The 57,671-nt window shown below is 37.5% G+C and carries 58 protein-coding genes, 1 pseudogene and 1 riboswitch (1 of these 60 only partly in view); of the genes and pseudogenes, 19 read left to right on the forward strand and 40 right to left on the reverse strand.

Features of this window, described 5'->3' with window-relative positions; translation table 11 throughout:
• Positions 1–295: 295 nt before the first annotated feature.
• Positions 296–931, reverse strand: a complete 636-nt coding sequence (locus tag MKY46_RS20045; RefSeq protein ID WP_036122261.1) for a hypothetical protein — start codon at positions 929–931, stop codon at positions 296–298.
• A 237-nt stretch (positions 932–1,168) separates the two neighbouring features.
• Positions 1,169–2,353, reverse strand: coding sequence for an MFS transporter (locus MKY46_RS20050; protein ID WP_036123066.1), 1,185 nt, complete (start codon positions 2,351–2,353; stop codon positions 1,169–1,171).
• A gap of 370 nt (positions 2,354–2,723) precedes the next feature.
• On the opposite strand from MKY46_RS20050, the gene MKY46_RS20055 reads away from it, so the two are divergent.
• Positions 2,724–2,909: an SE1561 family protein gene (locus tag MKY46_RS20055; RefSeq protein ID WP_036123069.1), complete on the forward strand. Its 186-nt coding sequence runs from the start codon at positions 2,724–2,726 to the stop codon at positions 2,907–2,909.
• 593 nt (positions 2,910–3,502) lie between these two features.
• Here MKY46_RS20055 and MKY46_RS20060 read toward each other — a convergent pair.
• Positions 3,503–4,303, reverse strand: a complete 801-nt coding sequence (locus MKY46_RS20060) for a YwqG family protein (protein ID WP_340835209.1) — start codon at positions 4,301–4,303, stop codon at positions 3,503–3,505.
• A gap of 189 nt (positions 4,304–4,492) precedes the next feature.
• On the opposite strand from MKY46_RS20060, the gene MKY46_RS20065 reads away from it, so the two are divergent.
• Both MKY46_RS20065 and MKY46_RS20070 read left to right on the forward strand, forming a co-directional pair.
• Positions 4,493–6,031 (forward strand): fumarate hydratase, encoded by a 1,539-nt coding sequence (locus MKY46_RS20065; RefSeq protein WP_036123075.1) that lies wholly within the window; start codon positions 4,493–4,495, stop codon positions 6,029–6,031.
• A 285-nt stretch (positions 6,032–6,316) separates the two neighbouring features.
• Positions 6,317–8,221, forward strand: a complete 1,905-nt coding sequence (locus tag MKY46_RS20070) for a heavy metal translocating P-type ATPase (RefSeq protein ID WP_089934593.1) — start codon at positions 6,317–6,319, stop codon at positions 8,219–8,221.
• Between the two features lie 62 nt (positions 8,222–8,283).
• Here the strand turns inward: MKY46_RS20070 and MKY46_RS20075 are convergent, their stop codons facing one another.
• Together MKY46_RS20075 and MKY46_RS20080 are read right to left on the reverse strand one after the other, a co-directional pair.
• Positions 8,284–9,201 carry a YihY/virulence factor BrkB family protein gene (locus MKY46_RS20075; RefSeq protein ID WP_036123312.1) on the reverse strand — a complete coding sequence of 306 codons (918 nt, stop codon included), beginning with the start codon at positions 9,199–9,201 and terminating at the stop codon, positions 8,284–8,286.
• A gap of 22 nt (positions 9,202–9,223) precedes the next feature.
• Positions 9,224–9,550, reverse strand: coding sequence for a hypothetical protein (locus tag MKY46_RS20080; RefSeq protein WP_058843701.1), 327 nt, complete (start codon positions 9,548–9,550; stop codon positions 9,224–9,226).
• Between the two features lie 178 nt (positions 9,551–9,728).
• On the opposite strand from MKY46_RS20080, the gene MKY46_RS20085 reads away from it, so the two are divergent.
• Complete coding sequence (locus MKY46_RS20085; RefSeq protein WP_036123318.1) at positions 9,729–9,950, forward strand: DUF1128 domain-containing protein; 222 nt, start codon at positions 9,729–9,731, stop codon at positions 9,948–9,950.
• A gap of 54 nt (positions 9,951–10,004) precedes the next feature.
• On the opposite strand, the gene motB is transcribed toward MKY46_RS20085, so the two are convergent.
• Together motB and motA are read right to left on the reverse strand one after the other, a co-directional pair.
• Entirely contained in the window at positions 10,005–10,769 is a 765-nt protein-coding gene (gene motB / locus MKY46_RS20090; RefSeq protein ID WP_340835211.1) for a flagellar motor protein MotB, read from the reverse strand.
• On the reverse strand, positions 10,753–11,556 hold the full coding sequence (gene motA, locus MKY46_RS20095) for a flagellar motor stator protein MotA (RefSeq protein ID WP_036123322.1): 804 nt from the start codon (positions 11,554–11,556) through the stop codon (positions 10,753–10,755). The genes motB and motA overlap by 17 nt, the downstream gene beginning before the upstream one ends.
• A 191-nt stretch (positions 11,557–11,747) precedes the next feature.
• Between motA and MKY46_RS20100 the strand changes: the two genes are divergently transcribed.
• From MKY46_RS20100 to MKY46_RS20110, 3 genes are all read left to right on the forward strand, one after another.
• On the forward strand, positions 11,748–12,989 hold the full coding sequence (locus tag MKY46_RS20100) for an aminopeptidase (protein ID WP_340835214.1): 1,242 nt from the start codon (positions 11,748–11,750) through the stop codon (positions 12,987–12,989).
• A gap of 140 nt (positions 12,990–13,129) precedes the next feature.
• Positions 13,130–13,264, forward strand: coding sequence for a hypothetical protein (locus MKY46_RS20105; RefSeq protein WP_255358791.1), 135 nt, complete (start codon positions 13,130–13,132; stop codon positions 13,262–13,264).
• Positions 13,265–13,443: 179 nt separating this feature from the next.
• On the forward strand, positions 13,444–14,004 hold the full coding sequence (locus MKY46_RS20110; protein ID WP_036123327.1) for a beta-class carbonic anhydrase: 561 nt from the start codon (positions 13,444–13,446) through the stop codon (positions 14,002–14,004).
• A gap of 53 nt (positions 14,005–14,057) precedes the next feature.
• Here the strand turns inward: MKY46_RS20110 and MKY46_RS20115 are convergent, their stop codons facing one another.
• Positions 14,058–14,645: a GNAT family N-acetyltransferase gene (locus MKY46_RS20115; protein ID WP_051891670.1), complete on the reverse strand. Its 588-nt coding sequence runs from the start codon at positions 14,643–14,645 to the stop codon at positions 14,058–14,060.
• Positions 14,646–14,811: 166 nt separating this feature from the next.
• Complete coding sequence (locus tag MKY46_RS20120; protein ID WP_036123330.1) at positions 14,812–15,636, reverse strand: polyphosphate kinase 2 family protein; 825 nt, start codon at positions 15,634–15,636, stop codon at positions 14,812–14,814.
• A 198-nt stretch (positions 15,637–15,834) separates the two neighbouring features.
• On the opposite strand from MKY46_RS20120, the gene MKY46_RS20125 reads away from it, so the two are divergent.
• The gene (locus tag MKY46_RS20125) at positions 15,835–16,548 is read left to right on the forward strand and encodes a hypothetical protein (RefSeq protein WP_036123333.1); all 714 of its coding nucleotides are present in this window, start codon (positions 15,835–15,837) and stop codon (positions 16,546–16,548) included.
• A 33-nt stretch (positions 16,549–16,581) separates the two neighbouring features.
• Here the strand turns inward: MKY46_RS20125 and map are convergent, their stop codons facing one another.
• The gene (gene map / locus MKY46_RS20130) at positions 16,582–17,337 is read right to left on the reverse strand and encodes a type I methionyl aminopeptidase (RefSeq protein ID WP_036123336.1); all 756 of its coding nucleotides are present in this window, start codon (positions 17,335–17,337) and stop codon (positions 16,582–16,584) included.
• Positions 17,338–17,498: 161 nt separating this feature from the next.
• Positions 17,499–18,059, reverse strand: a complete 561-nt coding sequence (gene thiT, locus MKY46_RS20135; protein WP_340835216.1) for an energy-coupled thiamine transporter ThiT — start codon at positions 18,057–18,059, stop codon at positions 17,499–17,501.
• 136 nt (positions 18,060–18,195) lie between these two features.
• Positions 18,196–18,303, reverse strand: a riboswitch (TPP riboswitch).
• A 127-nt stretch (positions 18,304–18,430) separates the two neighbouring features.
• On the opposite strand from thiT, the gene MKY46_RS20140 reads away from it, so the two are divergent.
• Complete coding sequence (locus MKY46_RS20140; protein WP_036123342.1) at positions 18,431–18,754, forward strand: DUF4870 domain-containing protein; 324 nt, start codon at positions 18,431–18,433, stop codon at positions 18,752–18,754.
• A gap of 55 nt (positions 18,755–18,809) precedes the next feature.
• Positions 18,810–18,932, forward strand: coding sequence for a hypothetical protein (locus MKY46_RS20145; protein ID WP_255358792.1), 123 nt, complete (start codon positions 18,810–18,812; stop codon positions 18,930–18,932).
• A 41-nt stretch (positions 18,933–18,973) separates the two neighbouring features.
• Here MKY46_RS20145 and MKY46_RS20150 read toward each other — a convergent pair whose 3' ends face one another.
• The 12 genes and pseudogenes from MKY46_RS20150 to MKY46_RS20205 all read right to left on the reverse strand — a co-directional run bounded on the left by MKY46_RS20150 (position 18,974) and on the right by MKY46_RS20205 (position 33,017).
• A complete protein-coding gene (locus tag MKY46_RS20150) occupies positions 18,974–22,054 on the reverse strand; it encodes an SMC family ATPase (RefSeq protein WP_340835218.1) in 3,081 nt (1,026 codons plus the stop codon).
• Positions 22,051–23,208, reverse strand: a complete 1,158-nt coding sequence (locus tag MKY46_RS20155) for an exonuclease SbcCD subunit D (protein ID WP_340835220.1) — start codon at positions 23,206–23,208, stop codon at positions 22,051–22,053. The genes MKY46_RS20150 and MKY46_RS20155 overlap by 4 nt, the downstream gene beginning before the upstream one ends.
• Positions 23,209–23,350: 142 nt before the next feature.
• Positions 23,351–24,253 (reverse strand): SGNH/GDSL hydrolase family protein, encoded by a 903-nt coding sequence (locus MKY46_RS20160; RefSeq protein WP_340835221.1) that lies wholly within the window; start codon positions 24,251–24,253, stop codon positions 23,351–23,353.
• Positions 24,254–24,284: 31 nt separating this feature from the next.
• Complete coding sequence (locus MKY46_RS20165; RefSeq protein WP_340835223.1) at positions 24,285–25,514, reverse strand: aminopeptidase; 1,230 nt, start codon at positions 25,512–25,514, stop codon at positions 24,285–24,287.
• 1 nt (position 25,515) lies between these two features.
• Positions 25,516–26,664, reverse strand: a complete 1,149-nt coding sequence (locus MKY46_RS20170; RefSeq protein WP_036123358.1) for a DEAD/DEAH box helicase — start codon at positions 26,662–26,664, stop codon at positions 25,516–25,518.
• Between the two features lie 224 nt (positions 26,665–26,888).
• Complete coding sequence (locus MKY46_RS20175; RefSeq protein WP_340835225.1) at positions 26,889–27,590, reverse strand: aspartate/glutamate racemase family protein; 702 nt, start codon at positions 27,588–27,590, stop codon at positions 26,889–26,891.
• On the reverse strand, positions 27,587–28,819 hold the full coding sequence (locus MKY46_RS20180; protein WP_340835227.1) for a carboxylate--amine ligase: 1,233 nt from the start codon (positions 28,817–28,819) through the stop codon (positions 27,587–27,589). The genes MKY46_RS20175 and MKY46_RS20180 overlap by 4 nt, the downstream gene beginning before the upstream one ends.
• A gap of 59 nt (positions 28,820–28,878) precedes the next feature.
• A complete protein-coding gene (locus tag MKY46_RS20185) occupies positions 28,879–29,868 on the reverse strand; it encodes a C39 family peptidase (RefSeq protein ID WP_089934607.1) in 990 nt (329 codons plus the stop codon).
• 224 nt (positions 29,869–30,092) lie between these two features.
• A pseudogene (locus MKY46_RS20190) lies at positions 30,093–31,268 on the reverse strand (class I adenylate-forming enzyme family protein); the annotation flags it as partial.
• A 25-nt stretch (positions 31,269–31,293) separates the two neighbouring features.
• Complete coding sequence (locus MKY46_RS20195) at positions 31,294–32,136, reverse strand: IS3 family transposase (protein WP_340833632.1); 843 nt, start codon at positions 32,134–32,136, stop codon at positions 31,294–31,296.
• Positions 32,133–32,639, reverse strand: a complete 507-nt coding sequence (locus MKY46_RS20200) for a helix-turn-helix domain-containing protein (protein WP_340833634.1) — start codon at positions 32,637–32,639, stop codon at positions 32,133–32,135. The genes MKY46_RS20195 and MKY46_RS20200 overlap by 4 nt, the downstream gene beginning before the upstream one ends.
• 12 nt (positions 32,640–32,651) lie before the next feature.
• Positions 32,652–33,017, reverse strand: coding sequence for an AMP-binding protein (locus MKY46_RS20205; RefSeq protein ID WP_340835230.1), 366 nt, complete (start codon positions 33,015–33,017; stop codon positions 32,652–32,654).
• 238 nt (positions 33,018–33,255) lie between these two features.
• Between MKY46_RS20205 and MKY46_RS20210 the strand changes: the two genes are divergently transcribed.
• On the forward strand, positions 33,256–33,861 hold the full coding sequence (locus MKY46_RS20210; protein ID WP_058843707.1) for a metallophosphoesterase family protein: 606 nt from the start codon (positions 33,256–33,258) through the stop codon (positions 33,859–33,861).
• A 43-nt stretch (positions 33,862–33,904) separates the two neighbouring features.
• Here the strand turns inward: MKY46_RS20210 and MKY46_RS20215 are convergent, their stop codons facing one another.
• The 6 genes from MKY46_RS20215 to MKY46_RS20240 form a co-directional block, all read right to left on the reverse strand.
• Positions 33,905–35,656: a methyl-accepting chemotaxis protein gene (locus MKY46_RS20215; protein ID WP_340835231.1), complete on the reverse strand. Its 1,752-nt coding sequence runs from the start codon at positions 35,654–35,656 to the stop codon at positions 33,905–33,907.
• Positions 35,657–35,921: 265 nt separating this feature from the next.
• Positions 35,922–36,506 (reverse strand): DUF305 domain-containing protein, encoded by a 585-nt coding sequence (locus MKY46_RS20220; protein WP_036123376.1) that lies wholly within the window; start codon positions 36,504–36,506, stop codon positions 35,922–35,924.
• Positions 36,507–36,606: 100 nt separating this feature from the next.
• Positions 36,607–36,795 carry a cysteine-rich CWC family protein gene (locus tag MKY46_RS20225; protein ID WP_340835234.1) on the reverse strand — a complete coding sequence of 63 codons (189 nt, stop codon included), beginning with the start codon at positions 36,793–36,795 and terminating at the stop codon, positions 36,607–36,609.
• Between the two features lie 76 nt (positions 36,796–36,871).
• The gene (locus MKY46_RS20230; protein WP_036123382.1) at positions 36,872–37,069 is read right to left on the reverse strand and encodes a hypothetical protein; all 198 of its coding nucleotides are present in this window, start codon (positions 37,067–37,069) and stop codon (positions 36,872–36,874) included.
• Between the two features lie 14 nt (positions 37,070–37,083).
• A complete protein-coding gene (locus MKY46_RS20235) occupies positions 37,084–37,293 on the reverse strand; it encodes a hypothetical protein (protein WP_340835235.1) in 210 nt (69 codons plus the stop codon).
• 45 nt (positions 37,294–37,338) lie between these two features.
• A complete protein-coding gene (locus MKY46_RS20240; protein ID WP_180957821.1) occupies positions 37,339–37,479 on the reverse strand; it encodes a hypothetical protein in 141 nt (46 codons plus the stop codon).
• A gap of 89 nt (positions 37,480–37,568) precedes the next feature.
• Here MKY46_RS20240 and MKY46_RS20245 point away from each other — a divergent pair, with 89 nt between their 5' ends.
• Complete coding sequence (locus MKY46_RS20245) at positions 37,569–38,063, forward strand: L,D-transpeptidase family protein (RefSeq protein WP_036123389.1); 495 nt, start codon at positions 37,569–37,571, stop codon at positions 38,061–38,063.
• A gap of 287 nt (positions 38,064–38,350) precedes the next feature.
• Positions 38,351–40,024: a ribonuclease J gene (locus MKY46_RS20250; RefSeq protein WP_340835237.1), complete on the forward strand. Its 1,674-nt coding sequence runs from the start codon at positions 38,351–38,353 to the stop codon at positions 40,022–40,024.
• A gap of 55 nt (positions 40,025–40,079) precedes the next feature.
• Here MKY46_RS20250 and MKY46_RS20255 read toward each other — a convergent pair whose 3' ends face one another.
• Positions 40,080–40,727 carry a hypothetical protein gene (locus MKY46_RS20255; protein WP_340835240.1) on the reverse strand — a complete coding sequence of 216 codons (648 nt, stop codon included), beginning with the start codon at positions 40,725–40,727 and terminating at the stop codon, positions 40,080–40,082.
• A 212-nt stretch (positions 40,728–40,939) separates the two neighbouring features.
• On the opposite strand from MKY46_RS20255, the gene MKY46_RS20260 reads away from it, so the two are divergent.
• A complete protein-coding gene (locus MKY46_RS20260; RefSeq protein ID WP_004225641.1) occupies positions 40,940–41,329 on the forward strand; it encodes a helix-turn-helix domain-containing protein in 390 nt (129 codons plus the stop codon).
• Between the two features lie 30 nt (positions 41,330–41,359).
• Here MKY46_RS20260 and MKY46_RS20265 read toward each other — a convergent pair whose 3' ends face one another.
• Positions 41,360–42,235, reverse strand: coding sequence for a radical SAM/SPASM domain-containing protein (locus MKY46_RS20265; protein WP_340835242.1), 876 nt, complete (start codon positions 42,233–42,235; stop codon positions 41,360–41,362).
• Positions 42,236–42,430: 195 nt separating this feature from the next.
• Between MKY46_RS20265 and MKY46_RS20270 the strand changes: the two genes are divergently transcribed.
• Entirely contained in the window at positions 42,431–42,850 is a 420-nt protein-coding gene (locus MKY46_RS20270; protein ID WP_036123400.1) for a hypothetical protein, read from the forward strand.
• Positions 42,851–42,905: 55 nt separating this feature from the next.
• On the opposite strand, the gene MKY46_RS20275 is transcribed toward MKY46_RS20270, so the two are convergent.
• The 3 genes from MKY46_RS20275 to MKY46_RS20285 form a co-directional block, all read right to left on the reverse strand.
• Positions 42,906–44,309, reverse strand: coding sequence for a SpoVR family protein (locus MKY46_RS20275; protein ID WP_036123402.1), 1,404 nt, complete (start codon positions 44,307–44,309; stop codon positions 42,906–42,908).
• Between the two features lie 33 nt (positions 44,310–44,342).
• Entirely contained in the window at positions 44,343–45,500 is a 1,158-nt protein-coding gene (gene yhbH, locus MKY46_RS20280) for a sporulation protein YhbH (RefSeq protein ID WP_036123405.1), read from the reverse strand.
• Between the two features lie 186 nt (positions 45,501–45,686).
• Complete coding sequence (locus MKY46_RS20285) at positions 45,687–47,582, reverse strand: PrkA family serine protein kinase (protein WP_036123495.1); 1,896 nt, start codon at positions 47,580–47,582, stop codon at positions 45,687–45,689.
• A 202-nt stretch (positions 47,583–47,784) separates the two neighbouring features.
• Here MKY46_RS20285 and MKY46_RS20290 point away from each other — a divergent pair, with 202 nt between their 5' ends.
• Entirely contained in the window at positions 47,785–48,780 is a 996-nt protein-coding gene (locus tag MKY46_RS20290; RefSeq protein ID WP_036123406.1) for a M23 family metallopeptidase, read from the forward strand.
• Between the two features lie 265 nt (positions 48,781–49,045).
• A complete protein-coding gene (locus MKY46_RS20295) occupies positions 49,046–50,740 on the forward strand; it encodes a methyl-accepting chemotaxis protein (RefSeq protein ID WP_340835245.1) in 1,695 nt (564 codons plus the stop codon).
• 56 nt (positions 50,741–50,796) lie between these two features.
• On the opposite strand, the gene MKY46_RS20300 is transcribed toward MKY46_RS20295, so the two are convergent.
• The 3 genes from MKY46_RS20300 to MKY46_RS20310 all read right to left on the reverse strand — a co-directional run bounded on the left by MKY46_RS20300 (position 50,797) and on the right by MKY46_RS20310 (position 52,814).
• On the reverse strand, positions 50,797–51,471 hold the full coding sequence (locus tag MKY46_RS20300; protein ID WP_036123410.1) for a hypothetical protein: 675 nt from the start codon (positions 51,469–51,471) through the stop codon (positions 50,797–50,799).
• A 512-nt stretch (positions 51,472–51,983) separates the two neighbouring features.
• Positions 51,984–52,178, reverse strand: coding sequence for a hypothetical protein (locus MKY46_RS20305; RefSeq protein WP_036123412.1), 195 nt, complete (start codon positions 52,176–52,178; stop codon positions 51,984–51,986).
• Between the two features lie 141 nt (positions 52,179–52,319).
• Complete coding sequence (locus MKY46_RS20310; protein WP_036123415.1) at positions 52,320–52,814, reverse strand: YehS family protein; 495 nt, start codon at positions 52,812–52,814, stop codon at positions 52,320–52,322.
• 186 nt (positions 52,815–53,000) lie between these two features.
• Between MKY46_RS20310 and MKY46_RS20315 the strand changes: the two genes are divergently transcribed.
• Complete coding sequence (locus MKY46_RS20315; RefSeq protein WP_004225662.1) at positions 53,001–53,204, forward strand: alpha/beta-type small acid-soluble spore protein; 204 nt, start codon at positions 53,001–53,003, stop codon at positions 53,202–53,204.
• 74 nt (positions 53,205–53,278) lie between these two features.
• Here the strand turns inward: MKY46_RS20315 and MKY46_RS20320 are convergent, their stop codons facing one another.
• Together MKY46_RS20320 and MKY46_RS20325 are read right to left on the reverse strand one after the other, a co-directional pair.
• On the reverse strand, positions 53,279–54,475 hold the full coding sequence (locus MKY46_RS20320; RefSeq protein WP_141905453.1) for an MFS transporter: 1,197 nt from the start codon (positions 54,473–54,475) through the stop codon (positions 53,279–53,281).
• A 302-nt stretch (positions 54,476–54,777) separates the two neighbouring features.
• Positions 54,778–56,139 carry a trypsin-like peptidase domain-containing protein gene (locus MKY46_RS20325; RefSeq protein WP_340835248.1) on the reverse strand — a complete coding sequence of 454 codons (1,362 nt, stop codon included), beginning with the start codon at positions 56,137–56,139 and terminating at the stop codon, positions 54,778–54,780.
• A gap of 180 nt (positions 56,140–56,319) precedes the next feature.
• On the opposite strand from MKY46_RS20325, the gene MKY46_RS20330 reads away from it, so the two are divergent.
• Positions 56,320–56,475, forward strand: coding sequence for a hypothetical protein (locus MKY46_RS20330; protein ID WP_340809528.1), 156 nt, complete (start codon positions 56,320–56,322; stop codon positions 56,473–56,475).
• Between the two features lie 73 nt (positions 56,476–56,548).
• Here MKY46_RS20330 and glpK read toward each other — a convergent pair whose 3' ends face one another.
• On the reverse strand, positions 56,549–57,671 hold the 3' portion of the coding sequence (glpK, locus tag MKY46_RS20335) for a glycerol kinase GlpK (RefSeq protein WP_058844190.1). Its footprint extends 374 nt past the window's final position; only the last 1,123 of its 1,497 coding nucleotides appear in the window; its start codon lies beyond the right edge, outside the window — the gene reads right to left on this strand; the stop codon is at positions 56,549–56,551.

Genomic DNA, 57,671 nt, shown 5'->3' on the forward strand with positions numbered 1-57,671 from the left:
TATGTAACGCACAGCACAGGCTGCCTGGTGGATGATGGACGGTCCAGAAAAGTCGATACCTTAACCAATACCCCAGGATTTAATAGATTTTTAAATGTTAAACTTTTAGCTTTTATCAAAAGAACTTTGACACGTAAGTTTTGATCTTTCACCTTTAACCTTTAAACCTTCATATCAGTTTAGTTGAAAGTTTCCTTTGAGTAAGACATGTTTGACGTTTTAACTCGCACACATGCCTTTAAGCGCGAGCGACTTTTCGTTTTCCATTTTCGCTAGACCATGCCTATTTATTTCGTTAAGCTTCCACTTCAATAAATGTCGTAGCATTTGATTCCGATAGGACAGCATCAACCTCTGATTCAAATTCTTCAATACGAGTGCTCAATGACTCAATTTGTTTTTTGACATTTAAAGGATCAATGATTTCATACTCATTTCTCTTCATAAATGTTTCAGTATGTAATTTGACTTCATCTGGAGACTGTTTATCTTTATTACCTAATATGTTAATTAAATAGGTTTCCAGTTTTGCAGGTAATGCATCATTTTCTTTGGCAACGGTATTAATGGTTGAACGATATTGATGCTGCATGATTTCTAGCAAATTCTTTTCATATTGAATAGATTGTTTCCGTTCGATTGCCTCTGCTACAGTCATTTCTTCCTTACCAACTATCACCTTTGTGCTAGCGTTAGACTGTACAACTAGAGCTTTTATTTTATTTCGATAGCTAATCAAGCCTACCACCTTATCATAGGACGCTTGCATTTGCTTTTCATATTCTTGAATGTCTACACCATTCATTTTACGATTACTTTTTCGATTAGCTACTACTGCACTAACCTCATTCGTCGCTGTCTCAATTCGTAGGTTCAGCATCTTTAATTCTGTTAAGGCACGATGAATAGATAGTTTTTTCATTTCAGTCATGATAAAACCTCCTTCTTAAGCAAGTGTTCTTTCATTATAAAGAGAAAGATGTATAAAGTCCAAAATTACCCATTTTATTTTTTATTGCTTTCATAAGAACATGCCTGTATAATACATTTCTAGGTGCCAAACCTATGTAACTTGGACGGAACATCCTTGTTACGCAAAAAAACGCCATAACAGCACGGATTTGCTGGGCGTTTTTTGTTTTTGAGCGGGAGATGAGCCCCGCTCTTTTTATTTTGCCATTAATGTTTGTTTATGCTTTTGGCGTCCAAATACAAGTAGCACCATAGCAACAGCTAGCAACAACATTGCTACAAGTAAAAGGAAGCTATAATTTTTTACATATTCTATATAAACGCCACCTAAAAAAGGCCCTGTTAAACTACCAATACTTAAAGCAATTCCACAAAGTAAATTTCCTGTAGGCAGTAACTCTTTTGGTGTTAGATCAGCCATGTATGTAATACCTAAAGAAAACATGGAGCCAACTAAAGTGCCTGTTAAGAAAAATGCTATAGCCACAGCTAATTGAGAGTGCTCTAAAAAGCTGGCGATTGCAAAAAGCATAGCGCCTCCAAACGAGCCTACCATCAAGATATTCCGTCTTCCTACTTTATCCCCTAATGCACCAAGTGGTACTTGTGTTAAAATCCCACCAAATGTAAAGACAGATAGAATAATAGGGATCATACCTACTTCGTAGCCTTTGCGTAAAGCATAAACTGGGAATAAAGCATTTAATGAAGACTCAAGGAATCCATAAACGAAAGGTCCTAAAAACGCCATCCATCCAAATAAAATAGCCATTTTGTAGCGTTGCCATCCTCTTGCATTTAAGTCGCCCGTTAGTCGCTCAGGTTTTTCATTTTGTAAGAAAAATACAAAAGACCATGCAAACAAGCACATGATGGATGATATGATAAACGGTAACGCTTCAGCAATCTCAATCAGCTTCACCATAAGTGGCCCTACGGCAAAGCCTATACTAAATGACAAGCCATAGATGGCCATTCCTTTTCCCAAACTTTTATGATCTGCTGTGCTTGTAATCCATGTTTGGGTCGCATAATGCAAGGCATGGTCCCCTACTCCAATGAGCAAACGAAGGACAAACCAGAAGGTCACACTTTTCCAGAAGGGAAATGCTAGCAAAGATGCAAAAACAAGTGCTCCTCCAACTAAAATAATTGGTTTGTAGCCCCATTTTCGTAAAGGCTGCTCGATAAATGGTGAGATTAATAGTGTTCCTATGTATAAGCCTGTTGCATTCAAGCCATTCAACGCCGAGGATACGCCATCCCGTTCAAATATGATCGAAATAAGCGGTAACAGCATCCCTTGTGAAAAGCCTGATATGGATACAATTAATACTAAAATGGTAAATCGTTTTTTGCTGTAATCTGAGAAGTATGTCATCTTTTCCTCCAATATCGTCATTCTTCCAAAGAACAGCATATCAAAAAGCCTTAGCGCTCACCACATGTGATTTTACGCTAAGGCCTAACTAATCCTTATATTCATTTAATTGTATAAACACGAAATTCGGCTTTTGATTATTACCGGATACTTGTTTAAACTCCCTCCTTTTCGAGTTAGCTTTGCAATGATACTTTTTCCAATCAGCTCCTTTACTTTATCTTAAAACAACTTTAACATACAACCTCAATATTGTAAATATTCTGCCTATTGATTTTTAAAATTAATCTCTTAGTCCTAGGTGTTTACCTAAACATTGAAATTTAAGCCCAAATCAGCTACCATAAAAGGGATGAAATGAGGTGTACGAATGTCAAAGCCAATCACTGATAAAAAACAGCAAGTAACCTACTTAAAAGAGCGTCTTGAAATTTTTTTAGAAGTATTAGATGCCCTTGATCCCGAAACTGCTGAATTAGAGGATATCGATCGCTTAATTCAAATGATGGATGATTTAGAAGATAAAATGGAGCAGTTTAATGCTCGTGAACAATAATGAGTCAAAAACAAGCGAGTATATTATATGCTCGCTTGTTTCATGTTGTTGAAAAAAGATAATGTCAAAGGCAGAAAAAGCAACTTTGCAAGGCGAGGGGTTGATTTCCGTTCCGCCAGCGTCCTTTCCAGGGGGCGTCCGCTGAGCCGCTTCACTCACTGCGTTTCGCTCCAGGGTCTCAGCTATGACGCTAAAATCCCCTAGGAGTGACGCTGGCTCCACTCCAATCAACCATTTGGCAAAAGTGCCTTTTCCTTCTCTTTCATACGAGCCGTCACGATCAAAATCGCTCCTTATTTGTCTGATGAGAGAAAGGCTAGCTTCTTATTTTCAACGTGAAGAAGTGGTGAGTGACAACCGCCCTCCATAAAGAGTAGTGAATACCTTCACTTTATTTGCCTTTGCTCAAAAGAAACATTTTTATGGATTGGAGTGGAAGGCTACTTGACTCCCGTGGGCTAGCGAGACAGGCGAGCCGCTAAACGGAGCGGTAGCGGAGGAAGTGGCTCGGCGCTCGCCCACAGGAAAGCAAGTAGCCTGCAACGGAAATCCTTTTTCACCTTTCACAAAAATTCTATAGATCATTTTGTTTTTTAGTGGCAGTCCCAATTATAAAGTACCTTGCTAAAATCTTTATTGTTTAGCTCTTCTGCTGTAATGAAGAAGTTGCCGACACCACAATCGCCCCAAAGGATATCATCACCTACACTATCAATCTGTAATAACATGATTGTAGAGTCCGTATAATCACCGTATGCTCGTGGATTTTCCTGTGTAAAGTACGGATACCCACCTATTTTATGTCCATCACCAGTCAAAGCATCATAGAAGGCATCTTCTAATGTATCATCATCCTCTATTGATGTTAAGATACTGGCGTACATGTCATTACTTCTAAAATCATCAATGGACAATGGTTCAAAACCTGCTTGAAAGGATAGTGCCATTTCACGCTCCACAGGAAAATACATCTCCTCATCCACTATTTTGACAAATGAAAAATCTTGAACGAGCTTTGTTTCATCATGCACGATCGATTCATGGAAGATAACACGAAATCCTTCTTGATTTTGTCCATTATCAAAATCCATTCCTAACACATCGTCATAACCATCAATATAAAACTGTAATATTCCCTCTTCTGGAAAATTCGCTAGATGCTTTGGTACTTCTGTAAAATTAATTTGAGCTAATAGCTTCAAAGGTTGTCCATTGTTATTTGTTGGATATTCCATCGACAGTGGAAAATAGGGATCCCCTGCAAACTTACTTTGAAATAAAGATGTTTTGCTTACCTTCGTATCAACCAATACAACAGGCTTCATCGTTTCTTCTATTAATGGTCTATATTTTTCAAATTCTTCCGGTAATTCAAGTAAAGTTTTAGCAGCCATTCAAATTCCTCCTAATTGTGGATTCACTTCTATTTTAGAACAAACGTTCTATTAAATCAACCCCTTCTCAAAATACTATGAAAACAAGCTTTAATTTAGGGCTCTCAGATAAGGACTCTTTTTTTCATTAGTTGAAAAGAGTATAATGTAACGTGGAAATAATCAATTTTTCTATGGGGGGCAATACCAATGAATCTACAAACTTTGGAGAAAAGTCTTTATGATTTAATTACTGAAACATCTACGAATTTACCTAAGGATGTACGTCGTGCTATTAAAAAAGCAAAAGAAGCTGAGAATGCTGGTACACGTGCTGCAATGAGTTTAGACACAATTGCAAATAATATTATTATGGCAGAAGATAATGTGTCACCAATTTGTCAGGATACAGGGCTACCAACTTTCAAAATCTATACACCTGTTGGCGTAAACCAATTAGAAATTAAAGCTGCAATCAAAAAAGCAATCAATGATACAACAGCAGATGCTAAATTACGTCCAAACGCGGTAGATTCTTTAACTGGTGCAAACAGTGGGAATAACCTTGGTGATGGTTTACCAGTTATGAAATTCGAACAATGGGAAAAAGATTACATTACAATTAAATTAATTCTAAAAGGCGGCGGCTGTGAAAATAAAAACATTCAGTACAGCTTACCATGCGAATTAGAAGGTCTTGGTCGTGCAGGTCGTGACTTAGACGGTATTCGTAAATGTATTTTACACTCTGTCTACCAAGCACAAGGTCAGGGCTGTTCAGCTGGTTTCATCGGTGTAGGCATTGGTGGAGATCGTTCTTCTGGCTACGATTTAGCAAAAGAACAATTATTCCGCCATGTTGAAGATACAAACCCAAATTCAGATCTTGCAAAATTAGAAGAGTATGTTGTCAAAACAGCTAATACATTTGGTATTGGTACAATGGGCTTCGGTGGTGAAGCAACATTACTAGGCTGTAAAATTGGAGTGATGCACCGTATCCCTGCTTCCTTCTATGTATCTGTAGCTTATAACTGCTGGGCTTACCGTCGTATGGCTGTGGACATCGATCCACAAACAGGTGAAATTATGAATTGGCACTACCAAGAAGGTGAAAAAATCACGTTCAAAGAAGATGAAGTAGCTGCTACAACAGAAGATACAACTACAAATCTAGTAGAGCTTACTGCACCAATTACGGAAGAACAAATTCGCTCACTAAAAGTGGGAGATGTCGTTTCTATTACTGGTCGTATGTATACTGGCCGTGACGCTATCCACCACCATTTAATGAGCCACGATGCACCAGTGGACTTAAATGGACAAGTTATTTATCACTGCGGACCTGTAATGGCAAAAGATGAGGAAGGCCACTGGACAGTAAAAGCAGCTGGACCAACTACTTCTATTCGTGAGGAGCCTTACCAAGGTGATATTATGAAAAAATTCGGTATCCGTGCTGTGATTGGTAAAGGTGGAATGGGACCAAAAACATTAAAAGCTCTAAATGAACATGGTGGCGTTTACTTAAATGCAATCGGTGGAGCAGCCCAATACTATGCAGACTGCATTAAAGGTGTTGACGGCGTTGATTTAATGGAATTTGGTATTCCAGAAGCTATGTGGCACTTAAATGTAGAAAACTTTACAGCAGTTGTAACAATGGACTCACATGGTAACTCTCTACATGCAGATGTCGATAAATCATCATTAGATAAACTTGCTTTGCATGCAGAAAGAGTTTTCTAATTAAATAAACGGTAGTAGTCATCCATTTGATTGCACCATTTTGTAAGGCACAGAATATTCCTAGTGAATAGACTGTGCTTTTTTTATTTAAAATCCCCTATCATCATCACCCTATGGTCAAAGTAAATATCCTTCAAACTTCCTACTTTATTTTTATAAATTCCTTTGTTATAATAATTCTAAATAAAAGAGATGGTAATTGAAATCCATTTTCAATTAAAAACTTTAGTAAATATTAATTTATAAAGGTTTTGATATTGATTTTCATTATCAGGAGGGATATAGATGGAATACTCTAATCGAGAAAATATAAATTTAATTGAGAAAACAAAAGAACATGCTGAATTGATCGCTGCATTGATGGCGGGCATTTTCATCTTACTTGCATGGCGTTTAGATACGAGCGGACAAACAACTGCTTCAGTTCTACTATATTTAATTGCATTTTTTGTAGGTGGATTCGCAAAAGCAAAAGAGGGCATTGAAGAAACGATTGAAGATCGAAAATTAAATGTAGAGCTATTGATGGTATTAGCCGCCATTGGTTCTGCAGCAATCGGCTATTGGACAGAGGGAGCTATTCTTATTTTCATTTTCGCAGTAAGTGGTGCACTTGAAACATATGCAATGAATAAAAGTCATCGTGAAATATCAGCACTTATGAATTTACAGCCAGAAGAAGCTTGGTTAGTGCGTGGCGGATTTGAACCTATGAAAGTGTCTGTGTCCACGTTAAATATCGGCGATCATTTATTAATTAAACCAGGTGAACGCATTCCAGCAGATGGTATTATTTTCAAAGGACAGTCTTCTATTGATGAATCGGCTATTAGTGGCGAGCCGCTGCCTGTCTCAAAAATCGAAGGTGACGAAGTATTTGCAGGCACAGTAAATTTAAATGGTGCTATTACAATGGAAATGACCAAAGCAAATTCAGAAACACTTTTCCAAAAAATTATACAACTTGTCCAAAGTGCGCAAAGTGAAAAATCTCCCTCACAACAATTCATCGAAAAATTTGAGGGGTCTTATGTAAAATTTGTGTTATTAGGTGTTGCCTTAATGATGTTCCTTCCCCACTTTTTACTCGGCTGGGATTGGACAACGACATTTTATCGAGCAATGGTGTTATTGGTGGTTGCATCCCCTTGTGCACTCGTAGCATCAATTATGCCTGCAACACTAGCAGCCATCTCAAATGGTGCAAAAAATGGTGTGCTTTTTAAAGGCGGCTTACATTTAGAGCATCTCAGTGTTTTACGTGCTTTAGCTGTCGATAAAACAGGTACTTTAACACAGGGTAAACCAGTTGTTACAGATTTTATTGTCCGAGAAGGCGTAGATCGTAATCTAGCTTTAGCAAAGCTTGCAGGGATTGAATCGCAATCCAATCACCCACTAGCTCAAGCCATTACCACATACGCTAAAGCAGAAGGAATTAACACATTACCACAGGCAACAATCGAGGATATTCCTGGTTGGGGTATAAAAGGGACGATCCACAATGAGGAGTATCAAGTAGGGAAACCTGAGTTTGTTGGTACTCAGCTTGCCAATGACTTTGCAAATAGTGCAGCTACAAAACTTGCCGCAGAAGGGAAAACAGTTATTTTTATTCGGGATCAGCATGGTATTGTTGCCTTAACAGCTCTAAAAGATACTGTACGCAGCGAAGCTAAAAAGGCTGTAGCTCTATTAAAAGATCTCGGTATTCAAGTAGTAATGCTCACAGGTGACAATGAAAAAACAGCCAAAGTCATTGCAAAGGAAGCTGGCGTTACCGAATATGTAGCAGAATGTCTACCTGAAACAAAAGTTACTGAAATGAAACGCCTACTTACACAACATCAATTTGTTGGAATGGTCGGCGACGGTATTAACGATGCCCCTGCATTAGCTACGGCAACTACTGGCATTGCGATGGGTGAAGGAACAGACGTTGCATTAGAAACAGCGGATGTTGTGTTAATGAAAAATGATTTATCCAAAATTGCTTATGCTGTGCGCCTATCTCGTAAAATGCAGCGTATTGTAAAACAAAATATCTTCTTCTCTATCGGTGTTATTGTTTTATTAATCGCCTCTAACTTTTTACAAGTAGTCGACCTACCTTTAGGTGTAATCGGACATGAAGGTAGTACAATTCTAGTTATTTTAAACGGTTTACGCATGCTCAATAAAAATATCTAATGACAAAGCCTCGCCTTTCTCATAAAGAAAAGCGAGGCTCATTTTGTTTTATTGTTATTTCCTTACTCATGAAGTTCTTTTTGTAGTGCCCTTTTTTGCATGGTAGCATTTAATACCCCACCAAAGATGATAATAATCCCCGTAAAGTATAACCAGAGCATTAAAATAATGACACCACCGATACTACCATATGTAGCAGAATAATTTGCAAAATTATTAATATAGAAAGAGAAACCATATGTGACTGCTAACCAGGCAAGTGTCGCAAACATCGCCCCTGGCCATACACCCATTATTTTTAAACGCGGGCTTGTATTTGGAACGACCCAGTAGATTCCCATTAAAACGATAAAAATAAGTAAAGGTGGTATTGACCATCTTAATTTGTGCCAAATAGATTCAAATTGCTCCTCAATTCCAACGATTGAAAATAGGAAATGCCCTATTTGCTGACCAAAAACTGGTAGTAAGAGAGCGACAGCCATCACAATTACAAGAGCGATTGTAAAAACCAGTGACAACCCTCTATCCAATATGCCAGCTCTCCCCTCTGTATCATAGGCTTTATTTAAAGCTCGAATAAGCGCATTAATACCTTTCGATGCAGACCAAATTGTACCGAGAACCCCGATGGACAATAAACTACTATTTCGATTTGTTAAAATCTCATTCAGCGTATTTTCAATCAGCTTATACACTTCATCTGGTAAGATATTCACTAAAAATGAATAGACCTGTGTCGTTTCTAAATTTAGATACGGTAATAGCGTCACTAAGAAAATAAGTAAGGGGAAGAACGATAGTAAAAAGAAATAAGCCAATTGTGCAGCAAGCGCAGATATTTCAACTCGCTTTAGCCGACTTATTAAATCTTGAACAAAGCCTTTGGATGTCATCACGTCAATCGATTCCTCCTCAGGAGAGACAAACGACTTTACGAACCCAAAAGCATTTTGCATTGTTGCTTTTTTTCCTTCCATATAATTCCTCCTAAAGCTTCCTTTACTCTTTTTCAGGTAAAGTAAAGGCTGATTTCGTGTCCTCAATCATCCCTTGTATTGTGGAAGGTAATTCTTTAAATTCATCAACCTTCTCAGCAATCGTGTTAACATTATCAGACACACTTTCACAAAGCACTTTTGCTGCCAGCACTTTTTCCTCCACTAGCACCTGTAGTTCTTCACGATTTGATGCATAATATGTGATGGCTTCCTTCATTTTTTTAGTTGTAGCAATTGTTGTTTCACGCGTTGTACGATCGAGCATACTTAATGCAGCACCAACTGCTGCTCCTGCTACGATTGAAGCTAATAATTTACTCTGGCCCATATTTATAACCCCCTGCTTGTGTATTTGCATATTCCCTATTATTTCATAAATAAACAGCTTCCTGCACTTATTCTACCCAATAACAGTCTATTTTTAAAGCAATGCTCAAATACGGAGTTGACATTTTTTTTATTCAATGAAATGATATGTGCGAGGATTATGAAAGGTAGGGTAAAAAATGGATTTATCAGTTCCGTCTAAGGAAAACGTAGTGTATATGGTGGATCAAATGAAGGACAAGCTACGCATGGTGAATGTTGATGCAATGAAATCAGAACATTTCGATGAAGCTAATTATGAAGATTTAGTGTATTTATATGAGATGGTGATGAAAAGAGAAACATTTAGCCCAAGTGAAATGCAAGCGATTGTTGCTGAATTGGGGTCTTTACGTAAGTAAAGTAAATAAAAGCTATTAGCATATGACGATTGGTCAGCCGCTAATAGCTTTTTATTATTGTGTATTTTTTGCTTCTGAACCATCTTCGGTAACCAATGGCTGAATAAGCACTTCTACACGTCGGTTCTGTGCACGACCTTCTGCTGTATCGTTTGGAGCAATCGCTCGGTTTTCACCATAGCCTTTCGCACTAAAGTTCTCAGACTTTAATTGTGAATTACTATCTAATAATACCATGTAAAAATTAGACGCACGCATTAATGATAACTCCAAGTTTGATGAGAAGTTAGGGCCAGCTGGCACATTATCTGTATGACCTGTAATAACAATATTACGAGGTGGATTAGACACTAATACATCCGCAAGCTCTTTTGCAATTGGAATATATTCTGGTTTAATCGTTGCTTTACCAGGATCAAATAAAATACTATCACGGATAGTTACAAGCAATCCCTCATCTGTCATTTCAGTTGCAAATTGACCTTCCATCTCATTAACTGCAATAAAGTTGTCGACACTATCTTTAATAGCTGCTAGCTCTTGTTGATCCTTTAAATAGGCCGAATTTTGCTGTGGCGTTTGGTCGCTATCTGCATTCAGGCTTGGTACTGGTGCAGGCTGCTCTAGAAAGCTTGTTCCACCGTCAAATACTTGACTAAATACCGCCGACATTCTCTCTAACTTTTCTTGATCAACTGAACTTGAGGCAAATAAAATAATAAACACAGCTAAGAGCAAAGTTAAAATATCTGCGTATGGAACTAACCAAGATTCATCAATATGTTCATCATGCTTTTTTTTCTTAGCTTTCTTTGCCAAGGCCACCCGCCCCGCTTTCACCAGAAATTTGACGACGTTCTTCCATCGTTAAGTATGATGATAGTTTCTGTTCAATTACACGTGGAGCCTCCCCTTCTAATACTGAAAGGATACCCTCAATCATCATTCTCTTTTGTTTTACTTCTAAAGCAGACTTACGCTTTAACTTGTTCGCAAATGGGTGCCATAAAACATAACCTGTAAAGATACCGAGTAATGTAGCCATGAAAGCAGCCGAAATAGCATGTCCAAGCTTTTCGATATCGTTCATATCAGCCAATGCGGCGATTAACCCTACTACTGCACCAAGAACCCCTAAAGTTGGTGCATATGTACCTGCTTGCGTAAAAATAGCAGACCCACTAGCATGACGCTCTTCCATTGCTTCCACTTCTTCCGTTAGTACATCACGGATGTAGTCAGCATTTTGACCATCAATTGCTAATGTAAGACCATTTTTTAAAAATGGATCTTCAATTTCAGAAGCCTTGCTTTCAAGTGCTAATAGTCCTTCACGACGAGCTAAGTCAGCCCATTGTGAAAACATTTTAATAATTTCTATATCATTCGCTAATTTCGTTTCTTTAAAAAGAATTTTAAATAGCTTCGGTACGCGCTTTAACTCTTGCATTGGAAAGGCAATTGTTACTGCTGAAATAGTACCAAAAATGATAATTAGAATGGCTGCAGGGTTATAAAATGCACTTAAGCTTACACCCTTCATCACCATCCCCGTTAATAGTGCTACTAAGGCAAGTATTAACCCTATAATCGACGATTTATCCATCCTAGAACCTCCAAATCTACTATTACTGTTATTTTCGTCTGTTTTTCCATATTTTAAATATATATATTCCTAGTATAAATGTATTTCACTTATTTTTCGATGTAATTAATGCTTTTTATTCACATTTCGACCATTTTTGATTATATTGAATTAAGAATATTACACTAAACTGTCTTATATCGAAAGGGGATATGAATTTGTTATTATCATTTAACACAAAATTACTAAAATATGCCGAATTAGCTGTGAAAGTAGGAGTAAATATCCAAAAAGGTCAGTATCTTTATATAAGCTGTTCGACTGATAACCTAAAATTGGCGCAAATAATTACCAAAACAGCTTATAAAAATGGTGCAAAACAGGTATTTGTCGATTTATCGGATGACGAGCTTGTACGTGCTCGTTATGAGGGAGCACCAAAAGACTCATTTGATTTCTTCCCGCCATGGAAAGTGCAAGAGCGTGAATGGTTGGTTGAACACGGAGCCGCTTTCTTAAGCATTAGCTCACAAAATCCAGATTTACTAAAAGGTATAGAGCGTGACAGAATCATGGCCTTCCAAAAAGCATCTGGTAAAGCATTAGCAAACTATTATCAATCGCTACAGTCTGATAAATTTAGTTGGTCAGTTATCGCTGCTCCATCTAAAGCCTGGGCAGCAAAAGTATTCCCTCACTTACAAGAGGAACAACAAATGGATGCATTATGGGAAGCCATCTTTGCAGCGACACGTATTGACGTTGAACATTCTATAGAAGCTTGGCATGCTCACGATCAGGAATTACATAGCAAAGCTGATTATTTAAATGGGAAGCAATATAAGTCGCTCCACTATACTGCTCCAGGCACTGACCTAACTATTGAGTTACCTACACATCATGTGTGGACAGGTGGCAGTAGTATTAATACACAGGGCCAAGCATTTATGGCCAATATGCCTACAGAAGAAATTTTTACAGCCCCTTTAAAAACAGGTGTTAATGGGTATGTTTCCAGTACTAAGCCATTAAGCTACGGAGGCAATATTATCGATCATTTCACTTTAACATTTAAGGATGGTCGTATCATTGACGTGAAGGCAGAGCAAGGACAAGAAATTTTAGCTTCCCTTATTGAAACAGATGAGGGTGCTCATTATCTTGGTGAAATAGCATTAGTTCCACATCAATCACCTATTTCACAATCTAATTTATTATTTTACAATACATTATTCGATGAAAATGCCTCGAATCATTTAGCCATTGGCAGTGCCTACGCATTTTGCATTGAGGGTGGTAAAGAAATGACTTCTGAGGAATTAAGTGCACATGGTCTTAACCAAAGCTTGACACATGTAGACTTTATGATTGGATCGGATAAGATGAATATAGATGGAATTACTCATGATGATCAAATAGACCCAATATTCTGCGATGGAAATTGGGCAATCTAAATAATCCATTCCTACTAATAGTATTCTAGGCTAAGTATGTTAAGGTTGTCATAAATTATCCTTAGATTTTCCTAGTAACCTATTGTATAATTGTTTTAGGGAAGTTTAGTAGATCATTTAAGTAGAGAGGAGCTCTAATAATGTTCATTACAACTGTTCTTGGCTTTTCAGCAGTTTTATTAATTTCAACGGGATTCTTCATCCACTACCTACAAGTTGGTTTAGATAGCAAGTCTTCAGTAACTGTAGATCCAAAGCCAAACGAAGAATATTAATGTATAAAAAACAGCTACTGCAATGGTAGCTGTTTTTTTATCACTTACAAGTTATTTTCATCTATTAAAGCGTAGGAAACTGCTTCTTTATTGTAAAAATTATCTGAAAAAAGTCTTTATTGTTTGCATATTGAACGTTTTGCTCTAAAATATTTTTTGTAAGGAAGGGAGCAATATTCATGACAATGTTACAAGATATTTTAGAGTTTAATAAAGAGTTTGTACAAGAAAAGAAATATGAACCATTCATCACTACAAAATATCCTGATAAACGTATTGTTGTTTTATCTTGTATGGATACTCGTCTTGTAGAGCTTTTACCAAAAGCTATGAATTTGCGGAATGGCGATGTAAAAATAGTGAAAAGTGCTGGCGCATTAGTGAGCCATCCTTTCGGTGCAGTTATGCGTAGTTTATTAGTGGCTGTCTATGGCCTACAAGCTGATGAAGTGTATGTCGTTGGACATTATGACTGCGGAATGAGTGCAGTTGACCCTGATGCTATGCTTAGTGAAATGGTGACAAGGGGTATTGATCCAGAAACAATCAAAATGTTGGAATATTCTGGTTTTGATTTAAAAGAATTTTTACGTGGTTTCGGTGACGTAGCAACAAGTGTTAAGAAAAGTGTCGATACGATTCGTAATCACCCATTAATGGTGAAAGACGTTCCTGTTCATGGTTTAATCATTGATCCGAATACAGGTCATCTTGATTTAATTGAAGACGGTAGCAAATAATAGCTAATAAAAAACAAGTGCCCATCTCTCGTGAAGGATAGGCACTTGTTTTTCTATTCATCCTCTAAACGCGCATACATATAGTGATCTACCCATCGGCCATTAATATACAGTAGCCTCCTTAGCAGACCCTCTTGTTGAAATCCAGCCTTCTCTAATACGCGCATAGAGGGGTTATTTTGTGTAGAGACATATGCCTCTACACGGTGTAAACCAATTTGATCGAATGCGAATCTCACCACCATATTTACAGCCTCTGTGACGATTCCCTTGCCTACATAGATTTCATCCATCGCATAGCCAACAAATGCACTTGAGTACGGTAAGCGTTTTACAGCATAAAGTGCAATATGCCCTATTAGATTATTTGTTCCATGCTCAAAAATACCAAAAGTAAATTCTCGTTTTGACTCCATTAAATAGAGACTCTCTTGAATTTTTTTATATTGAGCATCAACTGTATAATATTCAGGTTTTTGTAGTGGCTCGTATACAGACCAAAAGTATTTATTGCGGCTTACGAGACCCGATAAACTTCGTGCATCTTTTTCTTGGAATGTGCGGATGTAGCATTTTTCCCCCTTTATCGTTACCACATTCCCACCCTTTTTTCTTAATAAATTCCAAATTTTAAGCACCATTTCTCCACACTAGCCTTCCAATAAATATCAGTACATTTCTCATTCTCTGTTCACATTGGCTACAATCTAATGATTGTAAACCCTAGTTTTATTTCATTGTATGTAAAAAAAGATGCTGCTACAACTAAAACAGCTCATGTCTTATTGTTACAGCAGCACCATTTTATTATTTTGTTTTTTGTTCTTGCTTTTTCTCATTTATTATTTCTAAACTGGATGAATCAGCATCCTCTAGCTGTCCATTAGCTAATACATTTGTTAGATGAAGACCACGTTTTTGAGCCTCACGTTCAATATGTGCAATTGTTTCTTGAAGCACCTGAACACGCGCATGTTTTTTATCGTCTCCAGCAACTAAAATCCATGGAGCATCCTTTTTATCTGTCTTGTCAAACATTGCATTCGCCGCTTCAATATATTGTGGTGATTTTTCTCGATTCCGCCAATCCTCGTCTGTTAGCTTCCAAGATTTATAAGGGTTTTCTTCACGTTCTTTAAAGCGTTTTAATTGCTCTTCATCTGAAACATGTAGCCAGAACTTAATAATTATGTAATCTCCCGCAGTTAAAATTTTCTCGAAATTATTAATTTCTTCATACGCACGAGACCATTCATCCTTTGTTGCAAAGCCTTCGATACGCTCTACTAGTACACGTCCATACCATGAGCGGTCGAAAATAGCGATTTGTCCATGCTGCGGTAATTTTCTCCAGAATCTTTGTAAATAGTTATAGCGTAATTCATGTGGCTGTGGAGCTGAGATAGGGTGTACCACATAACCGCGCGGATCTACACGTTCAATCAATCGTTTGATCGCGCCACCTTTACCAGCAGCATCCATTCCTTCAAATACTAAGATTAAACCTATTTTGTTTTTTAGTAAAAACTGCTGTGCATTTAACATTTCATATTGGAGTACTTTTAATTTCTTTTTATACATCTTTTTATCTAGTTCAATGGATAGGTCTAGGTTTTTCAAATTTTGTGCCATGAAACTTCACTCCTTTTGGTTGGATATTCTTATTGTACTAAAGAAATATATAGATGCCTATTGAGATGGTAAATTGTAGATATTACGAGCAAAACAACACGATACATTGTTGAAAGTTTCCGTTATAATAAAAATAGTGACAGCACTATACTTATTTGTCTTTTCCCTATAAAATCTAACACGAAGGGAGAGGAAAACATGCCTCGGTTTATCTTGATGACAATTTCTTATCTTGTCTCACTCATCCTAACCTTTTCATCCTTTTTCGTGAATATCAACGGTCAATCTATGCTAGAAATCGCTAATCGCTTTTCTGTAGTATTTGCACCAGTTAGTGTAAGTCATGTAATTTGGATTCTTATTTATTTTTTACTCGGTTATTGGTTAGTTATGAATATCAAAAAGACAACTATGAAACAGTCTGCGCTTTTTAGCTGCATAAATATATTGCAAGCATTGATGATATACGTATGGCATCATGAGTTATTTATTGTTTCACTTGGCATTACATTACTCTTAGTCTTGTATTTATTTATGTTGTATAATACGTACCCTCTTCATGACAAAGCAATGTCGGGTCGTATTCCTTTCTCCATTTATTTTGCATGGATGACATTTATTTTTATTACGAATATCAGTTTTACGTTAACGGCTTATGGTTGGAACGGCTTTGGTCTTAGTACGCCTCTTTGGGCAGTAATTTTGCTGACATTAGGTGGAGCACTTGCGCTACATATCCGTTTCCATCACTTTGATATTTTGTTTCCTAGTGTTTTTATTTGGGCTTATATAGGAATCGCCTTACATAATGGTTTTGATGAGCTACTTGTCACTACCGCCGCCTTCTTTTTATGTGGTGTTCTCTTTGTTGGTATTTTATTTATTAAAAAAAATCCTGCCTACCAAAAATAAATTGGTAAGCAGGATTTTTCATTTCATTGCATTCTATTCTTCGTCTAATGATGTTAGGATAATCGGTTTATCTTTTGTTACAATGACTGAATGTTCAATTTGAGCTACAAGTGATTTATCAGGTGTAATGAATGTCCAACCATCACCAGCTTCTACAATATGCTCTGCCTTCGCTGAGATAAACGGTTCAACCGCAAGCACCATACCTTCTTTCATAATTGTAGAATCCCATGCATCATAGTAATTTAAAATGTGATTCGGCTCATCATGTAAAGATTGACCTAAACCATGACCAGTTAAATTCATAATAACAGTTAAGCCATTAGCATTCGCCTCACGTTCAACTGCCTTACCAATTTGATTTAATTTAGACCCAGCCTTTACCTTTGTCATTGCTCGATCAAAGGCGCTTTTGGCAACGCGACATAGCTTTTCTTTGTCCTCATAGCCATCACCAACCACAAATGAAATACCAGTGTCAGCAAAGTAGCCATTTAATGAACCAGAAACATCGATATTTACAATATCCCCTTCTTGAATAACACGTTTTCCGGGGATACCATGCGCCACTTCTTCATTGACACTAATACATGTATACCCTGGGAAATCATATTCTCCCTTTGGACCAGATATCGCGCCAGCCTCTGCAAACATACGGCCAGCAATTTCATCTAGCTCCAATGTTGTAACACCTGGTTTTGTGGCAGCTTTCATCGCTTCACGAATTTCAGCACAAATGCGTCCTATTTTTTTAAAAGCTTCAATCTCTTCTTGCGTTTTTACAATCATGTATAACGTCCCTTTCATCTAATATCTATACTTTAATATAACATAACTTGTTATGCGTATAACGATAAACGCTTTAAATATTGTATGCTTCCTTACTTTGCGAAGTGCGCAAAGAGTTATTTGCGACAAAAAAGCCCCTTCACAAATGTGAGGGGCATGTTTTATGCTTTTCTTTGCATTAATTGTGGAGCAGCTGTGAATAAAAGAACGCCTACAATTGCCGTTAAAATAGTTGCTGGTAGCATATATGTACCATTATAGATGATGGAATAGATCCATGCATTTTGATCGCCAGCATATTCTGCAAAAAATACAGCGCCAGCCGTCGTGTGGGCTGCATATCGTAAAAAGCCCGCAAGTACCGTACCTAATATAATGTAAAATGCCATTTTTGTTTTGTTGGCATTTTTGGCAGCCGCCAACACGGGTCCACGCACAACCGCCGCTAATCCTACAACTGTGAAAGCAACACCATAATCAAGGAATCCTTGTAGCCAGTGCACAATCGTAGCACCAAACATGGTTTGCATTACACCCACGAGTAATCCAGTTGTTAGCCCAGCTACTAAGCCCCAGCGAAATGCTATTAACATAATAGGTACCATGACTAGACTAACAGAACCACCTTGTGCCCATACTTTAAAGGAAACCTGATCAAGCACAAGACCGATTGCTGCAAATATCGCAATCTCCACAAGCATTAATAGTCTTTTTTTGTCCATATATATTCTCTCCTTTGTTCCGATGTAGGATACAAGAGCAGGAATAGAAATGCGCTGATATGTCTCTTTCTGACACCTTTTTATTCCCTCAAGAATGAAAAAACGATGCCAGGACAGAGCCTCACATCGTACTAGTGTCGGTTTCTATCCACATCCCTACGCAAGCGTTAACTTACAGGTTCAAAGAGTCAAGGCATTACGTGCCCAGTCTCAGCTGACATCATCAGCTCCCCTTGTGGTCGTTACATCTGAATTTATTTGAACATTCTCATTGTACGCAAAGGATAGAAGGATTACAACCTCTTCCATATATTATTTTTTTGAAACTTTGCTGTTTTTCATGCGTAAATATTACAAAAGGAGGTACAACTATGGAGAACCAAAAAATTTTATCTGCCTTTAGTTATTTAAGTATTTTCTTCGCCCCTTTTATCGTCCCATTAATTGTGTACATTATTACGAAAGATAGTGACGTAAAAAGACATTCAATTCGTGCACTTATCTCTCATTTAATTCCTTTTGTTTTCGGCATTCTGTTCTTTATTGTCTTTGTTTTTTCTACATTTAATTTGGATCCAACGTCCGGCAATAATACGATGTTGATTATTTGGTTCGTTTCGTTTGCCATTTATGCCATCGTCTCACTAGGAATTGTAATATGGAATATTATTCAAGCTGTTCGTGTTATTCGTTAATGTTTCATTTTTAAGCGAAACAGGTAGTAGTAATTGTAAAAGGAGCTGTTTTTGAATGAAAGTATCAAATGTTGTGAAAACCGCCGTAAAATTAGCACCTATTGTTATTCCTATCGTGAAAAAAGTAATGGCTGCAAAAAAAGGGACAACGCCTACAGCCACCCCTCGAAAAAAATAAACAGCAGGCGTATTCCCTTGTTTTGGAAATACGCCTTTTATTTATTTCACTTCAAAGTGGGTTTGACTATGTCCATTCAATGTTTTTTCTACATGTAAGACCGCTGGCATCGCCGATTTTAATTCAGGCACATGAGAAATCACGCCAATCATACGACCAGAATCCTGTAAAGCAATTAATGTATCAATTGCTTTATTCAAAGATTCCTCATCAAGCGAGCCAAAGCCCTCATCAATAAACATGGTTTCAATATGAATATTCCCTTGGAAGCTTTGAATGACATCTGCCATTCCTAAAGCAAGACTTAAGGAAGCATTAAATTTTTCGCCACCGGATAATGTTTTCACATCACGTAATTGATCCGTATAGGCATCATATACATCAAGCCCAAGCCCACTTTGCTTCGCATGCTTTTCTAGTCTATCAGAACGTCTAAGCTCAAATTGACCATTTGATAAGTGATAAAGACGAATATTAGCGGCATCGGTAATTTGGTCTAAGTAATTAATTTGAATGTATCGCTCAAAGGACAGCTTTTTCGAATTTTGTCCGTTTAATAATCCATAGAGTTCCTTTACTCGACCAGCTTCTTGTTCAAGTAACTGAAGCTCTCTCGCTGTTTCTTCCACTTTTTTTATAAAGCCCTGGCATGCTTGTGCAAAACCATTCATCTGTTGCAAACGTTTAAATGCTTCCTCATACGCTGTACGAAGTTGTTCTACTTTTGCTTCCATCATCACTAAATCTTGCTTCTCTTTCCCTTGAAGATACATAGCCCCTTCAGTTATTTGGATTTTCAGGGTGTGTACCTGTAAAGCATAGTCACTGCATACTTTGCGAAGTGCCTCCAATTGGCTCGCACTCCGTTTGGCAGCTGCGTATTCCTCATAGCTGTCAAAGCCGATTTCCTGCATGCTTGCTGAAAATTGCTGCCGCTTTTCATTCATTTTGAGCTGTAATTCCTCAAAAGATTGTTTGGCGATTTCTACAGTTAGTTTTGCATTACTTGTCTCTTCTTTTACGACATGCAAATTTTCTTGACTCTCTTGCCATGTTTTTTGCAAATCCATTTTCTGTTTACTAACATCCGTAAGTTGTTGCTTTAATTGCTGTAATGTTGGTAAATTGGCTGGCATCTGCTTGAGCTGTTCTTCTACAACCGCTTGTAATCTTGTCCATTCTTTCATGTGCTCAGCTAAATATTGCTCTAATTCCATCTGTTTATTTCTAAGCTGCTCTATTCTATCACGTTGATGCTTTAGCTTTAATCGCATATCTGCTAGTTGATGATGGACAACTTTTAAGCTCGCAATCTCTTGCTCCGTCTTGTGTAAAGTAGCGATGAGCTGTGCTTGGTCTTCTTGTTTAATATGCTGTGCTTCTAGCTGCTGATATGTATCTTGAAGAAGCTGTTGCGTAGATGACAAAAGTGCTGCCTTCTCTAGATACATACGCTCGTCTGAAGAAGCCTTCACTCTTAACGTTTCCACTTGAGCAAGTTCAATAACTTCCAGTTGCTCTTTATGTGTTTTCTCGTGAGTCATACTGCCACAAACAGGGCAGGGCTCCCCTTCCTTTAGCTGTTCCGCTAAAATACTAGCCTGACTTGTCAGCCACCGTTGCTGCAATAATAGAAGGGCCTTTTTACTTTCTTGATAGTGAATGTCTGAGGCAGCTACGTCCTGCTGTGCTAACTCTACGGTACTTTTATATTTCTCAGCTTGTTTGACTAAAGCTACCTGTTCACGTAGTTTCGGTAACTGTTCTAAGTAGCTTTCATATGGCTCAACCTGTTTTTCATAGCCTTCCATCGTTTGAGAAAATTGCTGCAATTGCTCTTGTTCTTTTTCCAATAACGTCAGGTTATCAGCCACCGCCATTTTTGCTGTTTCAACATACTGCTCAGCTATTTGCAGCTGCTGCACGTTGTTTTCATAGGCCTCGAATTTAGGCAATGACGCTAATAATTGCAATTCCTGCTGCAAAATTTGTTGACGCTCAGGCTCTTTCGCCTCTTCTACCCTATATTTTTCTTGGGCTCGCTGCAGTTGCTCTTCTGTTTGCTGATGCTTAACTTGTGCTTGCTGAAAAGCTTGTTCCTTTACATTAAGTTCAGCACGTAAATCAATGCATTGTTGTTCAAGTAGCACAAGTCGCTCTGCTTGTTCTGCTAAAACAATCTCCTGCTCCTTCGCGCTATATGCGTCCTGCTCTTGTAACAGCATTTGTAGTCGCTGCTGTCGATTCGCTTGCTCATCAAATTGCTCATTCAGTGTTTTAGCTAATCGATAATATTCTTGTTCTTTTTGATGAAGGCTATAAGCTTCTTCATATTGTAGCTGTTCATCCTCAATACATTTTGTATAGTAATTAATCTCCTCATCAAGTGCCTGCTTTAGTTGATGTAAATTTTCCGTTTTGTCAGCAATTAATGTGAATAACGCTGATGAACGTTGTGGTAAGACACCGTCAATTTGACCAAGTAAATGTTCTTTTAATTGTTTGGCACGTTGTAGATCACTCTCTGCCTCTTTTCGTTTAGCATCAAGCTTTTTCGTCATGACACCAAAGCGGTCTGTTTTAAAGATTTTCCGCAAAATAACTTCTTTGTTTGTAGAATCTGAGGTTAATAGCTTGCGAAATTCACCTTGAGGTAGCATCACAATTTGGCTAAATTGATCTTTTGTGAGACCTATTATTTCCTGCAATTTTTTATCGACTTCAAGCGTTTGCTGCTTCTCTACAATGCTATAATCGAGCTTTCCCTCTTTTACTTCAGCTAACTCTATTTTCTTCCCAGTAATCGTTTTATTTTTTTCTTTAATATGACCGGGCTGTCGTATTATTTGATAGACCCTTCCATGCATTTCAAACATGAGCTCTACAGCTGTATAAATATCATCATGAGCAAAGCCACTTCGCAGTAAAGCCGTATCCTGACGATCCTCACCACTGCCTGATCCGTAAAGGGCATAACAAATGGCATCAAAAATGGTTGTTTTTCCTGCACCGGTTTTACCAGAAATAGCAAACAATCGATGTTCCCCTAGTTCTTGAAAATCAATTATTTCAGTGTCTTTATAGGGACCAAATGCAGTAATCGTTAACTTTAATGGCTTCATTTTACTGTCTCTCGCTCCTCATCTAATAATTCCTGTAACATCTCTGTGAAAAGGCGCTCCGTATCTTCATCTGGCTGAATACCGATAATATCGGTAAAGAAAGAACGGAATAAATCAATATCCTCTAGTTTTTCCGTTTCTACAACTTGTAGCTCACGCGACACCTCTTGTCGTAATACCTTACGTTCCACATGCATAGCGTGCGGAAACACACTGCGAATGCGTTCCATCGGCGAAGACACCGAAGTTGTATCCGTCAATCTGACAAATACATAATCATCACTTGGTGTGAGCTTTAATAAATCCTCTAATTGACCTTCTACTACTCGTAAATCTCTTCTTGGCACAAGCTTTCTTTTAGTTACTGTGCTATTACCATGCTCATCTAAATCGATAATTAAAAAGCCTTTTTCATGTAAATGCTCAGATAACGAATATTTTAATGGAGAGCCTGCATAGCGAATGGTTTCATTTAAGACAAAATGTGCCTTATGTAGATGCCCAAGTGCTGTATAATGAAAGGGTTTAAATAAAGCTGCACTCACACAATCTGAGCCTCCTATGGAAAGCGGTCGCTCTGAATCACTTGTATTCGCTTCTTCCTCACCATACTTCGTTACAAAAGCATGTCCAACAAAAACATGACGTTTGCTTGAATCCATGTCTTGCTTGATATACTCAATTATTTTTTGCATGGCATCTTGATGAGAGCGGATTGCCTCTTCTTCAAAGATGCTGCGAATAGAAGCCGGCTCTGCATACGGTACAAGATGGAAATGCACTTCGCCATGCTGATCGTTCAAAACAATAGGTGCATGATTTTTTGTAAATTGACCCTTGATATATAAACCGCTATCACTCATTAAACGACTACCGAAATTCAGTCGACCTGCACTATCATGATTTCCCGCCACCGCTAAAACAGGAATCTTCTTCTCTAATACAATTTTTGCTACTACATCATTTAGTAAATTGACTGCCTCTATAGGAGGCATCGAACGGTCATATAGATCACCTGCTATGACAATTACATCTGGTTTTTCCTCATCTATCGCTTGTATAAATTGTTCGAGAATATACTGTTGATCTTCTGTCATATAGACACCTTGAACAAGTTTTCCTAAGTGCCAATCTGCTGTATGAAATATTTTCATTGTTGTACCTCCTAGTCTTCTTTCTATTTTAGCATGACTATTCCCTCTCTAGTGCTCTCTAGCAGTTTAGTAGTTCTATCCAATATTGGCTTTCATAGAAAAAAAGCATCTTATTGGGTAAGATGCCTTTGCTAACGATTATTTAGATGTTTTTGATAAAAGCTTGATAACCTGGGAATCCCTGAATAACGTAAGCAACACGAGCAGGCTGTTGTTGTGTCACTTTCTCTTTCTGGGGCTTCGCTGATGATTGTTGCTTGACAATTTCCTCAAATGACAAAGGATTTGCCTTAGGTAATTCTGATGAAGAAATCTGTAAAGCATCACGACCACTATAAGCCTGTAAAAATGAGTTAGCCATTTGACGATAGCCTTCAGCATTCGGGTGGACGTCAGCACTATTTGGTAAATAGCTTGTTCCATTCAATCCAAAGGCATCATAGACATCTACATAAACTGCTCCTGCATGCTCTGCCTGTTGCTGTAAAATCGCATTTAATTTAACTAGCTGTGCATTGGTTCCTTCTTTTTGTGACGGATGGACAGTTGGATAGGCAAAATAATAGCCCATGACATATACCTTTGCTTTTGGTGCACGTTCTACTAACTCATCTAAAATCGTTGTCATATTTTTTCTCGCCAAGTTTAAAGCGTAATCTGTCTGCAACTGTGAAAAAGCTAAAGTTCCAGCACTTGGGTTCACCTGAACAAGACGCAATAAATCATTGGCACCTGCTGACACCGTAATCAGTGTGGCGTTTGCTAATAAATGTTGCGCTTCCTCCGATTGAATTCGGTCTAACACATTCGCTGTTGTAAAGCCTGGAAAAGCGAGCTCTTTTGTATAAAACGATAATTGTCCAATCGAACTTAATTTCATGGCAATTAAATCACTATACCCTACATCAATTTCTTGATAAGGTGTTTGACCTGCAGCTAATGAATCTCCAATCGCCACGTAGCTTTCCGTTTGAGCAAAAGCAGATGAAGTCCAATATGTCATGGATAATATCGTCACACCGATTAAGCTCCATAATCGTCTCATCTGCTCTCCTCCTTTTCTTTCTGACTAAAGATTAAAAAGCCCAGCTACCCTTACGGAAAATAGGCTCTACCGTACCATCTGGTAAAATACCATCAATGTCCATTTCTCCGCTGCCAATCATAAAATCTTCATGTGTCACAGACATATTAGCTCCTAATGCTTCAAGCTGACCATTTTCTAAGTCTCTACCACCTTCTAAGCAAGTCGGATATGCTTCACCAATAGCTAAATGGTTTGAAGCATTTTCATCGAATAATGTATTGAAATATAAAATCTCTGACGCTGAAATAGGTGATTCGTGAGGGACAAGTGCTACTTCACCTAAATAGCTTGAGCCTTCATCCACTTGAATTAGTTCTTGTAATAAATCATGACCAACTTCAGCCTCTGCCTTAATAATTTTGCCCTCTTCAAATGTTAATTTAAAGCCATCAATCATATTGCCTTGATAAACTAATGGCTTTGAATTACTGACATAACCGTTTACACCTTGCTTCATTGGAAGGGTGTACACTTCTTCAGTTGGCATATTGGCAACAAAGACATTATCCTCTGGCGTTTTACTGCCACCCGTAACCCATTTATGTTGTGGTGCTAAAGCAATTGTTAAATCTGTACCCGGTGCTGTATAGTGAAGCTTTGCATACTTTTTATTATTTAGAAGCTGTGCACGCGATTCTAAATTGGCTATATGCTGACGCCAATTATCCACTGCATTACCTTCCCCAATATGCACTGTTTTAAAGATTGCCTCCCATAAGGCAGGTACTTGCTGCTCTTCTGTTAAATGGGGGAATACCTTTGCTGCCCATTTAGGTGAAGGGACCGCAACAATGGACCAAGCAATTAAATCCTTCATGACGGCATTACGATAATTTTTCAATGCTGCACCAGATACTTTTTGGTGGGTTGCTAATCTGTCTGCTGGAATGCCTGTCAAATTATCAGGATCTGCTGCATCAATCCATAATAGAGCCCCTTTACGTTCAATAAGCTCATCACGCATTTTTACGACCCATTCAGGGAAGCGACTAAACTCCTCGTCAGAAGCATATTCAAAATAGGCACGATCCATTTCGTCATCTGAAAAATTCACATGTACACGTCCTGCGCCAGCCTTATAAGCCTCTTTAACAACTAAACGAACAAAATCCAAAGCATCTACCGATGTATTGACTAATAGGTACTGACCTGGTTGGATGTTGACACCCACTTTTACCGCAAGCTCTGCATATGCCTGTAATTTTTCTTCAAACGTCATATTAATTCCCTCGCTTTTGTCCAATTGTTTTAGAATTACCTTCCATCAGCTTGCCATCATGCCATATTTTTTGCACAGGCTTGCCTGGTACTTCCCTTGTCCACTTTTTATACGTTTTTTCATCATGATACGATAATAACGTTAATACTTCACCATCTGCGCCCGCACGACCTGTACGACCTGAACGATGTAAATACTGCTCAATTGTTCGTGGTACATCAACATGAATAACATGTGTTAAACCGGCAATATCTAAACCACGAGCTGCAATATCTGTGGCAATTAAAATACGGGCATCTCCTTTACGGAATGCATCTAACGCTTTTTTTCGTTCTTCTTTTTTCATGTCGGAATGAAGAGTGACAATTGGTGCTGAGCGGTACTGCAGTTTTGTTTCCTTCATTAATAATTGATCGATATTATTGACAAAAGCCAGTGCTCTTAAACCTTCTGTATGTGAGAGTCGACGTAGGAAATCTGTTTTATCACGTTCTTCTACTTTCACAAAAGAATGTACTACTTTACCGACCTTTAACATATCCTCAGGTTTAATTTTAAAACGTAAAGGTTCAAACATCATACGACTTGCTACTAATTCAATTTCCTCCGTTATCGTAGCCGAAACAACAACGACTTGTCGGCCAAAAGCCGAGCCTTCGATAAAGGATTTGACGACAACACGGTATTCACGACTCAGTAATTGATCGCACTCATCTAAAATAACCGTTTCAATTTCTTTTAGTTTTAATTTCCCTGCCCGTGCTAATTCATTTAAACGACCAGGTGTGCCAACGACAATCGTTGGTTTTTTCTTTAGCTTTTCAATTTGACGAGCAGAATTGGCACCACCAATCAGTTGTTGAACTGTAATATCTGTGCCTGCCGTCCATTCACGGATAACTTCTACAATCTGCATCGCAAGCTCTTGTGAAGGAGCTACAATCAGTCCTTGTGTTTGCTTTTTTGCCCCATTCACTTTATTCAATAATGGTAAAACATACGCTAATGTTTTACCTGATCCTGTTGGCGATTCCGCTACAATATCTTTGCCTTCAAGCATAGCTGGTATCATTTCATCTTGAATTTTCATGGGTGTTTCAAAATTCCATTTTGCTTGTATTTCTTCTTTTAATAAATTAATGACTGACATGTTATTTCCCACCTTCTATCTACTTGACACTAGTTTAACACACTCCGCCGTTTCCTACTTTATATGTACGAAGCGATTGTCCAATCGTTTCAGGAAACCATTGATTCCTTCCATAAAAAATCTGCCTAACCCAACACGGAAAAAAGTAAGCTTGACCACAACTCTTTAAAGACTTGTAGCTTACCCGTGAAAAGCAAGCAGATCCTTTTCAATTCATTTAACGACTAATCGACTAGCTCATAGCCACAAGCCAAAATGGCACATTCAGCTAAAACGATTAATGAATCAATATAAATTTCATTTAATTTCAAATCCCTATTAACAATAGATAGCTCTGTACAGCCTAAGACAATGCGGTCACAATTTAATGCTAGCATCGCCTCTTCTATTGGTTGCCAATCCTCCAACGTAACATCCTTGCCAGCCTTGACATAATCATAAATGATGGTCATCACATAGGCTCTCATCTCATTATCTGGAACAACTGGTGTAATGCCATATTCCTCTAAGGCTTCTTGGTACATACGTGATGTTAATGTTCCGGTTGTTGCTAAAATTCCAACACGCTCTGCTCCTAAATCAGCAGCACGCTTCGCCGTTTCACGAATCATATTCAATACAGGAATGGGAGAGCCCTCATTAATTTCATGATAGAACGTATGGGCTGTATTGCATGGGATTGCAATCATATTTGCCCCTACAGAAGCTAATTTTTTAGCATCCTCAATTATGACTGGAACTGGATTATCCTTCTTATTATCTAAAATAAAAGCCGTACGGTCAGGAATATTTGTATCATTATCAATGATCGTATGCAAATGCTCCTGATCCTTTTGTGCCTTCGTACGTCTTACAATCATTTCACCAATAAACATTGTTGCAAGTGGCCCTACGCCACCAATAATACCTAAAGTTTGTTTTTTCATATATTTGACAGACCTTTGTTATTAAAATATTTCTTATATTTGCGATAAAAGCTTAAATTATCAAGCGTAACGTTCAACCAACGTTTTGCATTCATATCCTTATAATTAAAAATAGAATCTGTAGCCATCCCTTGGCGAATCAAACTTTTCGCTTCAATGACTAACTGTTCATTTTGTACGTATTTGAAAAGTACACCATTTGGTACAATGGTCCAAAGATGCTTGTTTTGCACATATGTTAGCGACTGTTTACTACCTCGAACATAATCATCCGCCACATACTGCATGAAGTTATAGCCACTGGCTGTCACATAATAATTGGAAAGTTCATTATGTAATTCAATACTCAACAATTTATATTGACCATCACGATCATCATATTTCATATCAAATGTAGCATAGCCTTGGAATTGTATGGCTTCAAGGAACGTCTTTACATTGTCCATTAATTCCTGATGATAGGTTGTCATGATGGCTACATAACGACCAATCCCTTCTGGAGAATGCTCTTCTAAAATGGGATTACCCACCGCAAGAAGTTTTGCCTTGCCATCCTGCCCTATATAGGCATTAACAACAAGCATATTCGCATCTTCCCCTGGAATATATTGTTGAATCATAAGATCATCTCGATAGGCCGATTCCTTATAAATAGCATGGAATATACTGTCCTTTTCATCCTTATCATACGCAATATATACTTTTTTCTTACCAGGAAAAATACATGTAGCATATTTTGTCATATTCATGGGCTTTATGACAATTGGATACTCAAATGGCATGTCGTAGTCCTCGTAATCATTCACCGTGCAGACATGCATAGCAGGAAATTGAAAACCATATTGTGCACAAAGCTCATACATCTTTTCACGAGTTAATAACTGCTGAGCAAGTGTGGCATCTACATAAGGAATAATGAAATCCTCTGCTAATTCCGCTTTATGTTCTATTATTTTTTTGACATAAAATTCATCACAGGCTAGTAGCAGTAATTTTTTATCAACGAATTCCTCCGCAATAGCCTGAAGTGCCGTAACAAATCGTTCGTCTATATGAAGTCTCGGTACCTCACGAAAAGTCAGTAAATCACTTTGATGAATTTTTTCCATATTCGTATGGTTTAATGCAAGTGGCTTCACACCATAGGCTTCGTAAAATGCTCTGGCCATGCCATAAGCATTCATCTCATCCCCAAGTAAAACCGGTAAAAAAGCGTGCTCAATGGCCATTCTACTCAACTCACTTCTGCTTTTTTATTAGTGTAACATACTAAAGATTTATGGCTAATTTATTTATGAATAGCTACGGCTTGCTGATCTAATTCCCGATAACTTTTGAAAAATTGATCGACATTGTATGTAACATAACCTTTTAATGGATCCATTACTACTACTTTATCCCCTAAATGCCCTGTCAAGACAACTGCATGTAAGTTCATATAGGCTTCATGTGATGTTGTCTCACCTTCAAAAATCCAGCCTCTATTTGCATTTCGTTTAGGTGACGATAAATCAAGCGTCACCCATGTTACAACAGGAACTCCCTCGCGAACAAGCTGTAAAATCTCGTCCTGTGAGGCCTTACTCATATTTGACACGCGTAAATCAGCTTGTTTATCTGCAATGACTGCCTCTGCCGCCTTAACAATGGGTTCAGCAAAAACATACATACCATGAGCTTTATCACGCGGATTCCCTGCAAAAGCCTCATGTGGATTTGGCCCAAAACGTTGGTTGTTTACAGTACGTATATTTTGCTTTGGTAAATAGTTATCAGCCATTTCAAGCTTTGAAACATTCATTCCAAAATAATTTAAGACAGCTGTGAGTGATGTTATTTCACAGCCATGTGGAAGCTCTGGCTTTTGCATGACAACAGGTACATCTAATTCTTGCTCGTCTCTAGAGAAGTGTGTTTGCAATCGATAGTATGGCTTCGTTGTATCATACGTAAAATTCTCGATTGTTGTATATCCATCGTTTGTTGTACTATTTTCCAGTGTTGTTGCTGCAATGGTATATTCTCGCCCTGCCTTGAGCTTCGCGAATACGGCTTCTCCCTCTTCTGAACCAATCGCTTCCTCTACTACATCACCTGTTTGTACATCTGTTACTGTGACATAGAGATTGGGGATAGGTGCCCCGCTATTAAATTCTACCGTTAAAACAGTTAATGGATTTTTTTGTTCTGCTTCTTGCTGTGAAAATGGCTGACAGCTCGAAAGTAACATAATAATCAAAATGCCTATAAGTAAAAGGCGTTTATACCCCGTCCACAAGACAAATTCCGCTCCTATTCTAATTGGAAGAGTAATCCCTTCGCCATTCTATTTATTCAATTTGTCGTAGACTCTATTATACGATACTTTTATAATCGTTCCTATTTTATCTTATTTCAGGACATAATTTTTTGTATGGAAAGCGAAGCGGCAGGTACACAGAAACTTGCGAGTAAGCTTGAAAAAACTGGCTAACAATTATGCCTATGCATCGTGGATAGTACTTAAATCGTCGTCACTTTAGGTCGTAATGTATGCTTTAACACCTTACCTGAAGCATTGCGCGGCAGTTCTACTAAAAATGCAATTTCATACGGTACTTTATATTTGGCAAGTCTTGTTTGGCAGTAAGATAATATTGCCTTTTCATCGAGTGACTGCCCTTCCTTTAATACAATAAATGCTTTTGGCACCTCTCCATATACTTCATGTGGTAATCCTATCACTGCTGCCTCTAAAATTTCTGGCATTTGATATAGCACTTCTTCCACTTCAATCGGGTAAATATTTTCCCCTCCACGGATGATCATATCTTTTTTCCGATCTACAATATATAAATAACCTTCCTCATCAAAGCGTCCTAAATCTCCTGAATAGAGCCAGCCATCTCTTATCGTTCTAGCTGTTTCCTCTGGATTGCGCAAATAACCTTTCATTACTTGTGGCCCTTTAACACAAATTTCGCCAACCTCGCCAGCTGGTACTGACTTTCCTTCACTATCAACCACGCATACCTCCGTCTGAGCTAATGGCTTCCCAACAGAGCCAATTTTCGTTAATGCATCCCTATCTAATAAAGAGGTAGCTGCAGGTGAATTTTCGGTTTGACCATAGAGATTTTGAACCTTTACATTTGAAAATGCCTCTTTCACTTGCTTTACGAGCTCATAAGGCATTGGAGCAGCCCCGTAACATAATAAACGTAAATGATGAAAGCTATGTTCCTTAAATCCAGGCGTATTTAAAATGATGGTATACATGGATGGAACACCAAAGAAAATAGTCGCTTCAGTTGCGGCAATTTGCGCTAACGTTTTTGTTGGTGAAAATGCTTCTTCGATAACAACTGTTCCTCCTTGATAGAACATTGGCATAGCAAAGACGTGCAGGCCAGCACAATGGAATAAAGGTGTACAAATAAACATCTTGTCCTTGCTAGACATTTTCATTGAAGAAGACCAAATATCGGCAGTAGCCACGATATTTTGATGTGTTAGCATGACGCCCTTTGGTTTACCTGTTGTCCCAGAAGTATACATGACCACTGCTGTATCATGGGCCTCTAATTGTACAAGCTTTCTTTCACATCCCTCATTTTCAAAAATGTTTCTCATTTCTTTAAATCCAATCGTATGTTGGAATGTATAGGCAACATCCTCCAATGCTTCTGCTAGCCTTTTGATCTGACCCCAAAAATTAGAACTTTTAAGAAACCCTTCGAAACTCAACTGGACTTTTTCCGTTGAGTTTTATTTTTATCCGTTCATGATTGTAATAATGGATATAGTCTGCTAATGCTTTTTTGAATTCTTCATAGGTGTGAAACGTTGTCGTATATAGAAATTCAGATTTCAAAATGCCAAAAAAACTTTCGATTACGGCATTATCTAAACAATTTCCTTTCCGTGACATACTTTGCTTGATTTCATGCGTTGCCAATAGCTCTTTAAAACGTGGTATTTGATATAACCATCCTTGATCAGAATGGATGATTAAGCCACTCTTTTTCGATAACTTTGTATACGTAAACGCCATTTTAAAAGACTGTTGAACTAACTCAAAATTGGGTGCTTTCGAAACCTCATATCCAACGATTTCTCGATTGAATAAATCTAATACAGCCGATATATAGAGTTTTTGACCATTTATTTTAAACTCTGTGACATCGGTTACCCATTTCTGATTGGGTGCAGTAGCTTCAAAATCACGTTGGATGACATTCTCTGCGACATAGCCGACTGTCCCTTTATACGAACGGTATTTTTTAGGGCGTACCGTCCCTTTTAAGCCCAATTCTTTCATCAATCGTTGGACTGCTTTGTGGTTGATTAAAATCCCTTCATTTCGGAGTGCAAGACAAATACGACGATAGCCATAACGACCCTTATGGTAATGAAAAAGTATCTGGATTCGTTCTTTGATCGCCTGATATTTATCTGGTTTTACCCATTTTTGAAGATGATAATAATACGTACTTTTCTTAAGTTTCGCGACTTTGAATAGAGCTTGAAGTGGAAATTCCAGCCTTAGCTCATACACAGCTCTCACTTTTTCTTCGGTTTGAATGCTTCCTTTTCTTGAACTAAGGCTTTCAACTTTTTTAAATAGGCGTTTTCCATACGTAAATAGTCAATTTCCGCTTTTAACTCTTCCATTGTTTTTTCGTTTAAGTCAGACGAAGGTGGTTGTTTTTTTGGCATCGATTGGCACTCCTTTTCTATTTGATAGAGTACCTTATCAGCCGTTGACATCCATTGTTTTTTCCATCTCCGAATGGTTTCACGAGAAGGAATATTAAACTTCGCAGCAGTCTGAAGGAGCGAATCGCCCGTCTCTATCATGTGTTGAATTACTTTTATTTTAAAAGAATCTTCGTAATTCGTGAACCCTTGAGGACGAATAATTCCTTCGATGCCATGATAGCGATATAATTCAATCCATAATCGAATGTGATGTCGATCAATCTGCAATCGATTGGCAATCTGATACGGACTTTCCTTTTCTTCAAAGTAAGCTAGAACAGCGGCTAATTTTTGTTCATCAGTAATCACTAACTGCACCTCCTAAATTAGATTTTTAAGTCCAATATTTTGGGTGCAGTTCATTTCATCATAAATGAGACCCTTTGCTTGTGAATGATTAAAAATAAAATCAACCTCAGGTGCTGCTAATTTAGTATTAATAGGCATCACAATAAAACCTGCTAGTTGGACACCTAAATAAGCGATTAAAAACAAATCTGAATTGAGCGTATATAATGCAATCACATCATCTTTTTCAAAATCCTGTTCTTGTAGGTATGCTGCAAATCTTTCTACACGTTGATAAAAATCGCGATAGCTCAACTTTTTTCCATCATACAAGGTTGCAATTGCATTCGGTTGTTGCACAGCATAGTTTTCAAGAATATCTGTCATGTACATCGTCATTATAAACCCTCCAAAAATTCATTTTTTAATGCTGGATAGTGTCTGAAATTATGAAACTACTAAAAATTCAGAAAATTATGATTATATTTTAACAAGCAATGCGTTTCATGGCAATTTTTCTACACATTCAAAATATGAAGTAGAAGTAACGAAATATTCTTAGACGTTTTACTTTTCTATCAATTTCTATTGGGTGTATGATATTTGTACGATTATTTTTAGGAAAGGCCGGATTGACATGCTTTATGCACTTTTAGGAGATTTACATTCTAATATAGAAGATACTAAAGCTGTTCTAGCTCATATTCAACAAACAGCAGAGGAAGCAAAAATCATTGGTTTAGGTGATTTATATGAATGCACCGTCAGTAAGAAAAAAGCGCAAACCTTATCTGGCTTACCTTTACAAAAGGCAGCCATAGTAGAAAGCGAATTTGAAGAATTACTAACCTTCCCCTCTATAAGAGGTAATCAAGAGGAACGCATTACGCAGGTCACTGGCATCGAACGTTTTCAGGCTTTACCTGAGACGATAGAGATAGATGGTGCGACACTAATACACGGACATCAATTTAAATGGAGTGTAAGCTGGCAGCCAACATTCCTTCCTTTTCATAAGCCACTGTTTTTCTTTGGTCATAGTCATGAATCAGGCCTTTATCATCAGCAAAAGAAACTACCCATTCGTATTCGCTATGGCCAACCAATTGCCTTACAAAATAAACAGTATGGTGTCAATGTTGGTTCTGTTGTCGACCACCGTGAATGGTGTCTTTATGATAGCACACAGCGCACCGTAACATTTATGTGTGTCCCATCTATTGATTCGTCAATAGAAATATAAAAAAAGAGCAAGCTAATCCCAGCATTAGCTTGCTCTCAAATTTTTAGTGAATATATTGTTTTTTCCCGTTCAATAAAATTTCCTTTAAGGCCTTTAGTTTTTCAATTACAATATATGATTCTTCTGTAATTTCCTTCAGATATTTTTCAGCCTCCCTTTTATTGCCTATATTATATTCTCGTACCGCCTTTTTAGCTATATCATGGACATGAATAAATGGTTGTTCTAACTCTACATAGACACGCTCTTCGCCTAGTAGCTTTTTCCCTGTACCATAATACCATTCACCAAGGCGCGACTCCTGTGGTGAGCCAACATCCTGCTCTGTCATTGTTTCAAAGCCAAGCAGTAGATTATAGATTTTCCAGCGCCATAATAAATGGTCTGTAATAGCTAATTCAATAATATCCTCCTGACTAATAATAAAATTTTTAGAAATTGTTGTTGATCGGTATCCGTCAATCATTTTACTTAACTTGTAGATAGCCGAGCCCATATCAAAAACGATGATCTTACTTTTTTGCATACTCTCCGTGATAGTATGGTTACGTTCAGAAATAGTTGTAGCAGATTGTGCTTGTACCTTTGTCGTTGTGGCAATTTCCTCAAAGCGAGCTCCTTGCTGCTGTAGACTTTTATTTATCTCTGCAAGCGTCTGTGAAATATGTAAGGTATCCGTGACGCCTTGATGTAAATCCTGTGAAAATTGAGTTGTTAGTGAACTAATATTATGCGTAATATGTAGTAGCTCCTGTATATCTGTATGTATAGATTTGACAGATGTACTTGTATCATCAGCAAGCTTTCGAACTTCCTCCGCAACAACTGCAAAGCCTTTACCCGCTTCTCCAGCACGAGCCGCCTCAATAGAAGCATTTAAAGCCAATAAATTTGTTTGATCTGCAATTCGCTTAATTAATTCCATCAGCTTCGCTACACTATTGACACGTTCCACTAAACGCTTTATATCCTCCTGCATGGATTTATGACCTTCATCGGTTGTTTGTAAAATAGATGATACTTGTTGTAACGATTCTAAATCCTGATTTAATTTTTTAAAGGCATGCTTTGTTTGGGCTGAAATATCACCAACAGATGCGGCGATTTCTTCAATACTCTCATCTAGCTCGTGCATCAATTGATCTGCTGCAACAATCTCCTGTTGCTGAATATCTTGAAATTCAATCAATTCCTTAATCGTATCTAACTGGGTATTATAAGTAATAATTTCACCTAAACCATTTACAACAGAGCCAGCCTGAATTTCAATATAGGTTTCTAAAATAATCTGTTGGTCGATCGTTACTAGACTATCATAAGACAATAGGACATCCAGCATTTTTTCTTGATCGCGTGATAGCTCTTTGACAATCAGCGGTATGATTAATTGGTTAATGAGCGTATAGGCAGAAATCATCCAGTTCGGCAGTACACCGATTCGGGCATGTACATAAGCGATTTTACGTCGTTTAAATACATAATCTAAATCTAATTCATCATCAAATAGGCTTATAAAATGTGAATCAAAAAGCCCTTTTAAACGCTCTACTGATGAATGCGTATTGATAACTTGGTTAAATTCTGGAATTTCCAATAAACGATCATAAAAATTGTCGAGTATTTGTTGGCGATTATTTTCATAGATTTTGCGTAAAAATCCAACAGATTCTCTTCTAATTCTAGATAAAGCAAGAAAATCTAGCTTTTCTTTAAAGCGTTCATTAGCCTCAATATCTGAATTTTTCGCAGCTGAGAAATAATCATAATTTTGATTTATTTTCTTCCTTTTGAACATTGTTACCACTCCTTTTGTAATAAAGTAAATAAAAATTACCAATATTTTAAAACGAATTATAGATCTTTCTTCATTACCTTCAACTAATAAAACATATATATTTTACCAACAACACTAATACAAAAATAGATTTTCAAAAAATTCTTTACACCGTCTTATTCTTTTGTCCACTTTATTGACAATTTCTCATTTTCCCTGTTAAACACTATTTTTACACAGAAAAAACGCTAAAATCATGTCTGACTTTAGCGTTTCACATAAAGTGTTAGCATTCGCAATCACAATTTTGTAAGCTATCCAGTAACTTTTCCATAACTTCTAGTTGCTCACAAAGCGTTTGAATCATACAACGTAAAATAGGGATTAATTCTTGGCAAATACAGAATCTCAGCACATTTTGTGCCAGACGGATACCACCCTGATGATGGACAATCATTTCTCGTAGATAATTGATATTAATGCTATTCGATACTGGTGGTGCACACATTGCATTGAACATAGCTTCTGTAATTTCTTTATAAGCACACATATACTCGTATAATTCATACTCTGAATTTTGCACGACACAACATCGATTTTGTATCGCTTCAAGACTTTCAACCATTTCTGTATGAGTTCGAATAATTTCTAATGCGAGATTTTGTACAGGGATATTCGTTGTATAGCGTAAAACGTTTTCGGACATTTGAATTGCTGCAACTTGATGAGGGATAATTTGCTTAATAAAATTTTCAGAAATACTACAAGTAATCGTTACATAGGTCATGCCCTGCATCATTTTTTTGAGGATGCGCTGATATTCCTCTAAATATGCCTTTGTTACATTACTGAGTTCAATTGGTTTAGCCATAAGACACACTCCTTTCAGAGTAATGTATGCCCGCTAGGTTGTTGTGCGATAGACAATTGTACCAATGACTCCATATTTACAGCCTCATTCATCGTAATCATTATCCTTGTTCTTTCCTATATGTATCTAAGCATATTGGACAAATACATGTCCTTTGCTCCGTTTGCACTGCATTTAATAGCTTTTCTGGAAAGTGCACCGTCATACACCAGCACTCTTTTTCACCTTTTGCTACCCCACAATGATTTTCTCCCCCACATAATGGACAGCTCTCTTCTCCAGTTGACATGTTCCTGCACCTCCTTTACCTACCATTGTAAAATAAAAAAAGGAAGAGCATTTAATACTTACTCCTCCCACTACGCTTATTGTTGGTGCTTGTGTATATCTTGCTTTACTTCTTCTATATCCGTGTCACTATAAATGGCCGTCCCTTGCCCTCCACTTTTAGCTAACAATGCCTTTACCTCATTATAGGATAATCCTGCATCTGCATTTTTTTGTTTTACTTCATTAATATTTGTGCCCGCAGACGTAAAATGGGCTTCTTTTTCATGATTCATAGCATTTTTACCTCCTACAATTCATCTGGCTGCATTTCAATTAATTCATCGCCTTCTCTTTTTACTCGTTTATTGAGCTCCTCTACTGGAATGGCATCGACAGTCTGCATATCTTCATGCAAATCGAAAAGACTAATTGTATCTGATTCAACCATGTCAGGTTTGTCCTTGCTATTTAAATTCATAAATATTTTCTTTTCATGTGGTACTTTACCCATGTCCATTTCTGTCACACTCCTTTCTCTATAATGTGTGTAAAGCTGGACAGATTATGTGTCACTCCCTTTTGCACCTTTATCCATTCGATGATATTCAGCTATTTGAATCACTCGTACATGCTTTGTGTGCAATTCATGGTAGATGCCCCTACTATCCGTAAAGGAGATATATTGATCGCGTTCACTTTTCACTAATTTCTCTGCTTCTTGTTGTGATTCAATATCAAATCATTTGAAGCATATAGTAAAATCATAAACCTTTGCAGAGGAGGGAATAATGATTGATTCATTCAGTTAAAGCTGGAGAAACACTGACTCAAATTGCTCAGGATTATCGTACTCCGTTGGCATCCATTATTGCTGCTAACCCAGGAATCCAGCCTGATCATCTTTTTATTGGTCAACAAATTGTCATCCCGGGCTTGCCAAATCCCGATACAATTCCTTACCGTATCGAAATATCTACCAATAATCGCTGGCTACGTTTATATAGAAATAATATCCTTCAAAAACAATACCCTATCGCAGTCGGACGCATGCTTCATGAAACACCAGTAGGCAGTTTTATTATCATCAATAAAGCTCCAAACCCTGGTGGTCCTTTTGGAACGATGTGGATGAGTCTCTCTAAAGAACATTATGGAATTCATGGCACAAATGATCCTAGCTCTATTGGGCATGCTGTTTCACATGGTTGTATTCGAATGCAAAATCAAGATGTTGAAGAGCTTGCCAGCATCGTCCCTATTGGTACAGAAGTAGTGATTCATCCCTAACGAAAAAGGCTATCTATAGTTGTAAACCAAAATAGATAGCCTCTTGTTATGTTTAATCCTGTTCGCTTGTCTGGGCAAATTGCATATCACCTTTTTTTGAGGGATAAAGTGCATCATGAATAAATTGAGTATGATTTCTAACCAATCCCTATGTATATGCCACAAAATTAGACAATGATTTACCCCATTTCGTGAAATACAATTAGTAGCATTATTGTTTTCGTATAGGATGAAATGCTAAAAGCTATACTACCTATAGTTAAAGGAGAGCTATAGGAGGGAATACGTTGTCCACAAGTAAACAGTTATTATCCATATTTGCCTTAGGTGGCATTAATGAAATTGGAAAAAATATGTATGTAGTACAATATGCAGATGACATCATCATTATTGATTGCGGAGCAAAATTTCCAGATGAAACCTTACTTGGTATTGATTTAATTATTCCTGATATTACTTATTTACTGGAAAATAAAGAAAAAGTGAAGGCTCTAATTGTTACGCATGGTCATGAAGATCACATCGGTGGTATCCCCTATTTATTAAAAAAATTGAATGTGCCTGTGTATGCTACTCGTTTTACTCTAGGGCTTATCGAATTAAAGCTCAAAGAACATAAGCTGTTAAGAGAAACCGATTTAATTGAAATTCACGCTGACTCCACTCTACATTTAGGACAAATGGATATTAGTTTCTTTAGAACTAATCATAGTATACCTGATTGTTTAGGAATCGTAATGGGCACTCCTGAAGGGAACGTAGTCCATACTGGCGATTTTAAATTTGATTTAACACCCGTTAATAATCAATTTGCCGATATTCATAAAATGGCTGAAATTGGTTCAAAAGGAGTGCTCGTTCTTATCTCGGAAAGTACGAATGCAGAGAGGCCAGGTTTAACACCTTCTGAACAGCTTGTTGGTCACCATATTGAGGATGCTTTTTTACATGCTGAACGGAAAGTAATCATTTCGACCTTTGCTTCAAACGTTAATCGTATCCAACAAATCGTACATGCAGCTATTGCTACCAATAGGAAGTTAGCTTTATTGGGACGCAGCATGGTCAATGTTGTTGATGTAGCGATAGAACGGGGCTATTTATTTGTTCCAGAAGATATGTTAATTGATGCACGAGAAGTGAAATACCTTCCACCCGAGGAGGTCGTGGTACTTTGCACAGGCAGCCAGGGCGAGCCTCTAGCTGCGCTTGCCCGTTTAGCAAATGGCAACCATCGTGAAGTGAAAATTCTACCAGATGATACGGTTATTTTAGCAGCCTCCCCAATTCCAGGCAATGAGAAGGGTGTATCGCGTATTGTGGATAATTTGTTTCAGCTTGGTGCAAAAGTTATTTATGGATCTTCCAGCCATACAGGCATGCATGTTTCAGGACATGGTCATCAAGAAGATCTGAAGCTTATGCTAACATTTATGAAGCCACAATTTTTCATCCCTATTCATGGTGAATTCCGCATGCTACACCAGCATCGCTTATTAGCAGAAGCGGTTGGTGTCCAAAAAGGGAATACCTTTATTATGAAAAACGGCGATGTCGTTGATATTGAAAACTCGAAGGCACGACAAACTCGTAAAATTCCAGCAGGTGATACGTATGTTGATGGAATCGGCATAGGTGAAGTTGAAGGCATTGTCCTTCGTGATCGCAAGCAGCTTTCAGAAGACGGAATGCTTGTCATCGTCTTAACACTCAATAAAGTAGATGGTGCTTTTATTTCAGAACCTGATACCATATCCCGTGGTTTTGTTTATGCGAAGGATTTCGAGGAGCTGTTGAATAAAGTCAATGTGCTTACCAAAGAAATCGTTGTAGAACTACAAGAAGAAAACAGACAGCAAATCCATGTTCTACGACGTGAAATCAAAAGAGCAGTAGGACAATATTTATTTAACCAAACTAAACGAAAGCCTATGGTTTTACCAATTATTATTGAAATATAACTGATCGGTGCAAGGATTGAACGATCCATCTTGCACCGATTTCTATTTTGTTCAATCACTTAACACTAAAAGGATCATTCAAAAAATCACCATTAAAAAATATATGTAACATATCAATATATTGCCGTTGGAGCTGTTCAAAGCCATAATGTATGTCATTTGAATGCTGTTTTACTTGCTTTGAAATATCATTAAAATACTGTGGGAGTCCCTCTATCGCCGTTACTAAAGAATCTTTATTAACTAATAAATATTGGATAGCGTTTAATAGCTGTGCTATGTGAAGCTGAATATCAATCGGTGGTAATTCAATCATTATATGATAGACATTACACACGTTATTATTTACTTGATACCATTTTAAAAAGTGAAATAAATAATCACTGACAATTATCGATTCATTAGGGATGATGGCAATAATATCCTGACCAATACATACAGCCTTTTTACACTGATAAATTGAGGATTCTTTCAAATTGATTTTGTTAAGAAGGATACTTTTAGCAGGCACTTGTGACATAGTCAGCGAATCCATTGTATGATCAACTCTCGGTACTTGACTAAAATCATCTTCTATTATTAATTTCATTAGCGTTTTTTCGGATATGAAAGGAGTGCCTTCTCTCGCAAAACTTGTATCATTCATCATGCTATTACCCACTTGGATTTTTGCTACTTCTTCTATAAAAAACTGCTTCACCATGTTTGATCCTCCAATCCCCTGTCCCATTTTATACCCTTAAAGCAACCTTCACTAACGCCTTTTACCTAGTAACTTATTTAGGCTATTGTCTAATAAAAGATTTCTCATTAAACATTGTACCATTTTAAAGGTACATTTTCTCTATTATACCACTATAATAGTATAGTCATTTCCACTATTTTTCACTAGCTTTTAACATAGAGGTGAATCATATGTCAGATTTTTTAAAGCTAGTAGGTGAACAACTCCGTATTATTAGATTATCCAAAGGGCTAAGCCAAGAAGAAGTGGCTGAAAGAACAGGGAAGTTAGGTTTCAGTAAAGGACGCGTTTCCAATATCGAACATGGACAATCTAATATTACCCTTAGTACATTGGAAACAATTATGAAGGCATTGGATATTACCCCTGAGGAGCTTTTTAATTTTCAAAAATTATCTGGCGTTACTGATATTGAGGAAAAGAACCTCATGCTAGACATTCATCGATCATTATTAAGAGAACGTAACTTAGACGAGGTAAAATACGTAGTTCGTATTACAAAGGATTTTTTAGATACGATTGATTCCCAATCGAAGAAAAACAGCTCCAATGGTCAATGACACATCGGAGCTGCTTCTTTTCAATAATAGCTACATACCAAACTTTTGACGATAGCCACATTTTCTGCATAGTTCCTCAACAGCCTCTCTTCGTGAGAAACCATCTACAATCTTATTGGCACGTTCTCCCTCCACAATTTCTGAGAAGGATTTCTCATGAACATTTCCTAAATTAATGACACCTTCACCATCTAAGCAGCAAGGTACAACTGTTCCATCCACAAGAATAGCTGCTTGACTACGCAATGCATGACAAAAACCTTTACCCTCGTCCTCTTGTTCAAGCAAGCTCGGCCATCTAAATTCATGATCTTGATTCAAATAAACATGAGGAGCAATTTTTACCCCTTTACCAGGCTCTACTCTTTCTTCAATGTGATAATCAAGATTATACTCGTTTTCTAATATTTCTAATGTCTCACGATTTCGACGTGCTGCAACATCCGAAACATGATCCTGTTGTAAATTCCATAAACGATAGGAAATGATGGTCTTATATTCTCTAGCATCCCGCACAAAATCCAAAATATCCCCCAAATACTTTTCACGGTTTTCAGAACCTTCATGCCCATCAAAACTATGCAATGAGAAATTAATTTGACGTAATGCCGGTTTTCCTAATATTTTTTCCCGATTCTTTTTGATAAGTGTCCCATTTGTTGTGATATTGACTTTAAATCCCTTTGCATGGGCGGCATCTAATAGCTGGTCGATCCTTGGGTGTAAAAGTGGCTCTCCTTTGACATGCAAATAAATATATTTGGTATGTGGGCGAATTTCGTCTAATATTTTATTAAATTGTTCGACTTTTATAAGTCCTTTTGCACGAGCTGTAGGTGGACAAAAACTACATGCTAAATTACAAACACTCGTTATTTCTATATAAACCTTTTTAAATGTTCTCAACGTTGCTTCTCCGTTCCCATTCACTAAATAATCAAATCTCATTCATTTTAACAAATTTATTGGATAGATAGCAAAAATCGTTGAGTTTACCTCTGGACACTCCTACCTTTTCTCTAGATAACATGGCTACACGTACAAGTGGGTTTACGAAGCGCTAATATGTTAATAGTATATTAAACGAAAGGAGGAGAAATAATGTCTGGTTTTAGTTCTAAAAATTTTTTTGGACCTGACGAACCTGAGCGGGAATCCTCTAATAAGCAAGGGAAAAATCATATAACGATTAATTTTACATTCAATATAGGAAATACAGACTTTCACTTTGAACAGCGAGCAGAAGGTGGAGGTCAAATCAATCATGATGTAGGTACAAATGCCAACCAAGGTGGACAAAATGCTAGTAACGGTAGTCATACACGCAATGTTCATTCTCAATTTGCTGATGGAAATGGCAGAAGTGGTATAGCTGGTAATCATAATGACGAGGCAGGTGGCCAGCAAGGAATAAAAGTACGGGATAGCTTAGTAATTGATAGCGATATCCATTCATCTTCAAATCATAGTGAAAGTAATGAAGAGGACATGGATGTGTTAACTGAAGATAGTGAGCAGTAGGATCTAAAAAACTTCTATCTGTTTGAGCAAGCTGTCAACAGATAGAAGTTTTTTATTAGACATTACGTTTATAATTTTTTGTACCATCATATGAATAGAGCATTGGCTTATTATCCACGTATGTTTCTAAATGTACCGGGCGACCCCATAGTTGATAAATATAAGGTAATACATTTTCTAAATACTGCGGATCTAACTCCATCCCTTCGTAACCATGTACTAAGTAGAGCTCACCATTACGTAAATAATCGCCATTTTTCACCACAATATATGGGAAGCCGCCGTTTACACGCATCGATACAAGCTGATCTCGTACCATCTCATGATCTTTATCAGTGATACGATATTCATTCCCTTTCTTTTGGAACAAATATAAATCTTCTCGCTTTGCCAAATCTTTGGTTAGGTAGTTTCGAATAAAGGAAATATCTGATTCTATCTCTCTTACCTCAAAGATTTTTTCACGTCCGGTGTTTGGCTGCACGCCTAACCGTTTCATTTCCTCTGTAGGGTTATTATAGCGATTTTCAATATCCTCAAAAATCTTTATCCCAAGGTAATATGGATTAATTGATGTTTTGGACGGCTGGACAACCCCTGCATTTAACTTGGCGAATTCGATTGTCTCAGCGGTTGTTAATTTTAATTCTCGCATGATTCGTTGATGCCAGAAGGAAGCCCATCCCTCATTCATTATTTTCGTTTCCAATTGTGGCCAAAAATAAAGCATTTCCTCTCGCATCATTGTTAATATATCTCGTTGCCAGTCTTCCAACTCACGGCTATACTCCTCTAGGAATAACAGGATATCCTTTTCTGGCTTTGGTGGAAATTGCTTTAATCTTCGTCTAATAGGTTTATACACTTTTTCTTTTTCTTCGATGCTCCACAAATCATCGTATGGTGATTTTGCTGGTGTTTTTTCATCTTCAAGCTCCTCATCCTCACTCCAAGATAGCTTAGGACGTATAATGGAGGGATCAATATGCTCTTGAATAGCTAACACTGCATCTAAAAACTGCTCAACCTCATCCTTGCCATATTCTCTTTCATAGCCAGCTATTCGTTCGGCCGTTGCCGTCATGCTCTCTACCATGTCTTTTCTAGTATTGGAAAAACGCACATTATTTTTAAAGAAATCACAGTGTGCTAATACGTGAGCGATAATCAATTTATTTTGAGTTAACGTATTGGTATCCAATAAAAATGCATAGCATGGATTAGAATTGATCACAAGCTCATAAATCTGACTAAGCCCTAAGTCATATTGAAGCTTCATTTTATGAAATTGTTTTCCAAAGCTCCAATGGGAAAAACGCGTAGGCATACCATAGGCGCCAAATGTATAAATAATATCTGCTGGACAAATTTCATAACGCATTGGATAGAAATCTAAGCCAAAGCTTGAGGCAATTTCGGTAATTTCATCTATTGCTCGGTGAAGCTCTTTCGTGTCCATTTTACGCCGCCTCCTTTGAACGTGGTGCTGAGCTCACTCTTCATTTTTTTTGAAAAAGCTCTTTAAGGCATCGTATACATCGCCCTTTTTTCTCAAAACATGGTATCTAAATTTGGGATCATCAATTTTCTTGTAAGTATACATAAGTGTTGAAAAACGGTTATGTTGGTTCACCTCACCATAGCCAAACATACTGGAGACATCCATTAACTCTCCCACCAGTTTCAAACACTTTTCATTATCCATTGAAATATTTTCACCATCTGAGAAATGTACAGGATAAATATTATAGCGAGAAGGATGATATTTACCTTCAATCAATTCCAGTGCCTTTTTATAAGCTGACGAACAAATAGTTCCTCCACTTTCTCCCTTTGTGAAAAATTCCTCCTCCGTGACCACCTTCGCCTCTGTATGATGGGCAATAAATTCTATTTCCACTGTTTCATACTTGGAGCGTAAAAACTTCGTCATCCAAAAGAAGAAGCTCCGTGCACAATATTTTTCAAAAGCTCCCATCGAACCACTCGTATCCATCATGGCAAGTACTACTGCTTTGGATTCGGGCTTTTCAATCTCATCCCACGTCTTGAAACGTAAATCATCATTATGGATTGGCGTAATTTCAGCTTTCCCTTTCATGGCATTGCGCTTTATTGCATTTAAAATCGTACGTTTTTTATCAACATTGCCCATTAGCCCTTTTTTTCGAATATCATTAAACTCTATTTTTTCGGTTTTAATATCTGCTTTTTCTTTTTGTTGTAAATTAGGTAACTCAAGTTCATGAAATAAGACGTTCTGAATTTCCTCAATACTGACTTCCGCTTCATAATAATCTTGGCCAGGCTTGTCACCCGCCTCTTTTCCTTTACCTTGAGCCTGATTTGCTTTACTGCCATCTCGAGCTACTACATCTCCAACACTACTATCCCCTTGTCCTTGCCCTACATGCTTAGAGTTATCATAGTTATATCGAATTTTATATTCATCAAGTGAACGAATCGGTATTTTAATAACCTCGCGACCATTAGACATCACAATACTCTCTTCACTAACTAAATCGGGTAAATTATTTTTAATCGCATCCTTCACTTTTTCCATATGGCGTTGCTGGTCCTGGTGCCCTTTACGATGGAGAGACCAATTTTCCTGAGAGATGACAAAGCGTTTATTTTCGTGTTCAGTCATTTTTATCCTCACCCATCTATCAAATTCGCTTTTTCTATACTATGCTTGTGAGCCAAATTCTTGAACTTTTTTCGTAAAATGAATTGTGCATCTATATTAATCCCTTGTCCTGATAGTAAAAGGAGTGCCCTAAAATTGGGACACTCCTATCTGACTTGTAACAATCCAAATCAAGGTGAAAATTAATTACCGATTGAGTAGACTTCCTACATATTGCAGCAGCTCATTTGCCGATGTTGTGTTATAGCCATGTTCATCAACTAGTCTTGCAACAACCTCATTAATTTTCTTCAGTTGAGATTCATCTGGCATTTTAGAAGAAGTAGTAATTTTCACAACATCTTTCAAGTCCGCAAATAATTTCTTTTGAATCGCTTCTCGCAATCTTTCATGAGAGTTGTAGTCAAATCGTTTACCTTTTCGTGCATAAGCAGAAATACGAATGAGAATTTCCTCACGAAATGCCTTTTTAGCATTTTCTGAAATACCAATTTGCTCCTCAATCGAGCGCATTAATTTTTCGTCAGGATTCATTTCCTCACCAGTTAGTCGATCGTATAGCTTATTTTTATTACAAAATGCCTCTACATTATCAAGGTAATTGTTCATCAATGATTTTGCCGATTCTTCATAGGAGTACACAAAAGCCTTTTGTACTTCATTTTTAGCAATTTCATCATATTCCTTACGTGCAACCGCAATGTAATTCATATATTTTTCGCGATCCTCTTGAGAAATAGAAGCATGCTGATCTAATCCATCCTTCAGTGCCCGTAAAACATCTAATGCATTAATCGATGGCACCTCTTTACGAATAATAGCAGAAGAAATACGGTTAATGATATAGCGTGGATCAATACCGTTCATCCCTTCGCTCGGAAACTCTTTTTTCAGCTCCTCCAAGTCAACGGAATTAAATCCCTCCACATTTTCTCCGTCGTACAAGCGCATTTTCTTAATCAGATCCACACCTTGTTTTTTCGGCACTTCTAATCTAGTGAGAACCGAAAAGATTGCTGCGGCCTTTAAAGCATGCGGTGCAATATGGACGTGGGACATATCACTCTCTTTTATCATCTTTTGATATATATGCTCTTCCTGACTAACTTTTAAGTTATACGGTATCGGCATAACGATAATTCGAGAATGTAATGCCTCATTCTTCTTGTTCGAAATAAAGGATCGATACTCCGTTTCGTTTGTATGAGCAACGATTAATTCATCTGCACTAATTAAAGCGAATCTCCCCGCTTTGAAATTTCCTTCCTGTGTTAGAGATAATAAGTTCCACAAGAATTTCTCATCGAGTTTCAGCATCTCCTGGAATTCCATCATACCCCTATTGGCTTTATTGAGTTCCCCATCGAAGCGATATGCTCGGGGATCTGATTCTGAACCAAACTCACCAATAGTAGAAAAATCAATACTTCCTGTTAAATCAGCAATATCCTGTGATTTAGGATCTGATGGTGTAAATGTTCCGATGCCCACACGTTTATCTTCCGAAAAGGTAATACGTTCAATCATCACGTTTTCAATACGCCCATCGTATTCCTTTTCAAGACGCATCGTATTTAAAGGCGATAAACTTCCTTCAATTCTTATACCATACTCTTCAAAAAATTCATTACGCAAATGATGTGGAATTAAATGTAATGGATCTTCATGCATAGGACATCCCTTAATTGCGTAAACCGCACCCTCATCTGTGCGCGAATATTGTTCTAATCCACGCTTCAGTAAAGTAACGATTGTTGATTTACCACCACTAACAGGTCCCATTAATAATAAAATACGTTTTCTAACATCTAACCTGCGCGCTGCTGGATGGAAATATTCCTCCACCAGTCTTTCAATTGCTGTTTCAAGCCCAAAAATTTCTTGTCCGAAAAATTTGTACATTTTTTGCCCATCGCGTTCCTCTACACCAGAACTTTTTATCATATTGTAGACGCGTGAATGGGCTGTTTGAGCAACTTCAGGTCTTTCCCTAATGATGTTTAAATAATCTGCAAATGTCCCTTCCCACTTCAGCCTATTTTCTTCTTCGCGATAGTTTTTCACTTTATCTAAAATGTTAATAGCCTTCCCTCCATTCAGGGCTTGATTTATAACATAGTATGAAGTTAATCGCATGATGATACCCATTACTTTTTCTTTGACGACGTTTCTTCTTATTATTTCTTTTTTAGGGATAAAAAGATTGCGGATTTATTGGCTGTTTAAGCTTACTGAATGAAGATAAAAATTTCGGTTATTCTAACGTTAGAAAGGAGGTCCATCATTGCATCGCCATTTTATTTTTCTTTTCACATTTTTATTTTTAGGAATGATGCTGTACCCTACTGCCTCTTTTGCAAAAGAGGAGCTAACAGAAGAAGAAGCTTTACAACAGCGTATGTCCTATTATGTACAATTTGATGAATTACTCATTCCTTGGCATTTTTTAGCGGCTATCGATCAGTATGAAAGAAATCTCCAATCTGTTCGTAAAGATATCCCTAAACGAGAAGGCTATTTGGCTATCCAATTTTCTGATGAATATTGGTCAGGCGCATTAAATCCTGTAAAGGAAGATACCTCACCTGAGACGATTAGCTATTTCGGTGGTATGGGCCTTGATGGGAATCATGATGGAATCGCTAGTCCAAAGGATGATGAGGATGTCATTTTTTCAATGGCTAGTTATTTAGGAAAATTCGGCACGACTGATGAGGATTTTAAATTAGCATTATGGGAATATTATGGAAGTGAAGAAGCAGTCAATCAAATTTTTACGATTTCCACACTGTACAGACATTTTAAAACAATTGAACTGGATGCACATACCTTCCCTCTCAATATTCGCTCGAATTACAGTTACAGGGGTACTTGGGGTGCCAATAGAGGCTGGGGTGGACGTCGGATTCATGAAGGAACCGATATTTTTGCAAGTTATGGAACCCCTGTCTTATCTACCTCCTATGGAATTGTTGAGGTAAAAGGCTGGAATCAATTTGGTGGCTGGCGTATTGGTATTCGTGATAATCATAACTCCTATCACTATTATGCCCACCTTGGTAGCTATCATAAGGACATTGAGGTAGGCTCTGTTGTAGAGCCTGGCACGGTGCTTGGCTATGTGGGAAGCTCTGGATATGGGAAAGAAGGTACATCAGGAAAATTCCCTCCTCATCTTCATTATGGTATTTACAAATTTAATGGAAGAACCGAATGGGCTTTTGATCCATACCCTTCATTATTGCAATGGGAGCGGCAAGCAAAAAAACAAAAACAATAGATCTTTTATAATACATGGCACTTGAAGCATTTTGCTACAGGTGCTTTTTTCTTATTATATAGGAAAATTATACGCAAATATATTCATTAGTCGTTAGACATCTATATATATTTAACTACAGGCAACCCAGAACCTATTATACGGTTGTACTAAAAAACTATTTTTAACTATTTTTACCGAAAGCCTTATTAATCTACACAAATAGTTATAAAATAATAATTATGATTGAATAAAATTCTCAATGAGATAGTAAAGGGATGGGGAAATGAAAGGCATTTTACAGTTTAAAACACTTAAAGCTCGAATTTTAAGTGCATTTATTTTTTTGTTAGTTTTAGTAGTGAGCTTTACAACCTATACTTACAATTCCAATACAAATATGGAGAGACAGGCAAAAGGTTTAGTAAAGGAAGATCTAGTTGTTTTAAATGCCAGTAAAAATTTAGCATTATCTATGAGTGTGCGACTATCAGCAGCTTTAAACTATGTAATGACTGGTGATGAAAAATATAAGGAAACGTTTAATGAATATCGTCAAATGGCTGAGGAAAACAATGCTATTCTAGACGAATATGAAACATCAGATGAACGTACTCTGCTAGTAGAAATAGCACGTGATTGGAGTAATCTTGTCAACACTGAGGTGTTTGATATCTACGAAAAGGGCAATAAAGAGTTAGCTTTAGAAAATTTAATGGATACACATGCCCTCGTGACAAAAGTACGCAATGGTTATGAGGAACTTGCGGATGAACGTGCCGATGCGATTACGTCCGTTGGTAATGATGTTGTTTCAACAAGCTCTCAAAACCGAACAATCGGGATTGCTTTCAGTTTAATTTTAACTATAGCTGGTATTCTAATTGCTATTATCACTGCTAGTACCATTTCCAGACCGGTTAAAGTTGTAGCGAATCGTATGAAGGAATTAGCAGATGGTAATTTGCAACTGGAGCCATTAGCAGTGAAAACACGAGATGAAATCGGCACGTTAATGCTTGCTGCTAATGAAATGAACAATAAATTAAAACAAACGATTCATTCCATCTACACCGTTTCAGAAACAGTGGCCGCAAGTAGTGAAGAGCTGGCTCAATCATCGAATGAAGTACAAGCAGGTACAGAGCAAATTACAGTAACCATGCAAGAGCTTGCTTCAGGTACAGAAACACAAGCGTCCACAACGGGTGATTTAGCAGAAACAATGACAGCCTTTAAGCGCAGTATTCATGACACGACACAAGAAGGCGTTGAATTAAAAGAACATTCTAGCCATGTCCAAAATTTAACGGTTTCTGGTAAAGGCTTAATGGTTCAATCGACTAAACAAATGGCTGCGATTAATGATATTATGCTAGATTCTGTGAAAAAGGTTGAAAGTTTGAATGAACAGTCCGCCGAAATTTCCAAGCTTGTGTCAGTTATAGACGAGATTTCAAATCAAACAAATTTACTCGCACTCAATGCAGCGATTGAAGCAGCACGAGCAGGTGAACACGGAAAAGGCTTTGCCGTTGTCGCAGATGAAGTCCGCAAGCTCGCTGAACAAGTGCAATTCTCTGTCACGGATATTTCAACAATCGTCCATCGTATTCAAGGTGAGACAGGCAATGTCACTTCTGCCCTACAATCAGGCTATGAAGAAGTTAAAAGAGGAACCGCACAGCTTGATCAAACAAACGAAACATTTGATCAAATATCAAATGCAGTAGAGGATATGATCGAGAATATTACGACCATTTCTGCTAATTTACATCATCTTGCTCAAAATTCAGAAACCATTAATGTCTCTATAGATGACATGGCTTCTATTTCACAGGAATCCGCCGCCGGTGTTGAACAAACAACAGCAACTGTAGAGGAAACCGCCGCTACAATGGATGAAATCGCTAGAAGTGCAAATCAACTCGCAGGAATGGCTGAAGAACTAAACACCCAACTACAGCAATTTAAAATTTAACGAACTACACAACAAAAGCTATCTCAAATTTTTCTAATTCGAGATAGCTTTTTCGATTATTGCCAATGATTGATCGGAACTCTTTCCAATTCATGACGTTTGATAATTACGCTTATCTTTTGAAACCATTTCTCACAAAGCTCCATAGCTTCCTTGTAGTCCTCTTCCTCTTTTGAAATTGGCTCTTCACCATTATCCATAAACATATATTCTTGAATTGGCTCTGATAAATGATCCACTACTAATTTTAAAGAAAGCTGCGAAATTGTATCTTCCTCCACCTCCACTTCCTCTATTTCATCCGCTTCCCCAAGTAAAGACCCACTCATAAGGTGATTCTTTGTTCTAATCATAAACTCTTCGTCTTCCATGATGGCCACTTCATATATTTTGTTAAATGGAATCTCTATTATTGTCAACTCTTCATCTAGCGATTCTCTTCGTGCAAAAATAAGCGTATTTGTCTGTTCATTTAACAATAAAGCATTTAAAGCATCATTGGATAATGTACATTGGGTATGAGGAATAGCCATTATCTCTTCTTCACTAGCTTCCGTCATTTGTACCAAAGTTTGTGCAGCAATATAACGTTCTTTTATATATCGAATGCTACCAATACTGACTAAAGCAAGTCCTATTAAAAAAAATAATGGCTTAATGATGGCTAATTCAATTGCATTTGCTAGAAAAAGATAGACAATCCCTAATAAAATGAAGAAAATATTTTTCATTCAGACCCCGCCTTTATCAAGATAATTGCTAGAAAAAATAGGTTGATGTACTAGCAATTTTATTCTCGACTCTAGCTTTTCATTCTAATAAAAAACACGAATCCATTGAAATTCAATGACCTCGTGCTCTCCATAGTTTAATTTTTCTTTACTGCTTGCACCAAGGACATGTTGTGATGGTAGTACAAGTAAGCTCACCACGACAATCGTGATACCCGTTATAAATTGACTTGAAAGCTTCCCCTAACATTCCCGGAATCCGGCTAATCCCAATAACAATAATACCAGCAATAATCATACTGCGTATTTTAGACTATTGAATGCATCTTTAATTAGTGTTTATTTACTTGAGAATACATCATTGTGAAGTTTTCATTCACCATGTCATTTATTGAACCCTTCCATTTCGGTATAAAATCATTTTGTCATATCAACATAAAAAAACAGCTACAACCTCAATGCGAGTTGTAGCTGCCTATTTCATTCCACTTACCCCTAAGTGTTTGATTGCATTATACGTTTTGTGTGACAAGTAAAACGGATGGTATAAACGATAGTGCAAACATAGCGATATACCATAATGAAGTACGACGTAATGAAAAACGAACTTTTTTTCGTTCTGCATAAAAAATATCTAGCATAACTGCAACAATAAAAGGCATTGTAACGCATGCAATAGCTACTAATAAGATGTCAAAATAAATCATACAAGCACCCCTTTGTTTGTGAACATTTTTCATCTTTTTTGTGAACAATTTGTGATAAATTTATTGTACACAATTTCGTCACAAATTGTCAACGAATTTTAAAGAAAAAAATGGTACTTTATGATTTAAAACATCTGTCTGTTACCCTCTATATTTATATGTTAAGCCCCTTAAAAAATTACGTACGAACGAATCACCGCACTCTTTATAATTACGGTGACTTGGATTTCTTAAAATGGCACCTAATTCACCTTTTGTCACCTTAATTCCACCATCATATAAAATTTCAAGCATCTCCTCAGTTGTTAAGGATAAGGCAATTTTCACTTTCTTTAATAGCATATTGTTCGGACTTTCTTTTCCAGACACAGGTAGTGGTCCCTCAGCCTGTCCTTCCTTTGGCTTCTGTGGCCCACGTTTAAAGGTAATGAGTCCATTTAAAAAAGCTTCCAACATTTTATTATTACAACTAATGTATGTTTCTGGTGCTTCTTCCTCATCATTAATCTTAATGAGCATATTTAATACTTCCTCTTTCGTATAATTCATACCACCTAGCTTAAAAATTTCCACCATATCTACATTTTTTATATCGAATGCATAGCGTAAACGAATTAAAATATCATTATTCGTCATTCTGTTGTTCCTCCTTTAATCAACCTTCTATAGTAAAGAGCCAGGCTTAATTATAACAGAGAGTTTGCTGATTATTGCTGGCTTTCCACAAGTTGTTGTTATTAGCATTTAGCGTGTGCGTTTCCTTCTTTTTAAATGTATGAAAAGTTGGTAAGCAACCATTCTAAGCTCAAGGAGGTGAGAACAATGGCTAACAATAACCGTAGTTCAAATAAGCTTCTAGTACCGGGCGTACACGAAGCTGTCAATCAAATGAAATATGAAATTGCACAAGAATTTGGCGTTCAGCTTGGGCCAGAAGCATCTTCTCGCGCAAATGGTTCCGTTGGAGGAGAAATTACAAAACGCCTTGTTGAAATCGCTGAGAAACGTTCAAAAGGTTTATTATAATTAAATAAAAACTAATAAGAAAAGAACGAATCCCATTTGAAGAAGTGGAATTCGTTCTTTCGTGATGTATAGGATTAAGCCGTTTGCAAACCCTTGCCTGTTCCCTGAAGTGTCAGCATGACGATAAAGGAAATGCAATACAATGCTGCTAAGTAAATCATAACGACTGTCATATCATAACTTTGTAAAATATAGCCGACAAAGATTGGTGAAAATCCTCCTATTGCTCGACCAAAGTTAAAAATAGTATTCGTTGCTGTACTGCGAATTTGGACTGGATAGAAGCTACTAATTAATGCACCATACCCTGCAAACATTCCGTTAGAGAAAAATCCTACAACAGCACCGCCTAATAATATGGCTACTGCACCTGTTGCAAAGGAATAAAGGAATACTGCACAGGCTGAGGCTAATAAAAAGATACCGAATGTACGCTTTGCACCAAAACGATCCATAAATCTACCAAATGTCAGCATTCCAATAATCATGCCGACAGCGGTACTAATTGTCCACAAGGCTGAGCTGGAAACTGATAATCCTTGCGATTTTTGTAGCATAGATGGTAGCCAAATCATGAGGCCATTATAGCCTGCGATTTGAACAGTAGCCATTAAAATCAGCGAAAGAGTCGTCATCGTGATTCGTGGTGAAGCAAATAACTGGGCCAATTTCCCTTTCTCTTGCTTATTGTTTTGTTTATTCTGTGACGCCACCCATTCTGGTGATTCATCAAGATTTTTACGTACGATAAAGGCAAAAATAACTGGTAATAAACCGACGAAGAATAAAGCTCTCCATCCTAAAGTTGGTAAAATGATGGCACTTAATAATGCCGCTAAGATCACCCCATACTGTGCCCCTACACTTACATACGAAGAAGCTCTTCCTTGTTTATTCTTCGGCCAAGCCTCCGCCACAAGTGCCATACCAATACCATATTCCCCACCAGCTCCTAAGCCAGCGATAAATCTATAAACATAAACTTGCTCAATACTTGTTGCTACGCCTGTTAAGGCTGTTCCGATGGCAAATAATATGACGGTATACGTAAACACTTTTACGCGACCATATTTGTCGGCCAACACACCAAAAATAATACCACCCATTAGCATTCCAATATTTGTGATGGATGAAATCAATCCACCAGTTGCAAGATCAATATTAAATTCTGCAATAATCATTGTCATAGCAAAAGAAATAAACATAATGTCCATTCCCTCTAGCGTTAACCCTGCCACTGAAGCGACCACGGTTTTTTTACGATAATCCATTCTTTGTAGCCTCCAATTTTCTAGTTGTCGATCTCTTTTAGTGAATGGATTATAGCTGTCTTGTCCATTCTCTTTTGAAGCCTCACGGGACTTCCTTTAAAAGAGGAGTATGGAACAATAATAAAAGCCCTTCCGTCACAGAGGACAAAAGGGCATGACAAAGCAAAGATATTAGCTTAAAAATATCACATAGCCCTTTTCAGCCTCTCTGGACCGTATTAAAGGATTTATATATCGTTCATTTATACCGTTCTACATTCTATAAGATTACGAATGAAAAAGCAATGGTTGAATAGTGGAAATTAGCCTGATACTTCAATAAAGTTTTGGGCAAATTGATAAATCAAATGAGCTGGTACAGCTAAGTTCAGATTCTGACCATCATCAAAGCCTGCTGTTATCAAACCGACCAATCGTCCATGCATATCCAATAAAGCACCACCAGAACTGCCATTGGAAATAGCAGCCGTAAATTGAATCATAGACATTTTTCGAAGATCTCGAAAGCCTGAAACAATTCCATCAGAAACCGAATTAAATAATCCTAAGGGACTGCCAATCGCCACAATTTTTTGCCCGCGAACTAATTGACCCTCTATTTTAACAGGCAAAGGTAGACTTGTTCTGTCTACCTTCAAAATAGCCAAATCATGCATGTCATGATATTTCACAAATTGATGGGTAATATATTCGTTTGGATCATTTTCATATAGCACTGAATAATAGTTCCCACCACCTACAACATGCAAGTTCGTCAAAATATAGCCATCCCGATGGAGAACAACTCCAGAACCAAAACATAACACCTTACCATCTGCACCAAATGTCTTTATCATCACAACAGACGTCGCTAAAGAAGCCAACTGTTCATAACTACACTCTTCTGTAGTAACCATGCTAGTACTAAGGGCTGGGAGAATCGTCGGTTGTTGTGATGGTATGCTTTTCATCGAGAGCATTTTAGGGATTATGAATTCTTTTTCATAGCAATTACGACAACTCTGCAAAGTAGATGATGCTGCTATGATAGGATACAAATTAGGGATATCCCCTTTAGGGCTCATATAACATATATCGCAGCCAAGTGTCGATAAAAAATATAAGAATAATGATTCATGCTGCGTAATGTCTCCTATAAAAACAATTTTAAAGGATGCTTGATTTTCCTTAGAAAAAATTTGTGGTAAATAATAATCCATCCAATATAAAAATTTAACTGCAAAGTTTTTTAGTAACGTGTCATTAGCATGCGGCTGATGTTCTTTAAAAAGATGGAGAATTTTTTTAAAGCTAAGCTTTTTTGTCCATTCAAGTTGATCATTCGCTAATTTACCGCATAAAGATGTCTCATACAGTAACTGCATACTATCAGCAGCAGCCTGCCAATCTCCCCAAAGCTCCGACAGTCTATCTGCATCTTTCTTATTATTGATGACCTCAAGCCTATGTAGTCGTAAATAAAATACGCTTTGCTTTGTGAAATACTCATCCATTTTTAAAATATTTTCTTTATAAAGATCTACAGAATCAGGTATACCAATATAACGTAGAAAGACCACTTCCTTCGTAAGGGCATTATTGTGAGGATTAATCTGCATAAACTCCTGAAAAGGATTAGCTAACTTTTTATACTTAATTTTTAACGGTCTCGTTGTCACAACCATCTTCATACAACTCCTATAAAACGTCATTACATATAATGGTACTTATATACAATTCTCTGATTTCTCTCTAAATCCTCTATTCCTTACGAACAAAAAAGCCCAACTCTATAAAGAATTGGACGTTTTCTTCACCTTTCTCAAATAAAAATCGACAGAAATACTTATCAGAAGTAATAGCTAATGCAAATGGCAAAACAGCTATACGAAGAGCTGCTTGAAAAAGAAATCATACCAGAAGAAAATGAAAAGGAATTAGCATTGGAAGACCTCGCTCAAATGATCGAAAATTTGAGGACTCATTGGACATTCGTTACGAGCTATCTGGAGACAACATAAAAAATAGAGAAATCCGAATTCGGATTTCTCATTAATTGAAGCTAGTTATACCCCAGCCTCTCAAATGGTTTGCTTACTTAAATACTTGCGCTGCGGCAACAGCCTTTTTCCAGCCTGCATAAATATTGTCACGATACTCGTCACTCATATTTGGTGTAAATTGACGATCTAAATTCCAATACTTACCGATCTCCTCTGTTGAATGCCAATAGCCAACTGCTAAGCCTGCTAAATAGGCAGCACCTAAAGCTGTTGTTTCATTGATAACTGGGCGATCAACAGGGACATTTAATAAATCTGCTTGGAATTGCATTAAGAAATTATTTGCCACAGCTCCGCCATCTACACGCAATTTTGCTAACGGAATATTAGCATCTGCTTCCATCGCTGCTAATACATCCTTTGTTTGATAAGCTAATGATTCTAGTGTCGCACGTACAAAATGTTCCTTCGATGTCCCACGTGTTAAGCCAAAGACAGCTCCTCGTACATCAGAATCCCAATACGGTGTGCCTAAACCAACAAATGCTGGGACAACATAAACTCCATCTGTTGACTCCACACGCGTCGCATATTGCTCTGATTCACTCGCATTACGGAACATACGCAAACCATCACGTAGCCATTGAATCGCTGAGCCTGCTACAAAAATACTGCCCTCTAAAGCATACGTTACTTTACCATCTAAGCCCCAAGCTAATGTTGTCAATAATCCATTATTTGACTTCACTGCCTTTTCGCCTGTGTTCATTAACATAAAGCAGCCTGTGCCATATGTGTTCTTGACCATTCCTTCTTCAAAACATGCCTGACCGAATAATGCTGCTTGTTGGTCACCAGCAGCACCCGCAATTGGGACAGCAGAGCCAAAGAATAAAGCCTCCTCTGTATAGCCATAAATTTCAGAAGAAGGACGTACTTCTGGCAGCATAGAGGCAGGAACAGTTAAAATTTCTAAAAGTTCTTCATCCCACTGTAACTCATGGATATTATACATCAATGTACGAGAAGCATTTGAATAATCTGTTACATGTACTTTCCCACCCGATAACTTCCAAATGAGCCATGTATCAATTGTACCGAATAGCAATTCTCCTGCCTCAGCTTTTTCACGTGCTCCCTCAACATGATCTAAAATCCACTTCACTTTTGTGCCAGAGAAGTAAGCATCGATTAATAAGCCTGTTTTATCACGG

It is taken from the genome of Lysinibacillus sp. FSL M8-0355 (genome assembly GCF_038008985.1).
GTDB classification, from domain to species: domain Bacteria; phylum Bacillota; class Bacilli; order Bacillales_A; family Planococcaceae; genus Lysinibacillus; species Lysinibacillus fusiformis_D.

What these genes read in the sequence shown, in the direction of transcription:
- MKY46_RS20045 (WP_036122261.1), bottom strand. Translation starts at nt 931, where the DNA reads ATGACTGAAATGAAAAAACTATCTATTCATCGTGCCTTAACAGAATTA.
- MKY46_RS20050 (WP_036123066.1), bottom strand. Translation starts at nt 2,353, where the DNA reads ATGACATACTTCTCAGATTACAGCAAAAAACGATTTACCATTTTAGTA.
- MKY46_RS20055 (WP_036123069.1), top strand. Translation starts at nt 2,724, where the DNA reads ATGTCAAAGCCAATCACTGATAAAAAACAGCAAGTAACCTACTTAAAA.
- MKY46_RS20060 (WP_340835209.1), bottom strand. Translation starts at nt 4,303, where the DNA reads ATGGCTGCTAAAACTTTACTTGAATTACCGGAAGAATTTGAAAAATAT.
- MKY46_RS20065 (WP_036123075.1), top strand. Translation starts at nt 4,493, where the DNA reads ATGAATCTACAAACTTTGGAGAAAAGTCTTTATGATTTAATTACTGAA.
- MKY46_RS20070 (WP_089934593.1), top strand. Translation starts at nt 6,317, where the DNA reads ATGGAATACTCTAATCGAGAAAATATAAATTTAATTGAGAAAACAAAA.
- MKY46_RS20075 (WP_036123312.1), bottom strand. Translation starts at nt 9,201, where the DNA reads ATGGAAGGAAAAAAAGCAACAATGCAAAATGCTTTTGGGTTCGTAAAG.
- MKY46_RS20080 (WP_058843701.1), bottom strand. Translation starts at nt 9,550, where the DNA reads ATGGGCCAGAGTAAATTATTAGCTTCAATCGTAGCAGGAGCAGCAGTT.
- MKY46_RS20085 (WP_036123318.1), top strand. Translation starts at nt 9,729, where the DNA reads ATGGATTTATCAGTTCCGTCTAAGGAAAACGTAGTGTATATGGTGGAT.
- motA (WP_036123322.1), bottom strand. Translation starts at nt 11,556, where the DNA reads ATGGATAAATCGTCGATTATAGGGTTAATACTTGCCTTAGTAGCACTA.
- MKY46_RS20100 (WP_340835214.1), top strand. Translation starts at nt 11,748, where the DNA reads ATGAATTTGTTATTATCATTTAACACAAAATTACTAAAATATGCCGAA.
- MKY46_RS20105 (WP_255358791.1), top strand. Translation starts at nt 13,130, where the DNA reads ATGTTCATTACAACTGTTCTTGGCTTTTCAGCAGTTTTATTAATTTCA.
- MKY46_RS20110 (WP_036123327.1), top strand. Translation starts at nt 13,444, where the DNA reads ATGACAATGTTACAAGATATTTTAGAGTTTAATAAAGAGTTTGTACAA.
- MKY46_RS20115 (WP_051891670.1), bottom strand. Translation starts at nt 14,645, where the DNA reads ATGGTGCTTAAAATTTGGAATTTATTAAGAAAAAAGGGTGGGAATGTG.
- MKY46_RS20120 (WP_036123330.1), bottom strand. Translation starts at nt 15,636, where the DNA reads ATGGCACAAAATTTGAAAAACCTAGACCTATCCATTGAACTAGATAAA.
- MKY46_RS20125 (WP_036123333.1), top strand. Translation starts at nt 15,835, where the DNA reads ATGCCTCGGTTTATCTTGATGACAATTTCTTATCTTGTCTCACTCATC.
- map (WP_036123336.1), bottom strand. Translation starts at nt 17,337, where the DNA reads ATGATTGTAAAAACGCAAGAAGAGATTGAAGCTTTTAAAAAAATAGGA.
- thiT (WP_340835216.1), bottom strand. Translation starts at nt 18,059, where the DNA reads ATGGACAAAAAAAGACTATTAATGCTTGTGGAGATTGCGATATTTGCA.
- MKY46_RS20140 (WP_036123342.1), top strand. Translation starts at nt 18,431, where the DNA reads ATGGAGAACCAAAAAATTTTATCTGCCTTTAGTTATTTAAGTATTTTC.
- MKY46_RS20145 (WP_255358792.1), top strand. Translation starts at nt 18,810, where the DNA reads ATGAAAGTATCAAATGTTGTGAAAACCGCCGTAAAATTAGCACCTATT.
- MKY46_RS20150 (WP_340835218.1), bottom strand. Translation starts at nt 22,054, where the DNA reads ATGAAGCCATTAAAGTTAACGATTACTGCATTTGGTCCCTATAAAGAC.
- MKY46_RS20155 (WP_340835220.1), bottom strand. Translation starts at nt 23,208, where the DNA reads ATGAAAATATTTCATACAGCAGATTGGCACTTAGGAAAACTTGTTCAA.
- MKY46_RS20160 (WP_340835221.1), bottom strand. Translation starts at nt 24,253, where the DNA reads ATGAGACGATTATGGAGCTTAATCGGTGTGACGATATTATCCATGACA.
- MKY46_RS20165 (WP_340835223.1), bottom strand. Translation starts at nt 25,514, where the DNA reads ATGACGTTTGAAGAAAAATTACAGGCATATGCAGAGCTTGCGGTAAAA.
- MKY46_RS20170 (WP_036123358.1), bottom strand. Translation starts at nt 26,664, where the DNA reads ATGTCAGTCATTAATTTATTAAAAGAAGAAATACAAGCAAAATGGAAT.
- MKY46_RS20175 (WP_340835225.1), bottom strand. Translation starts at nt 27,590, where the DNA reads ATGAAAAAACAAACTTTAGGTATTATTGGTGGCGTAGGGCCACTTGCA.
- MKY46_RS20180 (WP_340835227.1), bottom strand. Translation starts at nt 28,819, where the DNA reads ATGGCCATTGAGCACGCTTTTTTACCGGTTTTACTTGGGGATGAGATG.
- MKY46_RS20205 (WP_340835230.1), bottom strand. Translation starts at nt 33,017, where the DNA reads ATGACGATGTACATGACAGATATTCTTGAAAACTATGCTGTGCAACAA.
- MKY46_RS20210 (WP_058843707.1), top strand. Translation starts at nt 33,256, where the DNA reads ATGCTTTATGCACTTTTAGGAGATTTACATTCTAATATAGAAGATACT.
- MKY46_RS20215 (WP_340835231.1), bottom strand. Translation starts at nt 35,656, where the DNA reads ATGTTCAAAAGGAAGAAAATAAATCAAAATTATGATTATTTCTCAGCT.
- MKY46_RS20220 (WP_036123376.1), bottom strand. Translation starts at nt 36,506, where the DNA reads ATGGCTAAACCAATTGAACTCAGTAATGTAACAAAGGCATATTTAGAG.
- MKY46_RS20225 (WP_340835234.1), bottom strand. Translation starts at nt 36,795, where the DNA reads ATGTCAACTGGAGAAGAGAGCTGTCCATTATGTGGGGGAGAAAATCAT.
- MKY46_RS20230 (WP_036123382.1), bottom strand. Translation starts at nt 37,069, where the DNA reads ATGAATCATGAAAAAGAAGCCCATTTTACGTCTGCGGGCACAAATATT.
- MKY46_RS20235 (WP_340835235.1), bottom strand. Translation starts at nt 37,293, where the DNA reads ATGGACATGGGTAAAGTACCACATGAAAAGAAAATATTTATGAATTTA.
- MKY46_RS20255 (WP_340835240.1), bottom strand. Translation starts at nt 40,727, where the DNA reads ATGGTGAAGCAGTTTTTTATAGAAGAAGTAGCAAAAATCCAAGTGGGT.
- MKY46_RS20260 (WP_004225641.1), top strand. Translation starts at nt 40,940, where the DNA reads ATGTCAGATTTTTTAAAGCTAGTAGGTGAACAACTCCGTATTATTAGA.
- MKY46_RS20270 (WP_036123400.1), top strand. Translation starts at nt 42,431, where the DNA reads ATGTCTGGTTTTAGTTCTAAAAATTTTTTTGGACCTGACGAACCTGAG.
- MKY46_RS20275 (WP_036123402.1), bottom strand. Translation starts at nt 44,309, where the DNA reads ATGGACACGAAAGAGCTTCACCGAGCAATAGATGAAATTACCGAAATT.
- yhbH (WP_036123405.1), bottom strand. Translation starts at nt 45,500, where the DNA reads ATGACTGAACACGAAAATAAACGCTTTGTCATCTCTCAGGAAAATTGG.
- MKY46_RS20295 (WP_340835245.1), top strand. Translation starts at nt 49,046, where the DNA reads ATGAAAGGCATTTTACAGTTTAAAACACTTAAAGCTCGAATTTTAAGT.
- MKY46_RS20300 (WP_036123410.1), bottom strand. Translation starts at nt 51,471, where the DNA reads ATGAAAAATATTTTCTTCATTTTATTAGGGATTGTCTATCTTTTTCTA.
- MKY46_RS20305 (WP_036123412.1), bottom strand. Translation starts at nt 52,178, where the DNA reads ATGATTTATTTTGACATCTTATTAGTAGCTATTGCATGCGTTACAATG.
- MKY46_RS20310 (WP_036123415.1), bottom strand. Translation starts at nt 52,814, where the DNA reads ATGACGAATAATGATATTTTAATTCGTTTACGCTATGCATTCGATATA.
- MKY46_RS20315 (WP_004225662.1), top strand. Translation starts at nt 53,001, where the DNA reads ATGGCTAACAATAACCGTAGTTCAAATAAGCTTCTAGTACCGGGCGTA.
- MKY46_RS20320 (WP_141905453.1), bottom strand. Translation starts at nt 54,475, where the DNA reads ATGGATTATCGTAAAAAAACCGTGGTCGCTTCAGTGGCAGGGTTAACG.
- MKY46_RS20325 (WP_340835248.1), bottom strand. Translation starts at nt 56,139, where the DNA reads ATGGTTGTGACAACGAGACCGTTAAAAATTAAGTATAAAAAGTTAGCT.
- MKY46_RS20330 (WP_340809528.1), top strand. Translation starts at nt 56,320, where the DNA reads ATGCAAATGGCAAAACAGCTATACGAAGAGCTGCTTGAAAAAGAAATC.